Genomic DNA, 57,671 nt, shown 5'->3' with positions numbered 1-57,671 from the left:
TGCCCGGGTGGGCGCGGCGGGCGGCGTCGACGATGGCGGGGCCCGCGGTGCGGGTGTCGTACGCGCACAGGGCGGTCGTCGCGAACGGCGCGAACAGGAGGTTGGCCAGCGACTCGTAGCGGATCCACTCGGTGGTCTCGCGCGCCGAGCGCCCGGCGCGGCCGGCCCAGTGCGGCTCCATGAGGAGGTGGACGCGGCCGCCGGGGCCGGCGTTCTCGGCGAGGTAACCGGCGCTCCGGGCAACGGCGTTGGCCGCCGAGCCGGTGTACCAGTCGGCGTGCGGGACGAACCCGACACTCTTGGCGTCCCCACCGAGCGCGTCGCGCAGGAGGGCGAGCCTGCCGGGATCGGCGATGGCGACGGGGGGCGGCTCGTCCGGCGCGGCGAGGGCCTCGGTGAGGAAGGGGAGGGCGGCGGCGACGAACGCGTCGTCGGACCCGAAGACGGCCATACGGTGATCGAACGCCCCTTGGAGCGGGGCGGATTGGATGGACACGGGGTCCCCTTCTGTGCGTGGACGGGTCTGTGCGTGGACGGGGTACGGACGGGGTCTCCTGCCGACAAGGGGCCGAGGGCCGGAGGCCGGGAGACCGGGAGACCGGGAGACCGGAGCTCACCGGCGGGCCGGGGCTCATCGACGAGCCGAGACCCACGCGGCGATCTGACTGCGGTTGCTGAAGCCGAGCTTGCCGAGGATGCGTTCCACATGGCCCTCCGCGGTGCGACGGGCGATCACCAGGCGGTCGGCGATCTGCTGGTTGGCGAGCCCCTCGGCGACGAGTTCGGCGACCTCGCTCTCCCGGCGGGTGAGCGAGGCGAGCTGGAGGTCCCCGCGGCCGGAGTCCGGAGGCGGGTTCCCGTCGGCCCGGCGAGGGCGGGGGACGGCAGGGCGCTCGGACTCCTGGAGGGCGTACGAGACGATCTCGGTGAGCCCGAGCCCGCCGCCGCGCCGGTACGCCCGCTCGAAATCCCCCGGCCCGACGGCCTCCCGTACCCGCCGCTCGCTGTCCCGGCGGGCCGAGTTGTACGTCGTGGAGCCGAAGCGGTTGCTGTCGATGCCGTCCCAGACGCGGTCGGAGCCGCCGAGCAGCACGGCGGCGCGTTCGTGGGCGCCGCGGGCCGCGGTGATGACCACCAGCAGGTCGAGGGTGAGGCCGATGCCGATGACGTCGTGCACCGCGAGCTTGCGGCTCAGGGCCTCGCGGGCGTGCGGCTCGGCCCGGTGCCACTCCTTCTTCTCGGCGTACGCGAGGGCGAGGACCCGCAGGACGTACGAGCGGACCCACTCCTCGCCGTGCGCCTCGCAGACGCGGTAGGCGTCCTCGCAGACCCGGACGGCGCGGTCGGTGTGGCCCAGGAAGGCGAGGCTGGCGGCGAGTTCGACCTGGTCGAGGACGGTGAGGCTGGGGAGCTGGCCCTGGACGGGCTCGCGGGCGACGGCGGCCTCGAAGTGCTCCAGGGCGCCCGGAACGTCGTCTCCGAACAGAACCATCAGGCCGAGCAGGTACTCGGCGTGGGCGACTTCGGCCGGCTCGCCCAGGCGGCGGGCGAGTGCGCGGGCGTCCTCGGCACGGTGCCGGCCGCGGGTGAGGTCCTCCGGACATCCGGCGAGCAGCCCGGCGACCCAGAGCGCCCTGGCCCGCTCCCGGGTCGGCTCGGGATACGCGTCGAGCGCGCGGTCCACCCAGTACCGGCCCTCGCGCGGCGCTCCGCACGCGTGCCAGTAGAACCACAGGGTCCCGGCGAGCCGGAGCCCGGCCCGCGCCTCCCCGGGCACGGTGAGGCTGAACTCCAGGGCGGCCCGCAGGTTGTCCTGGTCGGCGCGCAGCCGGGCGACGATCTCCCGCTGCCCCGGCCCGAACCACGCCCGCTCGGACTCCGCGGCCACCTCCTGGAACCAGTCCCGCTGCCGACGCCGGGCGGCCGCCTCCGCTCCGGGCTCCTGTCGCAGCTTCTCCAGCCCGTAGTGCCGCAGGGTGTCCAGCAGCCGGTACCGGACGGCGCCGGCTCCGCCCTCGCGGCAGAGCACTGACTTGTCGACGAGCCCGGCGACGGCTTCCAGCACGTCCTGAGGGTGTACGCCCTCTCCCACGCCCACTCTTCCGTCCTCCGCACCCGCGCCCTCGCCCTCGCCCACCCCATCCGCGCCCCCGTCCGCGCAGACCGCCTCCGCCGCCTCCAGGTCGAAGCCGCCCGCGAACACCGAAGCCCGGGCCCACACCAACTGCTCGGTCTCCGTGCAGAGTTCGTGGCTCCAGTCGACCGCCGCGCGCAGCGTCTGGTGGCGGGGCAGGACGGCGGGGCTGCCGGTGGTGAGCAGGCGGTAGCGGTCGTCGAGGCGGGCCACCAGCTGGTCGACGCCGAGGACGCGCATACGTACGGCCGCCAGCTCGATGGCGAGGGGGAGGCCGTCGAGGCGGCGGCACAGGCGGGCCACGCCGGCCCGGTTGTCGGGGGTGAGCTCGAAGCCGGGGACCACGGCGGCGGCGCGGTCGGCGAAGAGGGCAAGCGCCGGGTAACCGGCGGCCGCGGAGAGATCCGAGTCCGGGTCGGGCACGGGCAGCGGGCGTACGTCCAGGAGGTGTTCCTCCGTCAGGCCCAGGCGGTGGCGGCTGGTGGCGAGGACGCGGACGCCTGCCGTGCCGTGCAGCAGCGCGGACGCCAACTCCGCGCAGGCGGACAGCAGATGCTCGCAGTTGTCGACGACCAGGAGGAGCCGGCGGTCGCGTACCTGCTCGACCAGCGCGTCGAGGGGCGGCTGTTCGGAGTGGTCGTACAGGCCGAGCGCGTCGGCCGCGGCGAGCGGTACGAGCGCGGGGTCGTGCAGCCCGGCGAGGTGCACGAAACGCACGCCGTCCGGGAAGGCACGCGCGACGCGTGCGGCGATCCGCCCGGCCAGGCGGGTCTTGCCGACGCCGCCGGGGCCGGTCAGGGTGACCAGCCGTGCGGTGGCCAACAGCCGCCTGCTTTCGACCAGTTCGTCCCGCCGGTCGACGAAGCTGGTCGTCTCGACCGGCAGCTGGTGATCCCTTCGCGGATCCCTTCGTGGCGCTGATCCGCCCATGATCAGCCAGTCCTCTGGGGGTGTGAGTCAGGAACCCGGGGTCAGGAGCCTGAGGTCAGGAGCCTGAGACGGAGCCGGAGTGCATGGCTCCTCTTACGCGGCTCTCCACTCTCCCCGCTTCAGTGCGCCTGCGCACGCCCGCTTCACACCCGTGAGTGCACTTTGCCCGGGACCACTACGGGACGCACCCGCCCGCGTACACTGCCGGGCCGCATACGCGCGTACCGGCCCGGGCGGCTTTCGGCCGGTTCGCGCCATCAACTTCCGGCCTACTCTTGACCCGGACATGCCAGCGCCGCACCATGAGCGCCACACCCGCACACAGGGGCGCGCCGGCACGTCGACGGCGGGCCCGGCACGTCGCACCGATCCACCCCCCGCTCCACTCCCCACACTTCCGGTGATCCCGGAAGTCCTGGAGAAACTAGGAGAATCCATGCGACTCAGCACCAGAGGCAGCGGCGGCACGCCCGCCTCGCCCGGCAGACGCGGTCGACGCACCGCCGTCCTCGCCACCCTGCTGGCCCTGGCCCTCGCGGCCCCGATCGCCGCCACGACCAGCGCGACCGGCGCCGCCGGGGCCCCCGCGTCCGACGAGTCGGACAAGATCCGCCAGTACGAGATCCACCTCCACGGCAGCACCTCGGCCACCCGTACGGCGATCGCGCGGACCGGTGTGTCGATCGACGAGGCAGACGAGGAGACCGTCGTCGTCTCGGGCCGCGCGGCCCAGGCGAAGAAGCTGCGCCAACTCGGCTACGAGGTCTCGGCGTTGGGCTCGGCCCCGGACCGTTCGAGCGCGGCGGACGTCGGCGTCCTCGACTTCCCCTCCGCCGACTCGAAGTACCACAACTACGCCGAGATGAACACGGAGATCAACCAGCGGCTGTCCGCCTACCCGAACATCATGAGCAAGCGCGTGATCGGGAAGTCGTACCAGGGCCGGGACATCGTCGCCATCAAGATCAGCGACAACGTCGCGAGCGACGAGTCCGAGCCCGAGGTCCTGTTCACCCACCACCAGCACGCGCGCGAGCACCTGACGGTGGAGATGGCGCTCTACCTGATGCGTGAGCTGGGCGCCGGATACGGCTCCGACTCCCGCGTCACGAACATGGTGAACAACCGCGAGATCTGGATACTCCCGGACCTCAACCCCGACGGCGGCGAGTACGATATCGCCTCCGGCGCCTACCGCTCGTGGCGCAAGAACCGCCAGCCGAACAGCGGTTCGTCATACGTCGGTACCGACATGAACCGCAACTGGAACTACCGCTGGGGCTGCTGCGGCGGCTCGTCCGGTTCGACGTCCTCCGAGACCTACCGGGGTCCGGCGGCCGAATCCGCGCCCGAGGTGAAGGTCGTCGCCGACTTCGTGCGCAGCCGGGTGGTCGGCGGCACGCAGCAGATCAAGGCGGGCGTCGACTTCCACACGTACAGCGAGCTGGTGCTCTGGCCCTTCGGGTACACCACCGCGGACACGACGACCGGGATGACGGCCGACGACCGGAACGCGTTCGCGGCGGTCGGCGGGAAGATGGCCGCCAGTAACGGTTACACCGCTGAGCAGTCCAGTGACCTGTACATCACCGACGGGTCGATCGACGACTATCTGTGGGGCAGCCAGAAGATCTTCGGCTACACCTTCGAGATGTATCCGTCGTCCAGTGGTGGGGGTGGGTTCTACCCGCCCGACGAGGTGATCGAGCGGGAGACGTCTCGTAACCGGGATGCGGTGTTGCAGCTGCTGGAGAACGCGGACTGCATGTACCGGTCCATCGGGAAGGCTGCGCAGTACTGCAGTTGACGGGAGGTTGTGGGGAACTGCGGGCCGGTTGTGGCTGGTCGCGCAGTTCCCCGCGCCCCTTACGGGGCGCTGTCCTCGGCCGGGGCTTCGTCCTCGCCGTCGTCGAAGTACGTGTCCAGCACCTCGTCCAGTTGAGCTTCCCAGTCCTTGAAGCTCGTCCTCGCCTTCGCCTCGATCTCGATCGGGTACCAGCGGCGGTCGGGGGTGTGCACCGTGATGGTGAAACGCTTCCCGAAGCGGGGGGACTCGGTCTCGACGGCGCCGATCTCGTCCCAGCGGAACTCGGCCTCCTGGTCGTCCAGGCGCAGCCGTACGCCGCGGTGGTCGGCGACGATCTTCGCGCGGCGGTCGGAGGCCTCGAAGACGGGGCTGCCCTCCGGGGCCTCGTCCGGCTCCTCGGCCTCTTCGGGCTCCGCCGGCTCTTCGCCGGAGGGCTCGTCGCCGGGCTCCTCGCGCTCGTCCTCGGAGGCCGTCTCCCCGGAGGCGGCCTCGTCCGATTCGGTGTCCGCCGCCTTGGTGTCCGCCGCCTTGGCTTCCTCCGGCTCGGCGTCCTTCGGCGCGACAGGGCGCGGGCCCGTGATGCCGGGCACGAACGCCGGGTCGGCCGCGGCACCTTGCAGGGGCTGGATGTTGGGTCCTATGCGCTGCTCCACAGCGGGCAGTATGGTCGACAACCCTGTGATCGTGACAGCCAGCCCCCGCTTCGTTATACGAAGAGGATCAATCTCGGACTGTTTCGGATCGGTCCCACCGGGTCGATCTCATATGAAAACGCTCAGTACGGCGGCCACCGCGAAGCCCGCCACCGACAGCACCGTCTCCAGGACCGTCCAGGACTTGAGGGTGTCGCGTTCGGAGATGCCGAAGTACTTGGCGACGATCCAGAAGCCCCCGTCATTGACGTGCGAGGCGAAGATCGATCCGGCCGAGATCGCCATGATGACCAGCGCCAGATGGGCCTGCGAGTAGTCCTGCCCCTCGACGAGCGGGACGACGATTCCGGCGGTGGTGACGATGGCGACCGTCGCCGAGCCCTGGGCGACGCGCAGGACGACGGAGATCAGCCAGGCCAGCAGGATGACCGGCAGGCCGACGTCGTTGAACGTGTCGGCGAGCGCGTCCGCGATGCCCGAGCCCTTCAGCACGGCACCGAAGATCCCGCCCGCGCCGACGACCAGCAGGATGTTGCCGACCGGCTTGAGGGAGGCGGTGGACACCGTCTCCAGGGACTTGCGGGACCAGCCGCGCCGGATGCCCAGCAGGTAGTACGCCATGAGCAGCGCGATCGTCAGCGCCACGAAGGGGTGCCCGAAGAACTCGATGACCGAGCGGAGGGTCGACGGGTCCAGGGCGATGGACGAGAAGGTCGCGGCGAGGATCAGCAGCAGCGGCGTACCGATGATGAGGAAGACGGTGGAGAGCGCGACCGGCTGTTCGGGGGCGGTGCGCCCGGCCGCGGCCTGTTCCGCGGCGACGGCGGCCCGCGCCTCCTCCGCCGCCTCGACCATGTCCTGCGGTACGGGGACGAAGAGGCGGTTGCCGATCCAGGCGGCGTACGCCCAGGCGGCGAGCACCGCCGGGATGCCGACGACGACGCCCATCAGGATGACCCAGCCCAGGTCGACCTTGAAGAGGCCCGCCGCGGCGACCGGCCCTGGGTGCGGGGGCAGGAACGCGTGGGTCATCGACAGGCCCGCGAGCAACGGCATGCAGTAGAGCAGGATCGACTTGCCGGAGCGCTTGGCTGCGGCGTACACGATCGGCGCGAGGACGAAGATGCCGACGTCGAAGAAGACCGGGATGCCGAAGATCAGGCCGGTCAGGCCCATGGCGAGCGGGGCCCGCTTCTCCCCGAAGAGGTTGAGGAGCCGGGAGCTCAACGCCTCGGCGCCGCCCGACACTTCGAGGATCGCGCCGAGCATGGTGCCCAGACCGATGATGATCGTGACGTGGCCGAGGATGCCGCCCATGCCGGTCTCGATCATCGAGACGGAGGTCGAGCGCTGGACGGTGCCGAAGAGTTCCGTGACGGAGAGGCCTGCGGAGAGGCCGACGGCTATGGAGACGCCGAGGAGGGCGACGAAGGGCTGGAGTCTGACCTTGATGATCAGGACGAGGAGCAGGGCGATGCCGAGGGCTGCGACGGTGAGCAGGCCTGCGGTGCCGTCCAGGAGGAGGAGCAGGCCGCCGGTGTGGGGTGGGGGCTCCGGGGCGGGGGCGGCCGCGAGGAGGGGTGACATGGGGAGGTCCTCTGCTTAAGGGCATGGTGTTTTTGGGCAGGGGGGATCGCCGTGCGGGGTTTGGGGTGCGGGGTTTGGGGAGGGTGATGCTGATCGTTGCCGGGTGCGGGTCGGATGTGGCTGGTCGCGCCGTTCCCCGCGCCCCTTTGGGGCGCGGGGGTGAGGCTCAGTTGTCCAGTACTGCCAGCGTGTCGATCTCGACCAGGAGGCCGGCCGGGAGGCCGACGTAGACCGTCGTGCGGGCGGCGGGCGGGCCGGTCAGGGCCTGCTCCTCGAAGTAGGCGTTGTAGATCCCGTTGAACTCACCGAAGTGGTCGACGTCGGTCAGGTAGACGCGGATCATCATCGCGTCGTCCCAGGTGGCGCCGCCCTCTTCGAGGATGGCCTTGACGTTGGCGAGGGTCTGGAGGGTCTGCTCGCGCAGGGTGGGGCCCGCGGGCGTGGGCGGCTGCCCCTCGACCGCGGGCAGGAAGCCGACCTGGCCGGCGACCTGGAGGATGTTCCCCTTCCTGACGCCGTGCGAGAACTTGGCGGGCGGCGTGGTGTGGGTCTTCGGGGTGAGGGCGGTCTTGCCGGTCTTCTCGGTCTTGTCTGTCATGAACCGTTGTCCTTCGTGGGAGTCCTGCCGGAGTACTCGCCGCTGATCGCGTCCGCCGTACGGCGCACCAGTGGGAGCAGCGTGAGGAGTTCGTCGGCGGTGACGACGACGTTCGGGGCGGAGACGGACATGGCGGCGACGACATGGCCGTCGGCGCCGCGGATGGGGGCGGCGATGCAGTTGATGGATTCCTCGTGGCCGCCGAGGTCGGTGGCCCAGCCCTGTTCGCGCACCTTGTCCAACTCCCGTAGGAAAGCGGGGGCGTTGGGGGTCGAGCGGGAGGTGTACATCGGGTAGTCGAGCTTGTCCGCGAGGGCCCGGCGCTCGGGCTCGGGCAGGTCGGCGAGGAGCAGTTTCGCGACGGCGGCGACGGTGATGGCGACGGGCTTCCCGATACGGGAGTACATGCGCACCGGGTAGCGGCTCTCGACCTTGTCGATGTAGAGGACCTCGCCCTCCTCGTGCACGGCGAGGTGGACGGTGTGGCCGCACAGCTCGTTGAGGCGGGCGAGGTGGGGGTGGGCGATCTCGCGGACGTCGAGGTTCTCCACCGCTTCCTGGGCGAGCGCGAAGAGGCGCGCGCCGAGGCGGTAGCGCTGGTCGGACTGGCGGTAGACCAGTCCGTGCTCGTGGAGGGTACGCAGGAGCCGCAGCGCGGTGGACTTGTGGACCCCGAGCCGCTCGGCGACCTGCCCGAGGTCGGCGGGGCCCTCGGCCAGCAGGGGCAGGATGCTCAGCGCGCGGTCGACGGTCTGGCTCATGGGGTACGTACCTCCTCGTCGGCCCGATCAACGACTCGATCAACGGCTCGATCGACGACTTGATCAACGGCTTGCGTCCAGCCGGGGCCGAGTCGAAGTGTCCCCCACGCGTCGTCGTCCAGGGCGGCCAGCCGGTCGGCGTGCTCCCGCGTCGGCGGCATGGCGAGGTCGCCGGGCACGGTGAGCGCGGCGGCGGCCATCAGGTGCCCGTGCCGCAGCCGGTCCCGGACGGGAAGCCCCCGGAGGGTGGCGGACAGGAACCCGGCGGCGAACCCGTCCCCGGCACCGACGTGCGCGACGACGTCGACGCGGGGGGCGGGAACGTGGGTGACGGTGTCCGGGCCAGGTCCGGTGCCGGGGCCGGTGCCGGGGCCGGGGCCGGTGTCGGTGTCGGGGCCGGTGTCGGGGCCGGTGTCGGGGCCGAGGTCAGATCCGGGACCGGTGTCGGGGCCGGTGTCGGATCCGCGGCCGGGCTCATCGGGTGCCCGCTCGAAGACCGTGGCCCCGCGCCCGCCGTCCTTGACGACCAGCAGCCGCGGCTCGGGGAGCGCGGCCCGGATCGCGGCGGGCCCGCCGGTGACGCCCCAGGCGGCCTCGGCCTCGTCGGCGCCCACGAAGACGAGGTCGCTGCCGCGGGCCAGGTCGAGAAGGGTGCCGCCCACCCCGGCCGGGTCGGGGCGCAGGCCCATGCGGTAGTTGACGTCGAAGGAGACCAGGGGACGTCCGGGGCGGGGTGCGGTGAGGCCGCGCAGCAGAGCCAGGCAGTCGGCGGAGAGCACAGCGGTGATCCCGGACAGGTGGAGCACGCGCCCGGAGCGGAGCTCGTCCCCGGGCATGTTCGCGGGGGACATGGCGGAGGCGGCGGAACCGGCGCGGTAGTAGACGACCTCCGCGAGAGGGTTCTCGCCCACGGGAGAGCCCCCGGCGGCTCCCGCTCCGAACGGATCCTCGCCCGTTCCGAAGGGGTCCTCGCCCGTCCCGAAGGGCTCCTCCGCGCGCCGCGGGCCCGGCGTCAGCGCCCGCTCCCCCGCCGTGCGGAAGTAGATCCCGGTGGGGCGGGCCGGATCGACCTGGACGGCGCTCGTGTCGACGCCGTGCGCGGCGATCGCCTCCAGCAGGTGCTGCCCGAACCCGTCGGCGCCGACCCGGCTCACCCACTTCACGGAGTGCCCGGCGGCAGCCAGCCCGCACGCCACATTGGACTCCGCGCCGCCGATGCCCCGCTCGAACGACGGCACGTCGGCGAGGCGGCCCGGGCGGGACGGGAGGAACGTGACCATGGACTCGCCGAGCGTGACGACGTCCACGGCGGCCACGGCGTTCGCGTCGTCCGTGGGGCCGGGTCCGGTGGGGGGAAGGATGGCGGGGACTCCTCGTCGCGTCGCGGGTCTCAGCGGCTCCGTTGACCCGGCGTTGGCCGAGATGTTAGACAGCACTCAGCGCCATACGCAATGACTGTTGCACATGGTGCAACGATCCTCACCAGGGAGACTCCATGGCCGCCGACACCACCGCAGCACGGGCAGTTCGGACCGCACGTCTCGCCGCGCTCGCGGAGGAACGCGTCGACCACCGCTTCAAGGGCCTCCCGCCGGACGCCGAGGGCCTGACCGTCGGCGAGCTGGCCGCCCAGCGCCGGAACCTCTTCACCGACGGCTTCAGCACGCCCGTCCTCGCCCTCTCCGCCGAGCGTCTGGAGCACAACCTCCGGCTGATGGAGACGTACGCGACCCGGCACGGCCTCGCCTTCGCCCCGCACGGCAAGACCTCGATGGCCCCCCAGCTCTTCCACCGCCAGATCGAGCACGGCGCCTGGGGCATCACGCTGGCCGTGCCGCACCAGGTGCGGGTGGCGCGGGCCTTCGGCATCGAACGGATCTTCCTGGCCAACGAGTTGGTGGACGCGGCTGCACTCGCCTGGGTCGCCGCCCAGCTCGCCGCCGACCCCTCCTTCCGCTTCGTCTGTTACGTCGACTCCGTGCGCGGCGTCGAGCTGATGGACGCCGCGCTACGGGGATCACGGGCCTCAGGGGAGTCCGCCCGCCCGGTGGACGTCGTGGTCGAGCTGGCGGCGGGCGAGGGCGCCAGGACCGGCGTACGGACGGAGGAGGAGTGCGCGGCGGTCGCGGACGCGGTGGCGGCCGTGGACACGCTGCGGCTGGTGGGCGTCGCGGGGTACGAGGGCGAGGTGCCGGACGCGAACCCGGAGCGGGTGCACGGGTGGCTGCGCCGCCTGACCGCGCTGGCCGCGGAGTTCGACAAGGCGGGCCGGTTCGCCCGGGCGGGCGTCGACGAGATCGTGCTGAGCGCGGGCGGCAGCGCCTGGTTCGACGCGGTGGCCGACGTCTTCGCCGAGCTGCCCGAACTCTCCCTCCCCGTACTGAAGTTGCTGCGCTCCGGCGCGTACGTCTCGCACGACGACGGCCACTACCGGGAGGTGACCCCCTTCGCCCGTATCCCCGAGGAGGGCGCGCTCCATCCCGCCTTCCGCCTCTGGGCGCAGGTCGTCTCCCGCCCCTCCCCCGAGCAGGCCTTCGTCAACGCGGGCAAGCGCGACGCGGCGTACGACCTGGACCTGCCGTTCGCCCAGGTCGTCCACGACGGCACGGCCGAACGCCCGGCCACGGGCATCACGGTGACCGGCCTCTCCGACCAGCACGGCTGGCTGCGTACGGCAGCGGCGGCCGAACTCCAGGTCGGTGACTGGCTCGGCATGGGCCTCTCCCACCCCTGCACGTCCTTCGACAAGTGGCAGCTGATCCCCGTCGCGGAGTCGGACGGCACGGTCGTCGACTACATCCGTACCTATTTCTAGTTTCTAGGAGCCCCGCATGATGGATCTCGTCATCCGCGACGCGGAGGTCGTCGACGGCACCGGGGAGCCCTCCTACCGGGCCGACGTGGGCATCGAGGGCGGCAGGATCACCACCATGGTCAAGGAGGCCTCGGCGGCGGGCTGCCTGCGGCCCGTGGCCCGCCGCGTCCTGGACGCCGAGGGACTCGCCCTCTCCCCCGGCTTCGTCGACATGCACGCCCACAGCGACCTCGCCCTCCTCCGCGACCCGGACCACAGTGCCAAGCTCGCCCAGGGAGTGACGCTCGAAGTCATCGGCCAGGACGGCCTGTCGTACGCGCCGGTCGACGACCGGACCCTCGCCGAGATCCGGAAGGCGATCACCGGCTGGAACGGCAGCGGCGACGACATCGACTTCACCTGGCGCTCGGTCGGCGAGTACCTGGACCGCCTCGACCACGGCTTCGACGGCGAGGGCATCGCCGTCAACGCCGCCTACCTCATCCCCCAGGGCAGCGTACGGATGCTGGCCGTCGGCTGGGACGACCGCGAGGCGACTCCCCAGGAGCTCGACCGCATGCGGCAGTTGGTGGCCGACGGGATGCGCGAGGGCGCGGTCGGCATGTCGTCCGGGCTCACGTACACCCCCGGCATGTACGCCAAGGACGCCGAACTCACCGAACTGTGCAGAGTGGTGGCCGAGTACGGCGGCTACTACTGCCCGCACCACCGTTCGTACGGCGCCGGCGCCCTGGACGCGTACCAGGAGATGGTGGAGCTGACCCGCGAGGCCGGCTGCCCGCTCCATCTCGCCCACGCCACCATGAACTTCGGCGTGAACAAGGGGAAGGCCCCAGACCTGCTGACGCTGCTCGACAAGGCGCTGGACGAAGGCGCCGACCTCAGCCTCGACACATATCCCTACACGCCCGGCTGCACCACGCTCGTGGCCATGCTGCCCAGTTGGGCGAGCGAGGGCGGCCCCGAGGCGGTCCTGGCCCGGCTGAAGGACGACGACATCGCCGAGCGGATCCGGCACCACATGGAGGTCCTGGGCGCGGACGGCTGCCACGGCGTGCCCATCGAGTGGGACACCATCGAGATCTCGGGCGTGAGCGACCCGGCCCTCGCGTCCCACGTGGGCCGGACCGTCCGGCAGACGGCCGACGCGCGCGGCGAGGCCCCGTGGGTCACCGCCCGCCGCCTGCTCGTCGACGACGGCCTCGGCTCGACGATCCTCCAGCACGTCGGCCACGAGGAGAACGTCCGGCAGATCATGCGCCACCGCGTGCACACCGGCGGCTCGGACGGCATCCTGCTCGGCGACAAGCCGCACCCGCGCGCGTACGGCACGTTCCCTCAGTATCTCGGCCGGTACGTACGGGAGTTGGGGGTCCTCTCCCTGGAGGAGTGCGTCGCCCACCTGACGTCCAGGCCCGCCGCCCGGCTACGGCTGCCCGACCGCGGCCTGGTCCGCGAGGGATACCGGGCCGACCTGGTCCTCTTCGACCCGGCCACGGTCGCCGCGGGCTCGACCTTCGACGCTCCCCGCACACTGCCGACCGGCATCCCGCACGTCCTGATCGACGGCCGCTTCGTGGTCGAGGACGGGCGGCGAACGGACGTACTGGCGGGGCGGGCGGTCCGCCGTACGACGTGACCGCCCGCCCTGCGCACACGAACTACCTTCTGCCGCCTACGGCTTGTGGGCCTACGGCTTGGGCAGGGTGCAGCCGCTCCGGCTCAGGTCGATCTTGTTGTCGAGACCGACGCACGGAATGATCTGGTACGTCTGCTGGCCGTAGTTGATGCCCTGCCGGACGGTGATGTTGCCGCTCGCGTCGACCTCGCACGGGTTGTTGTCCGTGCAGCGGGCGCCGTCCTCGTTGCCGGTGTTGTTGACGGCGACGACCTTGCCGGTGGCGTTGTCGACGACGGGCGAACCCGAGGTGCCGCCGATGGTGTTGCAGGCGGAGGTGTAGCGGACCGAGTCCTTCCAGGTCCAGGCACCCTCCCGGAGGCGGTAGGCGAACCCGTCGACGGAGCAGCTGTAGGTCCGCTTCCAGTAGCCGGAGACGACCGTGATGGCCGTGCCGGCGACGGGGCGCGTGTCGTTCAGCGTGAGCGCGCTGATGCCGTACGAGCTCTTGATCTGCGCGTAGGTGGTGGTGAGCTGGTACAGCGCGACGTCGGTGTCGGTCATCGTCGCGTACGCGATCTTGCTGGCACGCAGGGTCGCCACGCGCGAACCGGCGCCGTTGAGCAGCCCGAAGGTGCGGGTGGACGGCTGGTCGACGATGACCTCGCCGGCCGCCGGGAAGCCGGTCTCCAGGCAGTGGCCGTTGCTCATCACCAGCGCCGGGTCGTTGTCCTCCGAACCGGGCATGCGGACGACGGAGCCGGAACAGTTGCTCAGCGAGACGGTGCCGGCGAAGTCGACGGCCTGGACCGCGGGCGCGGTGATCTTGGAAACCGCCGCCACCGCGGAGGTGACCGTGTCCGTGACCACGGAGGTGACCGTGTCCGTGGCGGCGGACGTGCCCGCGTCCGTGGCGGCGGGTTGGGCCCCGGGCTCCGGAGCCGCGACCGCGGGTGCCGCGCCGACCCCGGCTATGGCCAGGGCGAGAAGCGCGGCAACGAGAGGTTTTCTCATGTGGGGGGTCCCCTCTTGACCGACGTAAGCGACCGGAGACTTTCCGATCTTCGTCAGCCTTGTCATGCGCATTGTGAAGGGAGGGGACCGGAGGAGCAAGGAGTCCGATCAGGCCGCCGGTCGGTCCGAGCACCGAACCAGCGGACGGTACACACTACTTGGGGCTCTTCGTCGCGCCCTGGCCGCGTCCGGGATTGTCGCCGGAGTTGCCCCGGGTCGGCTCGCCGGTGGCGGCCGGGGCCGTGGTCGCGGGGGCCTTCGTGGCGGGGGCGCCGGACCCGGCGGAGCCGCCGGACCCGGCCTCGCCCGGCGAGGGGCTCGCCGGGTCGCCGGGCGAGGCCGGGTCCGACGCCTGGTCCGACGCCCCGGGCGAGGCGCCTGGCGGATCGGCCCGGTCGGACGGGTCGGACAGGTCGGACGACGAGCCGGTCTCGCCCCGCCCGTCCGCGGCCGAGGAGGAGGGCTGAGCCTTCGGCGCCTTCCGGTCGCTCCCCTCCCCGGAAGAGCCGGAGCCGAGAACTCCGGTGACCACGGCGACGAGGAGCAGGACGCCGACCGCACCGGCGGCGACGGCTCCGCGGCGCGTCGCCCGGGCCCGGCGACGGCGCGCCAGCCGCTCGCGGCGCCCGCGCCCCGGTCCGTCGCGCCCGTCGTGCCCGTCACGCCCGTCGCCCGGGGCGGGCGCGACGGCCGGGTCGAGGCTCACCGTGTCGTCGTACGCCTGCTGCCAGCCATGGGCGACCGCCGGGTCCGCGTACTCGTCGTACGCCGGAACCGTCCCGGCATACGGGTGGTACACACTGGGCGGCCGCTGCGGGTCGCTCTTCTCCCGGTTCGCGCCGCTCATGGCATACACACCCGTCGTGCCGTTCTCGTATCGATGGTCCCCACCATGGCGGCGCATTGTAGGGACGGGAGAGGCCTGTGGGGCAGCCGACGGCGATAACACCCCAAACCGGCCCGTCTCATGTGGTGGAAAGCACGCCGCGGGAAGCGTTACCCGGCCGTAAGCTCGCGGACATGCAGGTGATCCAGTCGACCAAGCTCGCCAACGTCTGTTACGAGATCCGCGGCCCGGTGCTCGAGGAGGCGATGCGGCTTGAGGCGGCGGGCCATCGCATCCTCAAGCTGAACACGGGGAATCCGGCCGCGTTCGGGTTCGAGTGCCCGCCCGAGATCCTGGAGGACATCCTCCGCAACGTCTCGTCGGCGCACGGCTACGGGGACGCGAAGGGCCTGCTCGCGGCGCGCCGGGCGGTCGTCATGCACAACCAGACCCTCGGCATCGAGACGGACGTCGAGCACGTCTTCATCGGCAACGGCGTCTCCGAGCTGATCGTGATGGCCATGCAGGGCCTCCTCGACGACGGCGACGAGGTGCTGGTACCCGCGCCGGACTATCCGCTGTGGACCGCCGCGATCTCCCTCTCCGGCGGCACTGCCGTGCACTACCGCTGCGACGAGCAGTCCGACTGGATGCCCGATCTGGCCGACATCGAGCGCAAGGTCACCGACCGCACCAAGGCGCTCGTGATCATCAACCCGAACAACCCGACGGGCGCGGTGTACGACGAGGCGATGCTGCGCGGGCTGACGGACATCGCCCGCCGCCACAACCTCCTGATCTGCTCGGACGAGATCTACGACAAGATCCTGTACGACGACGCCACGCACACGGCCACCGCCAAGATCGCCCCCGACCTGCTGACGCTCACCTTCAACGGCATGTCGAAGGCCTACCGGGTGGCGGGCTACCGGGTCGGCTGGATGTCGATCTCCGGACCGCGGGCGCACGCCGACTCGTACATCGAGGGGCTGACGATCCTCGCGAACATGCGGCTGTGCGCGAACATGCCGGGCCAGCACGGGGTGGTCGCCGCCCTGAGCGGGCGCCAGACGATCAACGACCTCGTCCTCCCGGGCGGGCGGCTGCGGGAGCAGCGGGACGTCGCGCACAAGCTGCTGACCCAGATCCCGGGCGTGACCTGCGTGAAGCCGAAGGGGGCGCTCTACCTCTTCCCGCGCCTCGATCCGAAGGTCTTCAAGATCAAGGACGACCGGCAGCTGGTCCTCGACCTGCTGCGGACCGAGAAGATCATGGTGGTGCAGGGGACGGGGTTCAACTGGCCCGAGCCGGACCACTTCCGGGTCGTCACCCTGCCCACGGCACGGGACCTGACGGACGCGGTGACGCGGATCGGCAACTTCCTGGACGGCTACGGCCAGCCGTGACGAAACCTGCGGCCGGCCGTGACGACGGGCACGACACCGGCCGCACCGGCTGTACCGCTCACGCTGGGTGTACAGATCCACCAGTTCTGCGACCAGGCTCAACTTTAGACTGAATCCAAGCTAGGATGGTTTCCTGCCAGAGCACAGGAGGCCATCCCATGTACGAGCCGATCCGCACCAAGTCGGTCCACACGATGGCCGGCACCTCCTCGGACTTCCCTCACCGGTCGCGCGAGGAGGAGCTGGACATCCAGCTCGCGGGACACCTCGCGGCGCTGCTCGCGGTGACCGACGAGCTGCGCGGCCTCGACCCGTCCGCCGAGCTCGACGCCGCCACGGAGCGGCTGGTCGAGCAGGTGACGCGACTGCGCGAAGGCCGTCCGCCGGTCCGCTCGTCGGTCCGTTCGTCGGTGGCCGTCGCCGACCGGCAGTCGCAGCTCGCCGCGCTCCACCAGCGGGCGCACGCCCTCGCCGGCCGCGCCCTCGTCGTCGCGGCGTCCCGCGCGGACACGGCGGCCGCGATCCTGGCCGCCGAGCGCATGGACGCCCACGCGGCCGCGACCCCGGACCCCCGCGAGCTCGCCACCCATTGAGCCCTCCTGCCACCCGCTGAGCCCTGAGGGCTCCCCTCGACGGCCCCGGCCCGCGTGTGCCCGCAGCGACGCGCGGGCCGGGTGCCACCGGATGGGAGGACCCCGCTCCGGTTGCGTACCGGGACCGGGACGTCACCCCCTGTTCACCCCCGCCGCCCGGGAACGTTGGGTTCCGGGGAGCACTCTCCACATGTGAGACGCATCGCAGGAATCGTCCTGGCGGTGCTGCTGATCGGCGGAGTGGTAGCAGCCGTCGTCGCAGGCCGCGAAGGTCAGGACAAGAGCACGGCAACGAAGACCGTGCAAGGAGTGATCGGATCGGAGAAGGCTGAGTTCTTCGCCGACCCCGACGTGGTGAAGGCCCTCGCTGCCAAGGGCTACACCGTGGAGACGGAGACCTCAGGGTCCTGGGCCATGGAGGGACTCGACCTCAAGGGGTACGACTTCGCTTTCCCTTCCAGTCAGACCCCCGCCGATGAACTGGCCGAGAAGTACGACGTACAGCAGCCGCTGCCGCGCCCCTTCTACTCGCCCATCGTGGTCGTGGCGCACCAGAACGCCGCCGAGGTCCTTGTCGCAAACGGCCTCGCGACCCTGGACAAGGGCAGGCGCACCGGCACGCTGAAGATGGCCGAGTACCTTGAGGCAGCCCGGGACGACAGGACCTGGCAGCAGCTCGAAAGCGCCGACCGCTACGGCGAGCTGACCGGCACACTCTTCGTCTCGACCACCGACCCGACCAGCTCCAACTCGGGCGCCCTCTATCTCGCCGCCGCCTCGTACGTGGCCAATGACGGCCGGGTCGTCACGGACGACAAGGGCGTGAACGACACCGCGCCCCTGATGCGCAAACTGATCAGCGTCCAGGGCGCCCAGCAGACCAGCACGGACGCGACGTTCAGGGACTTCGTCAGCGGGGTCGGCAACCCGCTCGTCCTCGTGTACGAGTCGCAGGTCGCCTCGCTGCTCACCCAGGACCAGCCCGTCCACGAGATCGACCTGGCCGTCCTGTACCCGGACACCATCGCGACCAGCGACCACACCGTCGTCCCACTCACCGCCGAGGGCCGCGCGCTGGGTGAACTCCTCAGCTCCGACAAGGAGTTGCGGGAGCTCGCGGTGCTGCACGGGTTCCGGCCGCAGGGCGCCGCCGCGGAGTTCACGGCGGCCACCGCCGCCCACACGACGTATCTCAACCAGAAGCTGACCGGTCTCCGGCAGGCGCCCGTGCCCGCATCCAAGGTGCTGCACGAGATGGCGCGCCGGGCCCGGAGCTAGGGGGAACAGAGCAATGAGCAGCAACAACATCAACAGCAACAACACAGACAACGCGGAACAGGGGTTCACGCTCACCCCGCCCGAGGCCGTCGCGCCGGTGCCCCGGGAGAAGGCCGGCGGACTCGTGCCGGTCGACGAGTCCGTCCGTACGGACATGGCGCGCAAGGCCGCCGAGTACGTCGAGGGGCTCGCCGCCCTCGACGCCCGCTCCCCCGAGTTCGCCGGGAAGATCGGGGAGGTCGTCGCGCTGGGCTCCAGCGAGATGCGGAACGCGGCCGCCCAGTCGAACCGCATGCTGGAGCGCACGGTCCGCAGCCTGCCCACGAACGGCGAGGACGCCCAGTCCCGTGTCTCGTCCTCGCTCGTCGAACTCCGGCGCACGGTCGAGGACCTGGACCCGCGCGACCTGCCCGGCGGCAAGGCCCGCAAGCTGCTGTCCCGGCTGCCCGGCGGCAACAAGCTCCGCGACCACGTCGCCAAGTACGCCTCCGCGCAGGGCACGTTGAACAAGATCGTCGGCTCGCTGCGCGGCGGCCAGGACGAACTGCGCCGCGACAACGCCGCGTTGCAGACCGAGCGTGTCCGTCTCTGGGACACGATGGGCAAGCTCCAGGAGTACGTCGTCCTGGCTCAGGCCCTGGACACGGCGGTCGAGCGGCACATCGAGGTCGCGGAGGCGCAGGACCCGGCGCAGGCCGACACCCTCCGCGCCGACGTCCTCTTCCCGGTACGCCAGAAGCACCAGGACCTGCTCACCCAGCTCGCGGTGTGCGCCCAGGGCTATCTGGCGATGGACGTGGTCCGGCGCAACAACGAGGAGCTGATCAAGGGCGTCGACCGGGCGGCCACCACCACGGTCTCCGCGCTGCGCATCTCGGTGATGCTCGCTTCCGCCCTCGACAACCAGCGCAAGGTCGTCGAGCAGGTCAACGCCCTGCGCGGCACGACGGAGGACCTCATCCGCGGCAACGCGGAGATGCTCGCCACGCAGAGCGGCGAGATCCAGCGCATCGCCGCGGACCCGGCGGTCGGCGCGGAGACGCTCCGCTCGGCGTTCCAGCAGATCTACCAGACCCTGGACGCCATCGACACGTACAAGGCCCAGGCCACGGAGTCCATGGCGGCCACGGTGGAGTCCCTGACCTCCGAACTCCAGCACGCCACGGTGTTCCTGGAGCGGTCGAGGTCGGCGGGCGCGCTGGAAGGGGGGCTCGCGTGAAGGTGTGTGCGAGAGGGCGGCGTACCGCCCTCGCCGCGGTCCTGCTGCTGGCGGTCACGGCCACCGCGTGCACTGCTGCCGAGGAGGAGCCCGCCGGGCCCGCGAAGGGCAAGCCGGGCACGCTGCGCATCCTCGCCTCCAGCGAGCTGAGCGACATGGCCCCCGTGCTGGAGCAGGTCCGCAAGGACACCGGCATCAAGGTCGTCCCCACCTACATGGGTACCCGGGACGCGGTCGACCGGCTCGCCTCCGGCAAGGCGGACGGCGCGTACGAGGCCGTCTGGCTGTCCTCCGACGACTACCTGCGCCTCAACCCGGCCGCCGCGAAGAAGGTCGTGTCGCAGACCCCGGTCATGGCGAGCCCCGTGGCGATCGGCGTCAAGCCGGAGACCGTGCGCAGGCTCGGCTGGCAGCCGGCCGAGGTCACCTGGTCGCAGGTGCACAAGGCGGTCGCGGCCGGCGATCTGACGTACGGCATGACGGACCCGGCCCGCTCCAACTCCGGCTTCGCCTCCCTCATTTCGGTGGCGTCGGGCCTGTCCGGCGCCCAGTCCGCGCTGACGGACGCGGACGTGGACAGGGCAACCCCGAAGCTCACGGAGTTCTTCAAGGGCCAGCAGCTGACCTCCGGTTCCTCCGGCTGGCTGGCGTCCGCGTACGCCCGCCGGGGCACCGTCGACGCCCTGCTCAACTACGAGTCCGTGCTGCTCGGCATGGAGAACCTCACCGTGATCCGCCCCCGCGACGGCGTGGTCACGGCCGACTACCCGCTCTCCTCTCTCGCCGCCACCGACCAGAGCACCCGCGAGACGGTCCGCCGCCTCACCGACGCCCTGCGCTCCCCGGAGATCCAGCGGCGGATCACGGACGACACCCTGCGCCGCCCGGTCGTCGCCTCGGTACCGCCCGCGGAGGGCCTCGACACGAGCCGTCGCCGTGAACTCCCGTTCCCCGGCAGCGAGTCCGTCGCCGACGGGCTGCTGGACGCGTACGAGAACAAGCTGCGCCGGCCGTCGCGCACGGTGTACGTCCTCGACACCTCGGGGTCGATGGGCGAGGACGGGCGGCTCGGCCGGCTGAAGACCGCGCTCACCGGTCTGACCGGCGACTTCCGGGAGCGCGAGGAGGTCACGCTGATGCCGTTCGGCTCGGCGGTCAAGAGCGTACGGACGCATGTGGTGCGGCCCGAGGACCCGCGGACCGGCCTCGACGCGATCCGCCGCGACACGAAGGCGCTCAGCGCCGACGGCGACACCGCGATCTACACGTCACTGGAGAAGGCGTACGAGCATCTCGGGGCCGACGACGACACGTTCACGTCGATCGTGCTGATGACGGACGGGGAGAACACGGCGGGGGCGAGCCCGGCGGAGTTCGACGCCTTCTACGACCGGCTGCCGCGCGGGCAGCGGGAGATCCCCGTCTTCCCGATCCTCTTCGGCGACTCCGACCGCGGCGAGCTGGAACACATCGCCGACCTGACCGGTGGCCGTCTCTTCGACGCCCAGAAGGGCTCGCTGGACGGCGCCTTCGAGGAGATCCGTGGCTACCAATAAGGCCCACAGGACCGGCAGGCTCGTCGGTTATCTGGAGTCCCGGAAGAACCTCACCGGCGGTGCGCTCGGGGTCGCGGGACTGGGGCTGACGTTCACGGGTCTCGCGGGCGCGTACTGGCCGTTCGTCGTCGCGGGTCTCTACGCGGCCGGGGCGCTGCTCGCGCCGCCGGAGCGGTTGCCGGTGCCGGACTTTCCCGATCCGTCGGCCCAACTGGACGAGTTGCGCGGGGACTTCGGCAAACTGCGCGAGTACCTCACGGGGATCGAGCTGCCGCCGGCCGCCGCCGGCCGGCTCACCGAACTGACCGACCTCCTGGCCGCCCTGCTCGACCCCGGCTGGGTCGCCGAGGTCCTCGCCGGCGACCCGGAGGGCGTGCACGCGCTGTCCCGTGCCGTACGGCAGGACATCCCCGAGGCCGTCGACACCTTCGTACGGACCCGGTGGTGGACCCGGCTCACCCCTGGCACCGAGCCGCCGGAGCGGCACCTGGAGCGGCAGCTCGCCGTGCTGCACAAGGAAGCGGAGTCCTTGACGACAAGCCTCCGAGAGGTGGAGGCCCGCCGCCAGGAATCACACACGCGGTACTTGGAAGACCGCTCGTAGCCGTCCGGCCGCGTTAAACGCCGGACGGGCTGAGTGGGCCGGGACCGGGCTGAAAAGCAGGGCGCAGCCCGCTTTTCAGGGGCGCGGGGAACTGCGCGACCAGCCACAGCCCACCCGCACCCGACAACACACCTCGCGGGTCAGGCCAGGCGCTGGACCAGCGCGCGGTACTCGTCCCACAGTTCCTTCGGCGTGTGGTCGCCGAAGGTGTTGAGGTGCTCGGGGACCAGAGCGGCCTCCTCGCGCCACACCTCCTTGTCGACGGTGAGCAGCAGGTCGAGGTCGGCCTCGGACAGTTCGAGCCCCTCCGTGTCGAAGGCAGCCTTGGTCGGCAGGACCCCGATCGGCGTCTCGACCCCCTCGGCCTTGCCGTCGAGCCGGTCCACGATCCACTTCAGGACACGGCTGTTCTCACCGAACCCGGGCCACACGAACTTGCCCTCGTCGTTCTTGCGGAACCAGTTGACGTAGTAGATCTTCGGCAGCTTCGCCTGGTCCTTGTCCTTGGCGACATCGACCCAGTGCCCCATGTAGTCGCCCATGTTGTAGCCGCAGAACGGCAGCATGGCGAAGGGGTCGCGGCGCAACTCGCCGACCTTGCCCTCGGCGGCGGCGGTCTTCTCGCTCGCCACGTTGGCGCCGAGGAACACACCGTGGTTCCAGTCGAAGGACTCGGTCACCAGCGGAACCGCCGTGGCACGACGCCCGCCGAACAGGATCGCCGAGATCGGCACGCCCTTCGGGTCCTCCCACTCGGGCGCGATGATCGGGCACTGGGACGCCGGGACGGTGAAGCGGGCGTTCGGATGCGCGGCGGGCGTACCGGACTCCGGCGTCCAGTCGTTGCCCTTCCAGTCCGTCAGGTGGGCCGGAGTCTCCTCCGTCATGCCCTCCCACCAGATGTCGTTGTCGTCCGTCAGCGCGACGTTCGTGAAGACGGAGTTGCCCCACAGCGTCTTCATCGCGTTGGCGTTGGTGTGCTCGCCGGTGCCGGGCGCGACACCGAAGAAACCGGCCTCGGGGTTGATCGCGTACAGCTGGCCGTCCTCGCCGAACCGCATCCAGGCGATGTCGTCACCGATGGTCTCGACGGTCCAGCCGCGGACCGTCGGCTCCAGCATCGCGAGGTTCGTCTTGCCGCAGGCCGAGGGGAAGGCCGCCGCCACGTATTTCGACTCGCCCTGCGGAGGCGTGAGCTTGAGGATCAGCATGTGCTCGGCCAGCCAGCCCTCGTCGCGCGCCATGACGGACGCGATGCGCAGGGCGTAGCACTTCTTGCCGAGCAGCGCGTTGCCGCCGTAGCCGGAGCCGTACGACCAGATCTCGCGGGTCTCCGGGAAGTGCGAGATGTACTTCGTGGAGTTGCAGGGCCACGGCACGTCGGCCTCGCCCTCGGCCAGCGGCGCCCCGAGCGTGTGCACAGCACGCACGAAGAAGCCGTCGGAGCCGAGTTCGTCCAGGACCGCCTGGCCCATGCGGGTCATGGTGCGCATGGACACGGCGACGTACGCGGAGTCCGTGATCTCGACGCCGATCGCGGAGAGGTCCGAGCCGAGCGGGCCCATGCAGAACGGGACGACGTACATCGTCCGGCCCTTCATCGAGCCCCGGAAGACGCCCCCCTTCCCGTCCGATCCGGTGAAGATCTCCCGCATCTCGGCGGGCGCCTTCCAGTGGTTCGTCGGGCCCGCGTCCTCTTCCTTCTCGGAGCAGATGAACGTGCGGTCCTCGACCCGGGCGACATCGGTCGGGTCGGAGGCCGCGTAGTACGAGTTGGGGCGCTTGATCGGGTCGAGCTTCTTGAAGGTGCCCTTGCGGACGAGCTCCTCGCTCAGTCGCTCGTATTCGGCCTCTGAGCCGTCACACCAGACCACGCTGTCCGGCTGCGTCAGTTCGACGATCTCGTTGACCCACGAGATCAGTTCCTGGTGGTCGGTGGGGACGGTTGCGGAAGAGGGAGCCGCGATGTCGCGCGCCACGATTGCTCCTAGATGAGGGATTTTTGTTGTTTTTTGCCCCGTGGGGGCTGCGACCCGGATGCTTCACGTAATCGATCTTTCCGACACATATCGATCTTGCAGGCGCTCATCCGGTGCCGACCGCACTCATTTGATCATCCGACGGGTCCGCGCATATGTCCAGAGGGCCTCACACCTGAGCGGCGTGAGCAACGCCACTTATTGCCGGCCATTTCCGGCGACTATTTCCCGCCCACCCCCGCCCACCTCGAACCGCACCCCTCGCCGCCCCGGCCCACCCGTGAGACCATCAGCACTCACGCGTCCTTCATATAGACGTACTGACGCGTAACTTACGGTTCCGTAGGTACGATGGCTGTCATGACTGCGTCCGTCCCCGACGCGCCCTCGGACCCGCCGGCCGCCGGTACCGTCCGCGACGCGCTCCACCTGCCGCACCCGATCAAGCCGAAGCTCCGGGGCTGGCTGCACGCCGGGATGTTTCCGGCCGTACTCGCCTCCGGTCTGGTCCTGACCGCGCTCGCCGACTCGACCCGCGCCCGTATCGCCTGCGCGATCTTCGTCCTGACGGCCTGCCTGCTGTTCGGCACGAGCGGGATCTACCACCGGGGCAACTGGAGCCCGCGCATGGACGGCATCCTGCGCAGACTCGACCACGCGAACATCTTCCTGATCATCGCGGGCACGTACACGCCGCTGACCATGCTGCTCCTGCCGGACGCCAAGGGGCAGTGGCTGCTCTGGAGCATCTGGGGCGCGGCGGTCGCGGGCATCGTCTTCCGCGTCTTCTGGATCGGCGCCCCGCGTTGGCTCTACACCCCCTGCTACATCGCGATGGGCTGGGCGGCCGTCTTCTTCCTGCCCGACTTCATGCGGGCGGGCGGCATCGCCGTCCTCGTCCTCGTGGTCGTCGGCGGACTCCTCTACAGCGCGGGCGGCGTGATCTACGGAATCAAGCGCCCCAACCCGTCACCGCGGTGGTTCGGCTTCCACGAGGTCTTCCACTCGCTCACGCTCGCGGCGTTCGTCGCGCACTACATCGGCATCTCGATGGTGGCCTACTAGCAGCCGCACCAGCGGTACGGACCAGCAGTACGGACCACCCCCTCCGACTTCCCGCCTTCAGTGGCCGCGGCTTTCGAGCCGCGGCCACTTCCGCGTTCCTGGAGCCATATTCCGACCCGTCCACGGACAGGCAGTATTGACAGCGCAAATCTTTTGAGAGTAACTGTCATTTCATGGTTACTGCCACAGAATCGTCCGAGCAGCAGCTCGACCCCCGCCGCTGGTGGGCCCTCGGCGCCCTGGTCGCGAGCATGCTCGTCCTCGGCTTCGACATGACGATCCTCAACGTCGCGCTGCCGACGATGGCCGCGCAACTGGACGCGAGCACGGGTGAGCTCCAGTGGATCGTGGACTCGTACATCGTCGTGTTCGCGGCGCTGATGCTGCCCGCCGGACTGCTCGGTGACCGCTTCGGACGGCGCAGGATGCTGATCGCGGGGCTCCTGGTGTTCCTCGCCGGCGCCCTGTTCGGCACCCTCGTGTCCACGCCCGAGCTGGTCATCGCCGCCCGCACGGTCATGGGTGTGGGCGCCGCGCTGGTGATCCCGCTCGGTCTTTCCGTGCTGCCGTCGATGTTCGGGCCCGAGGAACGCAGCAAGGCGGTCGCCGCCGTCACCGCCTCGATGGCCGCGGGCATGCCGCTCGGGCCGCTCGTCGGCGGGCTGCTGCTCGACCACTACTGGTGGGGCTCGATCTTCCTGATCAACATCCCGATGGTGGCCATCGGCGTCGCCGCCTGCCTCTTCCTGCTGCCCGAGTCCCGCGATCCGGCGTCGCCCCGGGTCGACGTGCTGTCCACGGCCTTCAGCGCGCTGGGGCTCGGAGCGCTGGTCTTCGGCATCATCGAGGCGCCCGAACGCGGCTGGGGCAGCCCGCCGGTCGTCGGCTCGTTCGCGCTGTCCGCGGCCCTGCTCACCGTCCTCGTCGTACGGGAGCGCCGGGCGGTGCGGCCCATGCTCGATCTGAAGCTGCTCGGGAACCGCGGTTTCCTGTTCAACAGTCTGGCCGCGACGCTCGGCACCTTCATCTTCTCCGGTCTGCTGTTCATGCTGCCGACGTACCTCCAGGAGGTCGGCGGCGCCGACGCCTTCGGCACCGGGCTGCGGCTGCTGCCGATGATGGGCGGTCTGATGGTCGCCGCGCGGGCGAGCACGCCCCTGGCGCAGCGCGCGGGGCCCCGTCTCGTGGTCACCGCGGGTCTGGCGGTGCTGTGCTTCGCCGCGCTGCTCGGCTCACGCACCGAGCCCGACAGCGGCTACGGGTTCACCGCGCTCTGGCTGACCATCGCGGGACTGGGCTTCGGCCTCGCGATGGTGCCCGCGATGGACGCGGCACTCGGCGGGATCCCCCGCGACGAGGCGGGCAGCGGCTCCGGGCTGCTGATGACACTGCGTCAGGTGGGCGGCGCGATCGGCATCGCACTGCTCGGCAGCCTGGTCGCCAGTGCCTACGGCGACCGGATCGACACCTCGCGCCTCCCCGCTGGGGCCGCGGACGCCGCGCGCGAATCGCTGACCGGCGCGCACGCGGTCGCCGAGCGGCTCGGCCTGCCCGGCCTCGCCCGCTCCGCCGACGCCGCGTACGTGGACGGCATGGGCGCGGTCCTGGTGGTGTGCGGCATCGCGGCACTGGTGACCGCCCTGCTGACGGCGGCGCTGCTGCCGAACGTACGGCCCACCAAGTCCGAGGCGCCCGAGGGGGCCGACGGGGCAGCGGAGGGCGAGGTTCCGGTCATGGCTCGTTCCGAGTCCGATGACGGACAATGACGGGCATGACCACGGTACGAACGTCCCTCCCCGAAGCCGCCCGGCACCTGAGCCTGCGGGAGCGGAAGAAGCTCAAGACGCGTATCGCGATCAGGAACGCCACCTACGAACTGATCGAGGAGCAGGGGTACGACGCGACGACCGTGGAGCAGATCGCGGAGCGCGCGGAGGTCTCGCCGAGCACCGTCTTCCGCTACTTCCCGACCAAGGAGGACATCGTCCTGACGGACGAGTACGACCCTCTGGCGGAGGAGTTGCTGAGGGAGCGCCCGGCGGACGAGAGTCTGCTGGACTCGATGCGGTTCATCATCCGGCAGTCGATGGCCATGGCGATCGCCGACGACCCGACCTACGCGGAGCGCGAGATGAGGCTGCGCATCGGGCTGATGGCGCACGTCCCGGCCGTACGCTCCCGGGTCATGGAGACCATGTCCGTCACGGGCCGCCTGATGTGCCGGGCGATCGCGGAGCGCACCGGACGGCACGCGAACGACCTGGAGGTACGGGTCTACACGATGGGGCTGATGGGCGCCCTGCTCGAAGCGACCATCTACTGGGCCGAGCACGACTACCAGGGTGACGTACTGGACCTGATCGACCGCACCCTCGCCACCTTCAAGGACCTCCCGAAGCGCTGAGCCCGGGGGAACGGCACGTCATCGACCGCGCCCACCGGGACCAGACCCCGACCATCATCACCAGGCGCGACAGGCAGGAGGCGGTGGTCATCGACATCAGGGCGCTCAAGGGGCAATACGGCCGCCGGCGCCTCCGGGTCGGTGACCTCCACGTCGTGTACACGGTCGAAAACGGCCAACTCGTCGTGTGGGGGCTCACGGTCGCGCACCGGCGGGACGTCTACCGCGATCTGTGACACCGTGCGGTTCCGCCGCACGGTGTCACAGTCCCGCGCTCCTTACGGGGCTCTTCTCACGTCTCCCTTTCCGCAGGCCCTGCCGTCACCGTTGCGGTCCAGGCGCAGCGGGTCGTCCTTGCCGTTCACCTTCAGAGGGCCGTAGTCGTTGGCCTTCAGCCAGGTGCAGCGGGCGGTCGTTGTCGCCTTCACCTCGTCCGGGAAGTTCGTCGGTACGCAGACGTTGGCGGAGCCGTAGTGGCGGTCGCAGCCGGAGATCGTCGGGCTGACCTTGGCCGAAGCACGCTTCTTGCCCGGCTGCTTGACGGCACCTTCCGGGGAGTCCGCGAAGTCGTGGACATGGGCCGAGGCCATGTCCTCGGAGGCGGAAGCGGAGGCGGTGGCCGCGAGGGCGGCAGGGCCCTCCAGGTGGACCCATTCGGCGATCGACGGGACACCGTTCGCGTCGACGGCGAAGAGCATGTACCAGCCGGGCGGCGCGACGTTCGGGTTGCTCGTCACGTTGAGGTCGACGTTGTTGCCGTCGACGGACAGGGGCAGGTCCACGAAGCGCTGGTTCGGGTCGGACGAGTGCGTCACGGCCGCCGGGCGGATCAGCTCGGCCTTCGCGACGGGACGGTCGACCGTGATGCGCTGCGTGTCTCCGTACACCCACTCCTTGTCGATCACCGAGGTGATCTTCGGACGGGCGCCCTTCAGGAGATAGGGCGGGGTGTAGACCGACACGTTGTGGTTCCAGGAGCCGTTGCCCGGGTTGTCGCCGGTCGTCATCACGCGGCCGTCCGGCAGCAGGAACGCGGACGAGTGGTAGCCGCGCGCCTCCGGGTCGGCGGCCACCGGGTCGAAGGTCTCCGTCGCCGGGTCGAAGATCGACGACTCGAAGACCGGGTTGGCGCGGTTGTGCAGCCCGCCGCCGGTCTCCAGGACCTTCCCGTCGGGCAGCAGCACCGCGGAGAGGTACATCTTGCCCTGGTTGCCGGTCTGCGGGACCTTGCCGTTGCCCAGGTCGACCGTGCCCTGCGGAAGCGGCGGGCCGGCGACGTAGGTGGGGTTGGGCGCCTTGAGGTCGATGATGTCCGTCAGGCGGTTCGCGTCCGGGTTGGAGTCGATGTTGCCGCCGCCGATGGTGAGGACCTTCTGGTCCTGGGCCGGGGGCAGCAGCACGCTCGCCGACTGGTCGCGTTCGTCCTTGTTCCGCAGTCCCGGCGTCTGGGTGATCGTGTTGGCGTCGTAGTCGTAGATCGCCGAGCCCGTGCCGGGGATGTTGTTGCCGAACGTGTGGCTGCCCGTGTAGAAGAGCCGCCCGTCCTGCATCAGGACCATCGTCGGGTACAGGCCCCAGTACGACCAGGTCTGGTTGACCTTCCACGTCGGCAGCCACTGCTGTTCGGCGTCCGACCAGCGCTCGGCCGTCACGGAGCCCGTGGAGTCCTCCTTCAGGCCGCCGAAGGAGATCACGTCACCGTTGCCGAGGATCGTCGCCGACGGGTACCAGTGGCCGTCGTTCATGTCGTTGGTCTTGCTGTACGTCTCCGTGACGGGGTCGAAGATGTACGAGTCCTTGTAGCCCTGGTAGCCGATCGTGCCGTCCGCGCTCGGATAGCCCTTGTTGCCGCTCATCACGAGCACGCGCCCGTCGTCCAGCTGCACATGGCCGGCGCAGAACATGTCCTTCGGGGTGGCGATCTGCTTGTACGTGCCGTTCGCCGGGTTGTAGACGGCGCTCTCGAACTCGCCCGCCTCGAACCTCTCCGGGTCGTTGCCGGAGCCCGCGATCAGCAGCACCTTGCCGTTGTTGAGGACGACGGAGTGCATGGAGCGGACCGGGTTCTGGGTCGGCAGCACGTTCCACCTGCCGTTGGCGCACTCCTCGGCCGTGCCCGTGCAGACGGGCTCGGGGACCGGGTCGGCGACGACGTCCATCGTGTAGTCGTCGGTGGTCACGGAGCCGGTGCCGTAGACGGAGACGCCCCAGCTGATGCGGTCGGTACCCGCCGGGACCTCGGGCGTACGGACCGTCGCCGGCGACCAACCCGCGCTGATCGGCAGGGTCTTGAGGTCGGTCCAGTACTGCCAGCCGGCGGTCGCGTCGTGCCGGAAGAGGGTGAGCGAGGCGTCCGGGGTCGTCGACTTGTACCAGAGCCCGAGGTCGTACTGCTTGCCGACGGAGACCACCGGCGCGCATTCGGCGGACTCGGTGATCAGCGCCTTGCGGTCGCCCTCTGCGCGGCGGGTCAGCTCGACCTTCATGGCCTTGGCGCCGGAGTGGGCGCCGGCGACGGTGGAGAAGGTGAAGTCGTTGTCGCCCCAGCCGGACTTCTCCCAGCAGTACGGCATGTCGGCCGTGCCGGCGGTCTCGAAGCCGGGGTTCTTCACGAGGTTGGCGGCGGAGGCGGGCTGGGGTGCGGCGAGGAGCAGGCCCGAGGTGAGGGCTCCCACGGCCAGCAGGGTGGTGCGGCGTCTGGGGAGGGTGGGTCGCTTGAGCCTGGTCGGCCTGGCTTGCGCTGCCGGCCCGGTGGCTCTGGTGGGTCTTCTGAACATCAGGGCGGGTCTTCTGAACATCAGTTGGTTCTCCTTGGTGTGCGGCTCCCTAGGTGACGGCCGGCCTCGACGGCCGTCGTGTGTCCTGCGCGCCCTCCCCTCCGCGGCAGATAGACCAGCGCCTCCGTGCCCGCGAAGCGCAGGACGAAGGTGGTCACCAGGGCGAGCGCGGTCGCGGCGAGCGCGGTCATGCCGAACTCCCCCACGAACAGCGCGATGAGCGGTATACGCAGCACCAGGTCGGCGTTGGCGATCAACGCGAACCGGCCGGCGCGGTCCCACCCGCGCCGGTGCTGCCGGCGGTCCCGGAAGCAGAGGTGCTCCAGGAGCACGAAGTTCCAGGCGACCCCGAACTGGTTGGCGACGATCTCGGCGGGCAGGTAGTGCATCCCGGCGGAGGTCAGGGCCCACAGGGCGGCGAGGTTCGGCAGGAACCCGGTCGCGCCGATCAGCCCGAACACCACCATCCGCGCGACGGGCGACGCGGTGCGCAGCCCGGCGAGGTGGCGCAGGAACCTGATCCCCTCCTGCGCGGTCGACTTGGACTCGCCCGCGAACCGGTCCTGGAAGACGAACGGCACCTCGGTGACCTGGCGCGGGCGGGCGCGTACTGCCGTTTCGAGGAGGATCTTGTAGCCGAGCGGCTTCAGCACGTCCGCGGTGACCACGCTGCGGCGGATCGCGAAGAACCCGCTCATCGGGTCGCTGATGCCACGCAGCCGGCGCGGGAACAGGGTTTTCGTCAGCCAGGTCGCGCCGCGCGAGACGGCGACACGGTAGCCGCCCGCGAGTCCGGCGCGGCTGCCGCCCTTGAGGTAGCGGGAGGCGACGACGAGCCCGGCGGGCGCGCGCTCGCCCGCGGCCACCAACTCCGGTACCAGGGAAGGCGGATGCTGGAGGTCGCCGTCCATCACGACGATCCAGTCGGAGGTCGCGGCCCGGATGCCCTCGACGACGGCGCCGCCGAGACCGCCGACCGGGATCTCGCGGTGCAGCACGGTGACCGGGTACGGGCAGTCCCGCGCGGCCTCGCGGATCACCTCGGGGGTGTCGTCGGTGGAGTCGTCGACGAACACCACCTCGCAGGGCAGCCGCCCGGGCACCGACTCGGTGATCCGGCGCAGCAGCTCACGTATGTTCGCGGACTCGTTGAAGGTCGGCACGACGATGGTCACGGCACCGGGTTCGGGAACGGCCGTGGCGCGCAGCGCGGGGTCGCTCAACTCCCCCGGGACGATGGACTCGTACGTCATCGGTCGCCTCCGGTGCTCGCCGTACCGGCCGTACCGGCCGTACCGGCCGTGCTGCCCTGGATACGCCGTATCTCGATCCGGTCCTCGCCCCTGCCGAAGGTGGCGACCGGCGTCGAATGCTCCATCGCCTGCTTGACGTTGGGCAGGTCGACCGCGTCGCGCCGCACCGTCGGCGAGGCGACGACGTAGTCGAGGTCCCGCCAGCCGTTCGGCATCGTCTTGGTCACCGCGGGGTCGAGGTCCGCCTTGTAGAACCAGATGACGCCGAGCCCCGGCCGGTAGCCGGCGTGCACGAGGTCGAGCCAGAGCGCGTCGTCGACGAGGACACGCGTGTCCTCGGGGCGGTCGACCTCGGTGGCCAGCCACTTGGACGCGGCCTGGTAGGGGGCGTTGGCGTCGGTGGTGACGGCGGTGCGGGCGCCGTCGTACCAGCGCGGCACGACGTACACCGCCGAGGCCGCGACGAGCAGCGCCGCGACCGCGTACCGGGCCCAGGTGAGGTACTTCCGCTCCTCGCCGTCACGCCATCTGCGCAGCACGCCGTGCGCGACGCTCGCGGCGCCTCCGGCGAGGACCAGCGCGAGGAACGGCAGGGCCTGGATGACGTACATCGCGGGCAGGTAGCCGTTCGGGCGCAGGGCGACCACCGCGAGGATGGCGACGGTGAACGCGGGTCCGGCGAGCGCCCGGGCGGTCACCGACCAGCGCCAGGTGATCAGGAGCAGGAGCGCGCCGGCGAGTCCGCCGATGGGCAGCACGCGGTCGTAGTAGAGCCAGGACTGGAGGACGCCGTACGAGCCGGAGCCCTGGTCGAGGATGAAGCCGGAACCGGGCCTGGTCAGCTGGTACTCGAGACCGTCCCAGAGCGAGACATGCCCGGCGCCCGGGAAGAACTCGCCCTTGAGGAGGGCGAAGAGGGGATACGAGAGGCCGATCAGCACGCAGGCCGTGACGGCACCGGTGATCGCGAACTTCCGGGTGTCCCGGTGGCTGTGCCGCCACATGGTGATCAGCACGGCGGGCAGTACGAAGATCATCGTCTCTTTGGTCAGGACGGCCGCCGCGGCGGCGATGCCCGCCCCGAAGTGATGCCAGAGATGACGGCTCGGCGAGGCGGCCAGACAGAACGCGACCAGCGTCCACATCACCGCGATGTTGTCGAGGAAGATCTCGCGCTGCAGGACCACCGACAGCGGCGAGAGCCCGAAGAGCACCAGTGCGAGCCCGGCCGCCCAGCGGGGCAGCCAGAGGCGGCGGGCCACGACGTAGACGAGGACGGCGCTGACGGCGCTGATCAGCAGCATCACGATCCGCATCGAGCCGACCGTCATCGACTCGGGGCTGATCAGGGACGGTATCCAGGTGAGCAGCGCTATCTGTATCCAGCCGAGGGGCGGGTGGTCGTACCAGTACGTGTAGTGGGCGAGCCCCTCGCCCTGCTGCACGGCCCAGGCCTGGGCGAGGTAGGTGCCCTCGTCGTCGCTGAGCGTGGGGTAGTCGGCGATGTTCCAGCCTTGCACGGTCATGACAACCACAAGGAGAACGCCGCACAGGATCAGGTCGGCACGCGAAGTGCGCACGCGAGAAGGGGGCGTTGGCGGAGTGGAACCGACTGCCGGACCGGTTTTGGGAACAGCAGTCCGCTGCGCGGGGACCTTGGGGATGGTCACCGCGGGAAGGGTGGAGGTCACGCAGGAACGTCCTCTCGAGACCCGCGAGTCGCTACGGCCGCGGCTTCGGTGACTTCGATGGCTTCGGTATCGGTGAGATGCGCGCCGACGTGACTGGTCAACTCCCAGTCGTTTCGGCCCCGTTGCTCGCGCCACACGGCACGCACGGCGGCACCGGCGAGGAGCACCTGGTAGAAGGGGCCGCCGACGACGAGCTTGAGGTAGTGGACGAATCGGACGCGGAGCCCGTACTGCTTGCCGAAGTCGTGCAGCCCGACGAGCTCGAAGACGAAGGTGACGAACGCCGTGACGGCCGGCAGGAAGGTGATGAAGGCGATGCCGACCGGTACGTCGAGGAAGAGCGCGACGGCCACGTTGAGCGGGATGATCACACCCGAGATGGCCTGGAGGTACGGCGTCATCAGCGTGTAGCGGGCCAGCAGCCGCTGCCCGAAGCCCGGCAGCTGCTTCCAGTCCTTCTTCCGGTAGACCTGGAGGAAGCCCTGGTTCCACCGGGTGCGCTGCTTGAGCAGCGACATCAGGGAGCCCGGGGTCTCCTCACGGGTCACCATGTCGGAGTCGTACGCGACGACGACCTTCTTGCCGATGCTGGAGAGCCGGACGCCCAGGTCGCAGTCCTCGGCGAGGCAGTCGGGGTCCCAGCCGTCGGCGGCCCGGAGGACGTCCGTGCGGACGAAGACGGTGTTGCCGCCCAGGGGTATGAACCCCTTCTGCGCGTGCAGGTGGAGGCGGGAGCGGAACCAGAAGAAGTACTCCAGGCAGTTGCGCAGGCTGTACCAGCTGGTGTGGAAGTTGATGAGCTGTACGCCGCCCTGGACGACATCGGCGCCCGTCGACCGGAAGGCGTGGTCGACGTGCGTGAGCAGCTCCGGGTGGACCTGGTCCTCGGCGTCGAAGACTCCGACGACGTCACCGCGGCAGTGCGGCAACGCCGTGTTCATGGCCCTCGGCTTGTTCTTCTTCTCGTGGGTGTCGACGACGACCCGGACGCGCGGGTCGCGCTCCGCGGCCTCGCAGGCGACTTCGGTGGTCTCCGGGTCGTCGTGCCCGACGATCACGATGATCTCGAAGTCCTGGTGGCTCGACTCCAGCAGACGCTGGATCGTGTGGTCGAGAACGGCCTGCTCATGTCTGGCCGGCAGCAGCAGCGAGAAGGACAGCTGGTCGCCCCCGTCCGGACTGGTGAACCGCGTGGAGGCCAGCACCTCGGGCGTACGCCACGCGTGCATCTGCCACCACAAGGTGAAGGCCGCCATCCCGAAAAGGGCCAGCGAAACGGCAGCGATGAAGACAGATGTCAGCAACAGATCCCCCCAGATCCCCCTGTCGCGACAGCGGGTCACTCCTGTCGCGTCCGTTGGAGAGAATAGGGGGGAACTGTGAAGTCCGGAAACTGTTCTGATAAATGGCGCGTTTCAGAATGGTCAACTGACTTGTAGGCCGTATCAGAACATGTGGGGACATTTACCCCCAAGGACACCCAGAACGCGAACGCCTCAGCCGCTCAACGCCTCCTTGAGACGGTCGACTTCGGTCGTCGGAGCGTCACAAGTGAAGTTACGGCAGACATACGCGGTCGGTTCATCGTCCACCAGCGGCCGATCGGCGAGGAGCGGGAGTTCGTCGCTGCCGGGCGCGCCCACGGCGACGACCGCGCCCGGGGCGGTGCCGAGGAGTGCGGCGCGGTGCAGTTCGCGGGTGGCGGGGTCCTCGGGCGGTCCCACCACCGCGATCTCACGCGGCCCGTCGAGGAGCGCCTCGGCGGCCGCGAGACCCCAGCCGATGAAGCGGGGGACGCGCGGGCCGAGCGCCTTCACCACGCCCAACGACCGTTCCGCCGCCGTGCGGTGGGGTTCGGCACCGGTCTGGGCCGCGTACGACAGGAGGGCCCCGGCGGCCGCGCTCCAGCCGGAGGGCGTGGCGTTGTCGGTCGGGTCCTGGGGCCGGCGGATCAGCTTCTCGGCGTCGGCGGCCGTGTCGTACAGGGCCCCCGACTCCTCGTCGACGAACTGCACGAGGACGTGGTCGAGCAGGAACCCGGCGAACTCCAGCCAGACACCCTCACCGGTCACCGAGGCGAGCGCCAGGAACCCCTCCGCCACATCCGCGTAGTCCTCCAGCACACCCGCGTTGGCGCCCGTCTCGCCGTCCTTGCTGGTACGGGCGAGACGGGCGCGGTCGTCCAGGTGGAGGCGTACGAGAAGGTCGGCGGCGCCCAGCGCGGCGTCGACCAGGTCGGGGCGGTCGAAGTACGCGCCGGTCTCGGCGAGCGCGGCGATCGCGAGCCCGTTCCAGGCGGCGACGATCTTGTCGTCGCGGCCGGGGGCGGGCCGCTCGTCGCGGGCCTCCTTCAGCCGCCGCTTGACGGACTCGACGCGCTCGGCGTCGAACACACCCTCCTGCTGCGGAAGTTGCAGCACGGAGGCCCCCTCCTCGAAGGTCCCCTCCGCCGTCACCCCGAAGTACTGGGCGGCGAGTTCGGCGTCCTGCTCCCCGAGGACCTCCCGCAACTGCTGGGGCGTCCAGACGTAGTACGCGCCCTCGACATGCCTACCGGTCCCGTCGTCGCTGTCCGCGTCGAGCGCGGAGGCGAACCCGCCCTCGTTCGTACGGAGTTCGCGGACCATGAAGTCGGCGGTCTCCAGGGCGACACGGCGGGCGAGGTCGGAGCCGGTGGAGCGCCAGAGATGCGCGTACACACGGCACAGCAGCGCATTGTCGTAAAGCATCTTCTCGAAGTGCGGCACAACCCACTCACGGTCGACGGAGTACCGCGCGAACCCGCCGCCCAGCTGGTCGTAGATCCCGCCGCGGGCCATCCGCTCACAGGTGTCGCCGGCCATCTGCAGCGCGCCCTCGGACCCGGTCCTGGCGTGGTGCCGCAGCAGGAACTCGATGACCATGGACGGCGGGAACTTGGGCGCCCCGCCGAACCCGCCGCGCGTGGCGTCGTACTCCCGGGTGAGCGCGAGCAGCGCCTGCGCGAGCTCCTCCTCGCCGGGCACCTGCGCGTCTCCGTAGCCGATCTCCCGCCCGGCGAGATCCCGCACGATCTTCGCGGCGACCTCGGCGACCTCGTCACGCCGGTCGGTCCACGCACCGCGCACACCTTCCAGCACCTGCCGGAAGGAGGGCATGCCCTGCCGGGGCGCGGGCGGGAAGTAGGTCCCGAAGTAGAACGGCTCGGCGTCCGGGGTAAGGAAGACGGTCATGGGCCAGCCGCCCTGCCCGGTCGCCGCCTGCACGGCCTCCATGTAGACGGCGTCGACGTCGGGGCGTTCCTCGCGGTCGACCTTGACGCTGATGAAGTGCGCGTTGAGGTAGGCGGCGGTCTCCTCGTCCTCGAACGACTCGTGAGCCATGACATGGCACCAGTGACAGCTCGAATAGCCGACGCTCAGCAGCACCGGCACGCCCCGCTTCCGCGCCTCCTCGAAGGCTTCGGCCGACCAGGGCCACCAGTCGACGGGGTTGTCGGCGTGCTGGAGGAGGTAGGGGGACGTCTCGTGGGCCAGTCGGTTCGGCATGGGGTCCATCCTGCCGCAGTACCCGGAGGGCGGCGCGGATCACCGGAACGCGGCGCGGATCATGAGTGCGTGCCGGGGGTAGGTGATGGGTTCCGGTGCACTTCGGTTGGACGTGAACATGCCAGAGGCTCTCTCGCGTTCCCAGCGCATCCGCAGGACACTTGACCAAGAAAGCCGTTACCGGCGGAGGGGGACGCGATATGCGGGACAGCCATCGGGCGGAGGCCGAACGGCTGTTGGCCCGGGCCGCGGAGGAGGAGGTTCGGCGGTCGGGCGGGCGGATCGACGGGAGCGTACTGCTGTCGCGGGCGCGGGGCGCGCTGGACGCCATGGCGGAGACCGCCGCGGAGGAGTACGAGGCCTACACGAAAGCGCTGGACGAGGCGGAGGCCGGCCGGCTGACCTTCGGGCAGCGGTACGCGCGTGAAGGCGCCGGAACTCCCTTGCTGGTGGCGGCCGTCGCCGCGGTCGCTGCCTGCGTCGCGGACCTCGCGCTCGGCACCGGTACGGGCACGGCGCTGGGCGCCGGCGCGGTGGTCGGCGTCGCGGGCGCAGCGACCACGGTGGTGAAGGTGACGGCCTCCCACCTGCCCGCCGCGAGCCGACGGGCGGGAGCTCTGGGTCAGCCGGGCGGTCCCGAACAGCTGCGGCTGGCCTGGCTGACCGCCCTGGAGGTCCGCGGCATCCGCCCCTTCTTCGACCAGCAGCGAGTGCTCAGCGCGACCACCGGCGCGAAGAAGGGGGCGCCCCAGCTGCGGCGTACGGACAAGAGCGCGGCGGCCCGCAGGCGCACTGTCCTGGAGCAGTCCTTCGGTCAACTCCCGGAGCCGGTCGGGCCGTTCGCGGGCCGTCGGCAGGAGGTGCTGCGGATCGCGCAGTGGGTGCACTCGGCCCGCGCGAGCACGGAGACCAGGCCGACCGTGGTCGTCCTGCACGGCGCGCCGGGCTCGGGCCGCAGCACGCTGGCGATCCGCGCGGCGCACGAGCTGAAGGACCAGTTCCGCGGCGCGTGCGTGGTGGACCTGCGCGGCGACAGCCCGGAGGAGTCGCCGCTGTCCACCCGTGACGCGCTGCTCCACCTGCTCAACCGGCTGGGCGCGCCCCGCGAGCAGCTCCTGTTCCGCGAGCGCTCCTCGCAGGACCAGCAGGTACGGCGGCTCGCCGAGCTGTACCACCAGCATCTGACCGGCCTGCCGGTGACGATCGTGCTGGACGACGCGAGCGATGTGGAGCAGGTACGCACCCTGGTGCCCGAGCGCTCCGACAGCCTTGTCGTGGTCACCGCCCGCAAACCCCTCGACCTGCCCGCGGACCTCCCCGCCTGGGTGCACCATCTCGCGGTCGAGCCGCTGCCCGCGCCGGGCGCCGAGGAACTCCTGGCCGCGGCCGCGCAGGACCCGTCGGGCCCGTACGACGCCGAATCCTCCGACCAGGTACGGGACTTGTGCGGCGGCCTCCCCCTGGCGCTGCGTATCGCCGGTTCCTCCCTCGGCCCTCGCACACCCCGTCAGCTGGCCACCGACCTGGCGGCGTACGGCCCGGTCGAGCCGGTCGAACGGGTGCTGTGGCTGCGCTACTCGGACCAGTCCGAACCGGCGAGGCGGCTGCTGCGGCGCCTCGCCCTGGCGGGCCGTGCCTCGCTGGGCGCGGCCGCGGCGGCAGCGCTGCTCGCGGCGGACGAGCCGGAGGCGACCCGTCATCTGGAGGCGCTGTCCCGGGCCGGCCTGATCGACCACGTACGCGGCAGCCGTTACCGCCTGCACGATCTCGTACGGGCCTTCGCGCAGGCCCGCCTGCTCGACGAGGAGGAACCGTCCGAGCGCACGGCCGCGCAGGAACGTCTCATCGTGAACTACGGCGAGCTGGCGGACTCGGTGATCCGCCTGGTCGACGGCAAGACGTCCACCCGCGCGGACCAGTTCGGGCCGCACGGCTTCACGTCACTGGACGCGGCCCTGCGCTGGCTGGACGACGAGTCGAGCTTCATCACGGCGGCGCTGCGGCACGCGGAGGGCGTGAACCAGGCGGCGGTGCTGAACCTGCTGGGCGCCCTGTGCGACTACTGCCTGCTGCGCGGTGACCTCTACCGCCTGGGCGAGATCAGCGAGTTGACGCAGGCCGTCGACCAGGGGCTGCTCGTGCGCTCGGTCCAGTGGCGCACGGGTATCGCGGCCCGCCAGCTCGGCGAGCTCGACAAGGCGCGTACGCAGCTCGCCTCGGTCGTGGACCTCTACTTCGAGGCCCATCACGACGCGGGCGCGGCGAGGGCGCTCTGCTCGCTGGGCATCACCCTCCACCACCAGGGCAACCTCACCGAGGCGGCGGCGAAGCTCCGGGAGGCCATGGACCTCCAGGCCGCCCCCGAGCTGGCGGCGGACCGCGCCTGGACGATGCACGCGCTGGCGGCGGTGGAGCGGGACCGGGCGAGGCTGGCCGAGGCGCTCGATCTGCTGACGAACGCCCTGGTCCTGCACCGCGAGGGCGAGTCCGTGCACGGCGAGGCCTGGGCCCACTTCCAGCTGGGCCAACTGGGCCTGCGCATGGGCGACGTACCCCGCGCGGAGTCCGAACTCCGCCAGGCCCTCGACCTGTACGGCCGCACCCGCGACCCCCGGGGCGAGGCCTGGGCCCTCACCCAGCTCGCCCGCGCCCGGCTTGTCGACGGCGACCCGTCCTCCGCCGTGGACGGCCTGCGCCAGGCGGCCTCCCGGCACCGCGACAACGAGGACGCGCGGGGTGAGGCCTGGACGGTGTACTACCTGGGCCAGGCCCTGGAGGAGACGGGCAACCTGGACCAGGCGGTCCGCGAACTGGAGCGCTCCCGGACGATGTTCTCGCGCATCCGGGACGTGTACGGGCTGGCGTGCGCCCGCCACCACTCGGCGCGGGTGACGCGCGACCAACGGGCCGCGCAGACGGGCTCGTTGCGCAACTCGGGCTTCGCGCGGCAGTTGCTGGTGGACGCGCGAGCCGACTTCAAGCGGATCGGCGTCGCCCACGGCGAGGCGTGGACCTGCCTGGAGCTGGCGGTGGTGGACGCGGGCAACGCCCGTACGCAGCCGGCGCTCACGCTGTGCGACGAGGCGGCGTCCCTGTTCGTCTCGTACGGCGACCGGCGGGGCGAGGACTGGGCCCGCTTCCTGCGCTGCACGCTCCTGCCGTACGCCTCGCCCGGCGGCATCGAGGTCGGCACGGCCGTCGCCCAGGAGGAGCTGAGCCGACTGTCCCGCACCGCCCACCCCTCCCGGGACGGAAAGCTGGACGACTACATCGAGGCGTACCAGCTGCTGCTGGAGCGGGGCGCCGACCTGGACGCGGGCTGGCAGGCCTGGCGACTGGGGATGGTGCCCAACCGGCACTCCAGGGAGGTCATGGGGGTGACGGTGCCGGCACCGCACGGCTGATCGGGTCCGGGCAGCCGTGCGCCTGGATGGAGGCTCGGCTTCCTGGGAACGTAAGGGTGTTGGGGGGCATCGATGGATGACGTGCTGCGCGGGCCCACGCCGCCGCCGGGGGTTCCGGTGCCGTTCGTGGGCCGGGACGAGGAGGTCGAGGCACTCGCCGCGCGACTGAGCCGGTGGGCGGAGTCCGGGACGAACGCCGAGGACCCGAAGGTGGTGGTCCTGCACGGATCGGCCGGTGTCGGGAAGTCGGCGCTGGCGGCCGCGCTGGTGGAGCGGCTCGGTCCGCGTCATGTGCACTGGCTGCCGCTGGACGACCTGGCGCGGGCGGAGCCGACGCTGCTGCGGCTCCTCGCCGAGCACGGGGCCCCGCGGCGGCCGGTCGTCGAAGCGGCCCTGACCGCCGACCGGACCGGGGACCAGCGGGAGTTCGCCCGTGAACTGCGGCAGCAATGCCTGGAGCACATCGGGGGTTCCGCGCTGGTCCTGGACAACGTGCACCCCACGCTGGGCCGCGAACTCCTCGAAGCGCTCCACCGGGGCACCAACCTGGTGATCATCACCTCGCGCCAGAAGGCCCGGTGGGCCGACGCGGGGGCGTACCTGCACGAGGTACGGCCCCTCCGTGCCCCGGACGCCGTCCGGCTGGCCCAGGAGGTCGCGAGCGCACGGCGGGCCGGCTTCCGCCCGAGTCCCGAGCACCGCGGGCTGGTCTCGGCCGCACGGGGACTGCCGCTCTGGTCGCGCGTCGCGGGCGCCCTGCTGGCCGGGCCGGAAGGAACACCACCGGTGCCGGTCAGGAGTCCGGGCCGGCTGCTCACGCTCGCGGTGGACCTGCTCGACCCCGCCGCGGCGGACATGCTGCTGCGGCTGGCGGCGCGGAAGGCGGGCAACGCCCCGTTCACCGCCCACACGGTCGAGGCGCTGCTCCCCGAGGGCACCGATCCGTCGGACGTACCGCACATTCTGAGCAGCCTCCGGTTGTACGAGCTTCTGCTGGAGCCGCGTGACGGGCACCTGGTACTGCCCTCGGCGGTCGCGGCCGCCGTGCTCCTCCGTATGCCGCGGATCGACAGGAACGTGCTCACCACCCGTGTGCGGGCCGATATGGAGAAGGCGGCCACGCGCGGTGCCCTGGGTGTGGCACGGCTGCTGGACGGCAGGAGCGGCCCGGGCTGCGGTGGCAGCGGGGAGACCTGGTTCACGCCTGACGAACTCGCGGAGCACATGGACGAGTTCATGGCCCTGCTCGGCCGGCACCGCCCGCTCGTGGGCGACCGGCACGACCTCGCCGACGCGCTGGCCGCTCTGCTCGCCGTACGCGGAGACGCCCACCGCCTCGTCGCGCTCCATCGGGCGTCGGGGGATCTCGCCCGGCGGGGTCTGAGTCCGCTGCTCCGCGATCTCGCCATGCCGCAGACGTTCCGGAGCGGGCAGGTCGAGGAGACCTCCGCGCAGGCCGCCCTGGAGCAGGCCGACGCCTCGTACCGCTCGGGCGAGTTGGGCCGTGCCCTGACGGCGTCGGACGGCGCGCCCGCGCCCCAAGAGGCCGACTCCGCCTGGCTGTCCGTGATCCGCGGGGCGGCGCTGTGCGACCAGGGCAGGCCGCTGGCGGCCGAGAAGGAACTCGAAGAGGCCGCGGAGACCCATCGGCGGATCGGTTGCGTCCGCGGCCGCGGCTGGGCGCTGCTGCACCATGCCCGCGCCTGTCTGTCGGTGAGCCGCGCGCACGAGGCGGACCACGCACTGGGCCAGGCCTCTCAGGCGCTGCGCACCGCCGGGGACATCCGCGGGCTGAACTGGGCGGCCACCGAGCGGATCCGGCTGCGCCTCCTGCTCGGCCGGGCCGAAGCGGCCCTCGACGCCGCCGGGCGGGCGCTCACCGCGCACAAACAGGCCGAGGACGTCCGCGGTATGGGATGGACGTGCCATCTCCTGGGCCTGGGGCACGCACGGCTGGGCCGCACCGCGGACGCCCAGGCGGCCCTGCTGGCCGCCGCGGAGCACTTCCGGACCTGCGACGACCGACTCGGCCTGGCGTGGACCCGCCACCGGCTGGCTCTCCTCAGGCCGGACCTCTGGCAGGTGCCCGACTTGCGGTCCACCGCGGCCGAGTTCGCCGAGCTCGGATGCGATCTCGGTCAGGCGTGGGCCTTGCTCGAATGCGCCCTGCGGGCCGACCCGTCTCCCGCCGAACCAGGCGATCTGGCCCACGCCGAGCAGCTCTTCGCCACCCTGGGCGACCAAGGCGGCCTGGTCTGGGCCCAGGCGGTCCGTGCCCGGCGCCTGCTGCCCGTCGAGGTCGCCAACCTGATCGACCTCGCATGGGACCTCCCCCGGGACGTCCACGGCCGGGAACGACTCGACGAGGGCATCAGGACGTTCTGGCGCGCCACGGCCGAGGAGGCCCGCCCCGTCATCCCCCTCCACGCCCGCGACACCGTGGCCGTCTCCGATCCCCACGGACACAGGCCCCTCGCCGGGTACCTCGCCACCGGCGCGGCCCCGCCCACCGCTCCCCGCTGCCTCATCCGCCTGACACTCCTCGACGACTCGCCCACGACCCACGCCACCGCCCGCATCCGCCTGCGTGTCATCCCGGAGGCCGGCCACCCGTGGGAGTCCTTCCAGGACGACCTCCCGTGGCTCACCGCTGTGGCCGTCCCCCTGACCCCCGCCTCCGTCGAACCGCCCACCGCCCTGCTGCGCCCGTTCCCGCACGAGGTCCACGGCTCCGAGTTCGCGCTCACGGCCCACCGCCCCGGCGTCCACGTCATCCGCTTCACCATCGCCCTGGCGCGCACCGGCACCGTCCTCCAACAGGTCGAGACAGAGCTGGAGATCCTCGACACCGACCACCCCGCCGGCCTCGCCGCACCGCACGCGGCCTCCTTGCGGGGGCGGTGACCGCCATGAGCACGGAACTCCGGGTCCGCGTCGTCCAGGACCCCAGCCAGAGCTTCACCACCCTCCCCGACGAGCTGACCCGTGGCCCGGACATCACGGTCTGCCTCGACATCCTGGCCGGCGACCGCGTCAGGGCACGGCTGTACGGCCCCGCCGTACCGTCCCTCCACGGCACCGAGCACCGCGCCGACCTGACGGTCCGCCCCACCGAGGTGCGTACGGCCGCGGCCCGCCTGTGCCGGCTCTGGAAGGAACTCCTGGTCGACTTCCGCCCCTCGACGGACGACGGCCGCCCCGCACCGGGCACCCCCGAGCAGCCGTACGCCGCCCTCGTGGACCTGAGCACGCGCCCGCCCGCCGAGCTCCACGGCATCCTCGAAGAACTGGCCCTCGCGGGCTCGGAGCTGCTGTTCGAAACGCTGCTCGGCGGCACCGACCCACGCGTCCGCCGTTTCCGTACGTACCTGGCCGGGGCGCTCTCCGCCGGCGAGGGCCTGCGCGTCCGGTTCGACTCGGAGCTGTACGTACCGTGGCCGATGGTGTGCCTGCGGCCGGAGGACCCGGCAGCTCATGACCAGGACCACGACGAGGACCCGGCCGCGCTTCTCGCCCGCTTCCTCGGCCACCGCCACCAGATCGAGCAGACCGGCGGCGCCTACCCCTGGCTGGTCGGCCGTCATCAGCCCCCGGCCGTGCCCTCCGTCAGCCTCAACCACGACTCACGGGTCGACCGCCAGGGCCGTACCAGGGCGGCCGAGATCGCCGCGGTCCTCGCCGCGAACACCCGTTTCGTGGAACGTACGACGCGCGCCGAACTGGTGCGGGCGCTGGCGGACAGCGGCCTGGAGGAGCACCTGATGTACTTCTGGTGCCACGGCCACTTCATACCCAACGGGTCCCAGCCGGCCTGCCTGGCAGTGCGGTTGAGCGACCGGACTCCCATCGACGCGCAGACCGTGCGCGACCGCCGGCGGCGCTTCGGCGAGGACAGCCCGTTCCAGCCGTTCGTGATCCTCAACGCCTGCCACGCGGGAGTCCCCGAGGGCGGCGGCGACCTGGCGTTCCTGGGCCGCGCGCTGATCCACGCGGGCGCGCGGGGCGTGCTGGGGCCGCAGATCGAGATGCCGCAGCTATTCGCGGCCGAGTACGCGCTGGAGTTCGTGACCCGCTATCTGCGCGGCACGGAGACTGCCGGGGAGATCGCCCACGCGGTCGCCCGCCACTTCGCCGACAAGCTGCTCAACCCGCTGGGCTTCGCGTACGCGCTGCACTGCGGCATGGACACCCGCCTGGAGCGGGCCGACGTCCAGGCCGCGGAGAGCGGCCGGGAGAACTCCGTACGAGCTCCGGGCACCACACCGTGAACACCGTGCACCTCGTCGACCTGGCCACCGACGGCCGGCTGCTGGAGGAGACCGCCGCCGGCCCACGCCCCGTTCCCGCCGGCCGGCTGGACGACCACTTCGCCGAGGAGCTGGCCCCGCCCGAGTGGGCCACGGATCTGCTGGTCTACGTCCACGGCTGGCAGACCGGTCCGGAGTCGGCGCTCCGGACGGTCCATCGGCTGCTGGACCTGACGACCGCCCAGTACGAGCGCCATCCGGCGCTGTACCGGCGACTGAGACCGTGGCGGCCCTGGACGGTCCTCGTCCGCTGGCCCTCGCGCTCGCTGCCCTCTCTCGGCGGCTACCGGCGCATCCGCGACCGCGCACACGCCATGAGCACGGACGCCGGTCACGCGGCCCGTGTCATCGGCCGGCTGCTGGGCTACCTGGACGCCCACCGCGGGGACCCGGCGGCCGAACCGGTCCTCGCCAACCGCGACGGCCAGTACCTCCACCTCGTCGGCCACTCGTTCGGCTGCCGTTTCCTGTGCGAGGCGGTGCAGTGGGCGGCGGACGGACCGGCGACCCTGGGCTGGAGCACACCGGAGCCGCCGGACCGGCCCTTCACGGTCGACTCGATGCTGCTGCTGCAGATGGCGGCCCCGCGCGACGCCTTCGCCACGACCTTCACCACGCTGGCCCTGGCACCCCTGCGCGGCCCGGTGGTGGCCACGTACTCCTCACACGACCGCGCCACCGGCTTCTGGCATCTGCGGGCCGAGAAACGCGTCGGCATCGGTCACACGGGCATCGGCCCGGCCCCCGCCCCGGTGTCCTACCTGCGCATGCTGCGCCCCGAGGACCCGTACCCGCACGCCGCGCTGGACCACAGGTTCGTCAGCGTCGACGCGAGCGGTGTCTTCGTCCGCGGCAACGGGCCGGCGGGGGCGCACTCCGACCATCTGCATCCGGAGTCCGCCCACCTGCTGCTGTCCCTTGCCGACCATTCACGCTGAACGGCCGCCGCTCCGGCCGGGGCCCGGCCGGCCTCAGCCCTTCGCGGGCGAGGCCTTCCCCGTCCCGCCGGAACCGGCCGCACTGGACGCCTTGCCGGAGGCACCCGGCTCCGGGTCCTCCGCGAAGTCGACCTTCTTCATGTGCCGGTTCATCGACTTCATCAGCCCCCACACCGCCAGGGCCATCACCGCGAAGACGATGAAGCCGAGGACACCGGGGGTGACCTTGTTCTCGTCGACCTCCTTGGCGAGGGGGACGAGGTGCGTCATTGCCAGGCTTGCGCTTGCGCTCATGTCAAGCATTGTCGCGGATGCCCGCAAAGAGGTCGTCCTCGGGGAGGGACGTATCGACGAGGGACTTCGCCAGCTCGTACTCCTCCGTCGGCCAGACCTCCTTCTGGATCTCCATGGGGACCGTGAACCAGCCGCCGTCGGGGTCGATCTGCGTGGCGTGGGCGATGAGCGCCTTGTCGCGGATCTCGTAGAACTCGGCACACGGGACGTGCGTCGTCAGCGTGCGCTCGGTGCGCTCGAACTCGTCCCAGCGCTTCAGCCAGTCCGCGTACGGCGACTCCAGGCCGCGCGACAGCAGGGCCTCGTGCAGCGCCTCGGTGCGCGGGCGGTTGAAGCCCTGGTTGTAGTACAGCTTCTGCGACTGGAAGGCCGGGCCGAACTCCGACTCCGGGTACTTCTCCGCGTCCGCCGCGCCCTCGAACGCCACCATCGAGATCTTGTGGGTCATGATGTGGTCCGGGTGCGGGTACCCGCCGTTCTCGTCGTACGTGGTGATCACCTGCGGACGGAAGGAGCGGATCTTGCGGACCAGCTCACCCGCCGCCTTGTCCACGTCCTCCAGGGCGAAGCAGCCCTCGGGCAGCGGCGGCAGCGGGTCGCCCTCGGGCAGGCCCGAGTCCACGAATCCGAGCCATTCCTGCTTGACGCCGAGGATCTCGCGGGCCTCGTCCATCTCCTTCTTGCGTACCTCGTGGATGTTCTCCTCGACGTACTTGTCCCCCTGAAGCTTCGGATTGAGGATGGAGCCGCGCTCCCCGCCCGTGCAGGTCACCACCAGCACGTCCACCCCCTCGGACACGTACTTCGCCATGGTGGCCGCGCCCTTCGACGACTCGTCGTCGGGGTGGGCGTGAACGGCCATCAGTCGCAGCTGGTCAGTCAAGACTCAATCCTCAGTAAGTCGGCGCCCCTGTGTCGGACGGCGCGATCGGCGCTTCTATAGTGACCGAATCGGTGGGCGAAAAATTCCGGGCTCCGGCCCCGCACACCCCCGACGGAAAGGACGATCATGAGTACGGTGCAGCTGCCCGAGGGCCGGTACGGCCGCTCCGCGGACGAGCGCGCCGACCACAAGCTCAAGATCGTCGGTGCCGTGCTGGGGGTGGCCCTCCTCGCCCTGATCGGCTATTTCGCGTACTACTACGTCGGCGGCAACAAGATCAGCGCCGAGGTCATCACCTTCGAGCCCTCGGACACCGCGGTTCAGGTACATCTGGAAGTGCGCAAGGACGCGGGCGTCCAGGGCTACTGCACGATCCGCTCGCAGGCCGAGGACGGCGCCGAGGTGGGCCGCCGGGACTTCCGCTTCGACCAGGACGCCACCCGCGTCGACAAGGTCCTCACGCTCCGCACGACGAGCCGCGGCACGACCGCGGAGCTCCTCGGCTGCCACGCGGACTGAAACCGGGCCGGCCGCTGACGGCATCACCCCTGCCATATGCCTGTTGACCTGCGTTGACGTAATTCTGACGGCTTATGTCCTCCCCCTTCGGGCCGCAAATTGTTAGGCTCGTGGTTTCGCCCACCCGTGAAGGAACATTCTTCTGGGTAGGGCGATGCTTTGTATTCCCAGTACCTACGAGGAGCACCTGTGACCCAGACCAGCGAGAACGTCACCTGGCTGACCCAGGAGGCGTACAACCAGCTGAAGGCCGAGCTGGAGTACCTGTCTGGTCCCGCGCGCACGGAGATCACCGCCAAGATCGCGGCCGCGCGCGAGGAGGGCGACCTGCGTGAGAACGGCGGGTACCACGCGGCCAAGGAGGAGCAGGGCAAGCAGGAGCTCCGTGTGCGCCAGCTGACCCAGCTCCTGGAGAACGCCAAGGTGGGCGAGGCTCCGGCGGCCGACGGCGCGGTCGCGCCCGGCATGGTCGTGACCATCGCCTTCGACGGTGACGAGGACGACACGATGACCTTCCTGCTCGCCTCGCGCGAGTACGCGAGCTCGGACATCGAGACGTACTCACCGCAGTCCCCGCTGGGGTCCGGCGTGAACGGCAAGAAGATCGGCCAGGACGCCCAGTACGAGCTGCCGAACGGCAAGCTCGCCGCGGTGAAGATCCTCGACGCCAAGCCGTACGCGGCCTGACTCAGCTCATCTTTGGGACCAGGACACCCGGCCCCCGGTACGAGTACCTCTCGCGCCGGGGGCTTCCCCGTGCGTGCGTCACGCCGTGCGCGTCACACCGTGTGCGTCACGCCGTCGCCGAGCGGTACTTGCGCACCGCCAGCGTCCGGAACACGACGATGATCAGGACCGAGTAGATCAGCGAGGCCCAGACCGGGTGCTGCATGGGCCAGGCGTCCGACGGTGAGACGCCCGGGTTGCCGAAGAGCTCGCGGCAGGCCTGCACCGTGGCGCTGAAGGGGTTCCAGTCGGCGACGTGCCGCAGCCACGGCGTCATCCTGCTGGAGTCCACGAACGCGTTCGAGACGAACGTGACCGGGAACAGCCAGATCAGTCCGCCGGAGGTCGCCGCCTCGGGCGTGCGCACGGACAGGCCGATCAGCGCGCCGATCCAGGTGAACGCGTACCCGGCCAGGAGCAGCAGCCCGAAGGCTCCGAGCACCTCGCCGACATTGGTGTGCGTACGCCAGCCGACCAGCAGGGCGACGACGGCCAGCACGAACAGCGTGAGCGCCGTCTGCACCAGGTCGGCGAGCGTGCGCCCGGTCAGGACCGCGCCGCGTGCCATCGGCAGGGAGCGGAAGCGGTCGATGAGGCCCTTGTGCATGTCGTCGGCGATGCCGGCTCCCGCGCCCGCGGTGGCGAAGGTGACGGTCTGCGCGAAGATTCCGGCCATCAGGAATTCGCGGTAGGTGCCGGAGTCGGTGCTGCCCCCGATGTTCATGGAGCCGCCGAACACGTACGAGAACAGCACCACGAACATGATCGGCTGGATGAGCCCGAAGATCACCATCTCGGGAATCCTGGTCATCCGAATCAGGTTCCTGCGGGCGACGACCAGGGAGTCCCGGACCGACTGGCCGAGGGAGCCCCCCGGCGCCACGGTCCGCACGGCTTCGGTCACGGCGCTCACTTGGCGGCCTCCTTCTTGCGCTTGCGCGGCTTGGCGTCCTCGACAGTGCCGTCGGCGCCGTTCTCCTCGTCCTTCTCCTCGGCGAGGTGCCCCGTCAGCGACAGGAAGACGTCGTCGAGGGTGGGGCGGCGCAGGCCGATGTCGTCGATCTCGATGCCCCGGGTGTCCAGCTCGCGGATGACCTCCGCGAGGAGCTTCGCGCCGCCGGTGACGGGCACGGTGAGCTTGCGGGTGTGCTCCTCGACGGTGGTCTCGCCCTTGCCGAAGCCGCGCAGCACCTCGGCCGCGGTCACCATGTGCTCCCGCTCGTGCACGACGACCTCGACGCGCTCCCCGCCGGTCTGCGCCTTGAGCTGGTCCGCGGTGCCGCGGGCGATGACGCGGCCGTGGTCGATGACGCAGATGTCGTGCGCGAGGTGGTCGGCCTCTTCGAGGTACTGGGTGGTCAGCAGCAGCGTCGTACCGCCGGAGACCAGGGTCTTGATGACCTCCCACAGCTGCTGGCGGTTGCGCGGGTCGAGGCCGGTCGTCGGCTCGTCCATGAACATGACCGGCGGCGAGACGACGAGCGCGGCCGCGAGGTCCAGGCGGCGGCGCATACCACCGGAGTACGTCTTCGCGGTGCGGTCGGCGGCGTCCGTGAGGTTGAACTGCTCCAGCAGCTCGACCGCGCGCACCTTCGCCTCCTTCGCCCGCATCTGGTAGAGCTGGCCGACCATGTGGAGGTTCTCGCGGCCCGTCAGGTACTCGTCGACCGCGGCGAACTGGCCGGACAGGCCGATCGAGCGCCGCACCTCGTTCGGGTGCTTCAGTACGTCTATGCCCGCGACGGTCAGCTTGCCGCTGTCCGGCCGGAGCAGTGTGGTCAGGCAGCGGACCGCGGTGGTCTTGCCCGCGCCGTTCGGCCCGAGCAGGCCGAGGACCGTGCCCTCCGGGACATCGAGATCGACGCCGTCCAGAGCCCTTACGTCACCGAAGGTCTTCACCAGACCTTCGGCGTAGATGGCGCCTGGCATGTCAGTTCTCCCAAAATCGGTTGGGGGTTCCACGGAAAGAGACTAGTTTTGCCGGGTTTCCACCGCCCGGTGGACCAGTACGGGCCGACGCGGACCGGCAGGCAATCCTGTGACGAGACACACACCATAACGCGATGTATCGCGTTTCTCAACAGATTTTTCCAAGCCGGCCGACGAGGGCCCCGACCTCAGTCGATGACCGTGTAACCCGCCTGCCGCAGCGCCAGGTTGACCTCGGCGCAGTGCTCCGGCCCCTTCGTCTCCAGGTGCAGTTCGACCTCCACCTCCGTGAGCCCGAGCCGCGGGTCGGTCCGTACGTGACTCACATCGAGGACGTTAGCGTCCACCACTGACAACACCCCGAGAAGCGTCGCCAGAGCGCCGGGCCGGTCCGTCAGCCGCAGCGTGACAGCCAGGTAGCGGCCCCCCGCCGCCATGCCGTGCCGCAGGATGCGCTGCATCAGCAGCGGATCCACGTTGCCGCCGCTCAGCACCGCCACGACCGGCCCCTCGAAGGCCGTCGGCTCGCTCAGGATCGCCGCGACGGGACTCGCCCCGGCGGGCTCGACGACCAGCTTGGCCCGCTCCAGACAGAGCAGCAGCGCGCTGGACAGAGCGTCCTCGGAGACCGTACGGACCTCGTCCACCAGGCCGCCGATGATCCCGAACGGCACGTCACCGGGCCGCCCGACCTTGATGCCGTCGGCCATCGTCGCCGGGTTCTCGATCGACACCGGGCGCCCCGCCGCCAGCGAGGGCGGATACGCGGCCGCGCCCGCCGCCTGCACCCCCACGATCCGCACGTCCGGCCGGAGCGCCTTCACCGCGACCGCGATGCCCGCGGCGAGACCGCCGCCGCCGATCCCGACGACGATCGTGCGCACCTCGGGGCACTGCTCCAGGATCTCCAGACCGACCGTGCCCTGCCCGGCGATGATGTCCGGGTGGTCGAAGGGGTGGATGAAGACGGCGCCCGTCTCGGCCGCGTACTCCTGCGCCGCGGCCAGCGTCTCGTCCACCACCGTCCCGTGCATCCGCACCTCGGCGCCGTAGTGCCGGGTCGCCGCGATCTTCGGCAGCGGGGCACCCGTGGGCATGAACACCGTGGAACGCACGCCGAGCAGCGTGGAGGCCAGCGCCACACCCTGCGCGTGGTTCCCGGCACTCGCGGCGACCACCCCCGCCGCCCGCTCCTCGGGAAGCAGCCCGGCGATCCGCACGTACGCGCCGCGCAGCTTGAACGAACCCGTCCGCTGGAGGTTCTCGCACTTGAGGTGGACCGGCGCCCCCACCAGCCCGGACAGGTGCCGGCTGCCCTCCATGGCGGTCATCCGCGCCACGCCCGTGAGCATCTTCTGGGCGCCGCGCACGTCGTCGAGGGTCACCAGCGGCAAGGAGTCAGCCGTGCGGTAGCTCATGACCACCAGTCTCGCAGTTCACACGGCGCCACACCGGGCGTGACCAAGGTCCGAGACTGGTTTGCGCAGCGTCGGTACGGCCCGCCTCCCGTCCGCGTACTCTGTCCCCCAACCCAGCCCCACGCATGAATAGAGCCCCCGGCCATGCCCACAACACCTGAAATGTCGATGGACATGACGACCGTCGGTGACACCGGTCTTCTCGAAACACTGCAGCACGAGGTCGCGGTGTTCGCCCGCCGTGCCGAACAGACCCGGCTCGGCGGGGTCGGCCAGGTGCGCAACTCCATGGACCGAGCCGCGTATCTGCTGCTCAACCGCCTCGACAAGGAGGGGCCGATGGGCGTCAAGGCACTCGCCGCGAGCATGGGCATCGACTCCTCGACGGTCACCCGCCAGGTGGCCCCGCTCGTCGACACCGGGCTAGTCAAGCGCACCTCGCACCCCGAGGACGGACGCGCCGTGGTGCTCCAGCTGTCCCCGCGCGGGCTCTCCCGCCTGGAGGAAGTACGGTCCTCCAGGCGTCAGTTGATGTCCGAGCTGACCGAGGACTGGGCGCCGGAGGAGCGCGAGGCGTTCTGCACGCTCCTGACGCGCTTCAACGTCGCGCTGTCCGAGCGGATGGCCGCGTCGCCGTCCGTGGAGGCCCCGGCGTCCTCCTGAGCGCCCCGCACCGCCCCGCCCCGTGTCACGTTGCCGCCGCCGGGACCGCCTCCCAGCGCAACGCCTTCTGCCGGAGTCTTGACCAGGGACCCGTGCCCGGTCTCATATGAGACCGGGCCCTGTCGTACGCGACCGTCCTCGTCGTACGCCTCCGGGGGCCCGGTTTTCCCCAGTCGGGAGGCGCGGTGCGAGAGCGGCAGGCGTCCCAGAACGCCCGCCGGGCCCGGGAGTTCGAGGCGTTCGTCGCGGGCGCGGCAGGGCGGCTGCTGCATGCCGCCACGCTGCTGACGGCGGAGCCCCCTGACGACAACCCGCGCGCGCGGCACCTGCTCACGGTGGCCCTGGCCCATACGTACGCCACCTGGGACCGGCTGCACGGCGAGGACCCGTACGACCGGACCCGGCAGCACCTGGCCGTGCGCTTCGCGCGCGTGGCCTGGCATCAGTACGGCGCCCTCGGCTGGGCGCACCCCCGTGGCCGCCCGAAATCCGGCGGCGTACTGCACCGGCTCGCTCCCCAGGAGCGCCTCATCCTCGTGCTGCGCATGTACGAGGGCGTCGCCGAGGAGCAGGCGGCGGCGCTGCTGGGACTGCCCAAGGAGCGCGTACGGGCGATCTGTGAGCGCGCCATGGCGACGCTGCTGCATCCGCCGCGGGAGCCCGCTCCGGCGATCGTGAAGGTGGCGCCGTCATGAGCGCGATGAGCCGCAAGGAAGCCGAGGTCCGCCGGATCCTGGAGGCGCCGCAGCCGTCCGTACCGCCCGAGCTGTACGGGGACGTGGTGCGCCGGGGCGGGCGGATGCTGCACCGCAGGAGGGCGGCCCGGCGGCTGATGTGGCTGCTGCTGTTCGCGGCGGCCGTCGCCTTCGTGGTGTGGGCGTCGATGGCCCGGCCGTGGGTGGAGCCGCCGTCGGAGACGACTCCACCACTGACGGGCTGGTAGGGCTTTTCGGCGTCCAGGGCCTTCCGGCGTCCAGGGCTTTCCGGCGTCTAGCCGAGGGCCTGCTGGAGGTCCTGGAGCAGGTCGTCGACGTTTTCGATGCCTACGGAGAGGCGCACCAGATCGGCGGGCACCTCCAGGGCCGAACCGGCCACGGACGCGTGCGTCATCCGCCCCGGGTGCTCGATCAGGGACTCGACGCCGCCCAGGGACTCGCCCAGGGTGAACACCTTGGCGCGGTCGCAGACCGCCACGGCCGCCTCCTCGCCGCCCTCCACCTGGAAGGACACCATGCCGCCGAACGCCTTCATCTGCTTCGCGGCGACCTCGTGGCCGGGGTGTCCCGGGAGGCCCGGGTAGAGAACGCGCGTCACGCGCGCGTGCCGGGTGAGCATGTCGGCGACCTTGGTGGCGTTCTCGCTGTGCCGGTCCATGCGGACGGCGAGCGTCTTGATGCCGCGCAGCACCAGCCAGCAGTCCATGGGCCCGGCGACCGCGCCCATCGCGTTCTGGTGGTACGCCAGCTCCTCGCCGAGCTCCTGGTCACCGACGACGAGCGCGCCGCCGACGACGTCCGAGTGACCGCCCATGTACTTGGTCAGCGAGTGCACGACGACGTCCGCGCCGAGCGCGAGCGGCTGCTGGAGGTAGGGGCTGGCGAAGGTGTTGTCGACGACCAGCTTGGCGCCGGCCTCGCGCGCGATGTGGGACAGCGCGGCGATGTCACTGATGCCGAGGAGGGGGTTGGAGGGCGTCTCCACCCAGACGGCCTTGGTCTTCGGGGTGATGGCGGCCCGAACGGCCGCCGGATCGCTGGTGTCGGCCACGGACCACTCGACACCCCACCGCGAGACGACCTTCGCGAAGAGACGGAACGTACCGCCGTACGCGTCATTGGGGATGACCACGTGGTCGCCCGGGCTGAGCAGCGTACGCAACAGGCAGTCCTCGGCAGCCAGTCCGGACGCGAACGCGAGCCCACGGCGGCCGCCCTCCAGGGCGGCGAGGTTCTCCTCCAGGGCGGTCCTGGTGGGGTTGGCGCTGCGGCTGTACTCGTAGCCGCCACGCAGTCCGCCGACGCCGTCCTGCTTGTAGGTCGAGACCTGGTAGATCGGCGGGACGACCGCGCCGGTGAGGGGATCGGCGGTGTTGCCCGCGTGGATCGCCACGGTTTCGAAGTGCTGGCTGATGTGCCTGTCGCTCATGGGCACCGAGGGTAGTGCGCTCGCGGGCTTCGTGACGGCGGACGCCGTCGGCCGGGGCGGCCAGAGGGCGTCCGGGCGGCTTTGTCCCGACCAGGTTGGCCAAATGTCGGACCCGTCTGGTTCGCTTGGGGTATGGAGATTCTCTGGTTCCTGATGGCGCTGGTCATGCTGGGCTTCGTCATCGGGCCGATCATGATGCGCAGGCGTGCCGGTGGTATCCAGCAGGTCTCCCCCGGAGACCCGGACGCCGCCGACCCGGCGAACTACGGCTTCCTGCGCGAGGAGGAGCTGGACATCCGCATGCCAGGACCCGACCAGGACCTCCTGGAGGTGCTGGACCTGGTGCAGCAGAGCCAGGACTACCGGGCGGCGTCCCAGCTCCTCGCCGGCACCGAGACGGACGGGGAGCGACGCTGGCAGCGCGTGCAGGCCTTCGCGGGCGCCGCCTCGCTCGAACTGCAGCGACGCCCCGGCGGGGTGAGCGAGAACCCCGGCGGGCAGTGGCTGCGGGTGTGGCGGACCGAGAAGCCCAAGGACGCGGGCGGCGCCGCCGTGCACGCGGAGTTCCTGGTGCAGCAGGCGTGGCGTACGTCGACGCCGGGGACGGACGAGTTCCGGATCATCATGGAGGAGGCACGGTCCGCCTGCGGCGAGGCCGCCCTGCTCTCCCCCGGTGACCCGATCCCGTACGTCATCGAGCTCTCCGTGGCCCGGGGACTCGCGTACTCCCAGCCGGAGTTCGAGAAGCTCTGGCTGAAGATCCTGGACCGCGCGCCCGCGCACATGGGAGCGCATCTGGCGGCGCTGCACTACTGGTGCGAGAAGTGGCACGGCACGCGTGAGACGGCGTACTCCTTCGCGGAGGCGGCCGCGGCCCGGGCCCCCCAGGGTTCCCTCCTGGCCGCGATGCCCCTCTTCGCGGTCTTCGAGCACCTCCCCGAGGTGAACCTGGTCAGCAGCTTCTACCAGAGCGAGGTCGTGACCAAGGCGGTCCACGGCGCGCTCTTCGCGGTCCACGCCGCCCGCCCCGACGACCCGATGCTCGCCCACGTCCGCCACCTGCTGGTCTTCTTCCTGGTCCGCGGCGAGCGCTGGGCCGAGGCGATGCACCAGCTCGTCCAAGTCGACGGCCACGTGGGCGCCCTGCCGTGGACCCTGACGCGGGATCCGGCATCGGACTACGCGGTGTACCGGGCACTGGCGGTGGCGGGGTACGAGGCGAACGGGGGGAGCCCGGCGACGCTGTCCCACTGATGTGCCACTGATGTCCCACTGAGCGGCCCGCCGGGAATGCCGGTCGGAATGTTGTCCAGGGCTCGAACGTTCCGCTGACCGGCCCCCAACGCCGAGGAGACCGCATGTTCCCGCACAGCCGCACGCCGCGGTTGCCCACCGCCGAGCAGGCCTTGCGCGGCCGCCCCGATCCGACGTTCCCCGTCCCCGAGCGGCACACCGTTCTCGGCACCCGGCTTCTCGGCCCCTACCCCGAGGGCCTGGAGATCGCCGACTTCGGCCTGGGCTGCTTCTGGGGCGCCGAGCGCAAGTTCTGGCAGCTCCCGGCAGGCGTCCACACGACGCTGGTCGGCTACCAGGGCGGCTTCACCGAGCACCCGACGTACGAGGAGGTCTGCTCGGGCCTGACGGGCCACACCGAGGCGGTCCGCGTGGTCCACGACCCCACCGTGATCTCGTACGAGGAACTCCTCAAGCTCTTCTGGGAGTCCCACAATCCCACCCAGGGCTTCCGCCAGGGCAACGACGTCGGCACCCAGTACCGCTCGGCCATCTACACCCACACCTCCGCCCAGGCAGCCACGGCCGAGGCGTCCCGCGCCGCATACCAGCAGGTCCTGACGGGCTCGGGCTACGGCACGATCTCGACGGAGATCCTGCCTGCGGAGGGGCGGACCTTCTACCCGGCTGAGGGGTACCACCAGCAGTATCTTTCGGGCAGCAAAAACCCGGACGGGTACTGCGGGTTGGGCGGGACGGGGGTCAAGCTGGGTGACCCGTTCGGGACGAACTGGGGTCAGTCCTGCCCGACGGGCATTGCCCCGGCGCCGGAGGCGGCGGACAAGTAGACGGCGGCGTGAGCCCTGGTGAGTGAAGAGGACGGCCGTGCCACATGGTGCTGCGGCCGCCTCTCTGATGGAGTGAGCGGCGGTCGAAAATCAGTAGCCACCGGACTCGCCCGGCCCCACGCTGTAGGCCATGGAAGAACCGCAACGCGGGATCCGTGCCGTCTACGCAGAATCCACGATCACCGTCTACCAGGCGTACTCCCCGGAAATCGGCCTGCCCGCCGTCCGCGAGGGCCGCTTTCCGGCGGTGTGGAAGCGGGATCGCATGACATGGATCAAGCCGTCGTTCCTGTGGATGATGTACCGCTGCGGCTGGGGCACGAAGCCGGGGCAGGAGACCGTGCTTGCCGTCGAGATCACTCGCGAGGGCTTCGAGTGGGCACTGCGCAACGCCTGCCTGTCGAGTTACGAACGTGGGCTGCATCCTGACCGCAGCACCTGGCAACGCCAGTTGAAGCGCGCACCGGCCCGTATCCAGTGGGATCCCGAGCGCGATCTACACCTGCGACCACTGCCCTACCGCTCACTGCAACTCGGACTCTCCGGCGAGGCCGTGCGCCGCTATGCGGACGAGTGGACCGTCTCCATCAACGACGTGACCTCACTCGCCCATGAGATCCACGCACTAGTCAGCAGCGGCGACCTGGCCTCTGCGACCCAACTGCTGCCGCAGGAACGGCAATACCCCGCCGCCGACGAACTGGCAGCCCACCTGCGCTCGCAAGGCAGCACCCATGGGTCACATGGCAGGACATAACCGGCGGGACCGGGGTGTCCTGCCCGATCGGTGTGGCGAAGGCGGACGGGTGAGCGCTGGAGTCACACCCGCGTTGTTGGCGGGGCTGTGGCAGGAACGGCGATCGTCGGGTCCACCCCTCGCCCACACGTTCCGCAGTACGTACGCGGACCGCTGGGTGCGCTTCCACAGCCTCCCTGGCTCGAAGCGCTACCCGGAGTCCGAGGACGAGTACGCGATCGTGCTGGACCGGTACAACACAGTCCTCGACGAACTGTTCACGGGCAAGGATGTGTTCGTGGTGACCATGGACTGGGCGGACACGCCGACCGGGCCCGCCGGCTACCCGACACCACGAGAGACACTGCACCCGAACGGCGTCCGCTGGTGGACCGAGTCGGAGCAGGACGACCCCGACCCGGAGTTTCACACCCACATACGTTTGTACGCCGACCAGCGCCCGTGGAGACGCGGCTGTGTCGACGAGCTGTTGCGCGCCGTCGCGGACGATCAACTCGTCGAAGTGTTCATCACCGACACGGAACTCCGACGCATCCACCACCCGTATGACGGCGGCGCGGATGTCGTACTCACAACGACCTCAGAACGAAACCGGCTGCGCGGCCAGTACACCGCTTGGCTCCCCCCAACAAGAGCAATGCTCAGGACTTGTGGATCAGCTCCTCTGGAGGATGCGCGAGGGCGTACCTCCCGAGTGAGTGATCGTCAAGTCACCGAGTAGGCCCGCGCTGTGAACGCGGGTCGGGAAGGTACGCCCGTGCTCAGCGTAGTCAACGAAGACGGCACGACCGAGGCCGGTTCCCTGATCGACGAGATCGTCCGCGACGGCGCTCGGCGGATGCCGGCCGCCGCCCTGGAGGCGGAGGTGGACCAGTACATAGCCGAGCTGGCCGGTCAGCGTGACGAGGCCGGCCGTCGGCTGGTGGTGCGTAATGGCCGCCACCGGCCGCGGACGGTGACCACGTCTGCCGGGCCCATCGAGGTGGCCGCCCCGCGTGAACGACAAGCGGGTCGACGAGGAGACGGGTGAACGTCAGCGGTTTTCCTCGAAGATCCTCGCGCCGTGGTGCCGGAAGTCCCCGAAGATCAGCGAGGTGTTGCCGCTGCTCTATCTCCACGGCCTGTCGTCGGGCGACTTCGTGCCTGCGATGGAGCAGTTCCTGGGCTCCTCGGCCGGGCTGTCGCCGGCTACGGTGACCCGGCTGACGCAGCAGTGGACCGCCGACCACACCGAGTTCCAGCACCGTGACCTGGCCGGATCCGACTACGTCTACGGCTGGGCCGACGGCGTCCATCCCAAGATCCGCTTGTCCCAGACGCACTCCTGCCTCCTGGTCCTGATCGGCGTCCGCGCCGACGGCACCAAGGAACTCATCGCGATCACCGAGGGTCTGCGCGAGTCCACCGAGTCCTGGGTGGACCTGCTGCGCGACTGTCGGCGGCGCGGGATGCACGACCCGATGCTCGTGGTCGGCGACGGCGCGATGGGCCTGTGGAGGGCGCTGGCGGAGG

47 protein-coding genes and 1 pseudogene (1 of these 48 running past the window's edge) are annotated in these 57,671 nt (G+C 70.8%); 27 read left to right on the top strand and 21 right to left on the bottom strand.

Annotated features, from left to right (window positions below; genetic code table 11):
* Positions 1-496, bottom strand: partial view of an MEDS domain-containing protein gene (locus AB0I18_RS30150; RefSeq protein WP_363108771.1) — the 5' portion only. It extends 452 nt beyond the left edge of the window; 496 of the gene's 948 nt are visible here — the first part of the coding sequence; it begins with the start codon at positions 494-496; its stop codon lies off the left edge, out of view.
* 135 nt (positions 497-631) lie between these two features.
* Positions 632-3,064 carry a LuxR C-terminal-related transcriptional regulator gene (locus AB0I18_RS30145; RefSeq protein WP_363108770.1) on the bottom strand — a complete coding sequence of 811 codons (2,433 nt, stop codon included), beginning with the start codon at positions 3,062-3,064 and terminating at the stop codon, positions 632-634.
* 436 nt (positions 3,065-3,500) lie between these two features.
* Here AB0I18_RS30145 and AB0I18_RS30140 point away from each other — a divergent pair, with 436 nt between their 5' ends.
* Complete coding sequence (locus tag AB0I18_RS30140; RefSeq protein ID WP_363108769.1) at positions 3,501-4,871, top strand: M14 family metallopeptidase; 1,371 nt, start codon at positions 3,501-3,503, stop codon at positions 4,869-4,871.
* Positions 4,872-4,930: 59 nt separating this feature from the next.
* Here the strand turns inward: AB0I18_RS30140 and AB0I18_RS30135 are convergent, their stop codons facing one another.
* The 5 genes from AB0I18_RS30135 to AB0I18_RS30115 form a co-directional block, all read right to left on the bottom strand.
* Positions 4,931-5,524: a hypothetical protein gene (locus AB0I18_RS30135; RefSeq protein WP_363108785.1), complete on the bottom strand. Its 594-nt coding sequence runs from the start codon at positions 5,522-5,524 to the stop codon at positions 4,931-4,933.
* A 108-nt stretch (positions 5,525-5,632) separates the two neighbouring features.
* Positions 5,633-7,111 carry a gluconate:H+ symporter gene (locus tag AB0I18_RS30130; RefSeq protein ID WP_363108768.1) on the bottom strand — a complete coding sequence of 493 codons (1,479 nt, stop codon included), beginning with the start codon at positions 7,109-7,111 and terminating at the stop codon, positions 5,633-5,635.
* A 166-nt stretch (positions 7,112-7,277) separates the two neighbouring features.
* The gene (locus AB0I18_RS30125) at positions 7,278-7,709 is read right to left on the bottom strand and encodes a RidA family protein (RefSeq protein WP_363108767.1); all 432 of its coding nucleotides are present in this window, start codon (positions 7,707-7,709) and stop codon (positions 7,278-7,280) included.
* Positions 7,706-8,470 (bottom strand): IclR family transcriptional regulator, encoded by a 765-nt coding sequence (locus tag AB0I18_RS30120; protein WP_363108766.1) that lies wholly within the window; start codon positions 8,468-8,470, stop codon positions 7,706-7,708. The genes AB0I18_RS30125 and AB0I18_RS30120 overlap by 4 nt, the downstream gene beginning before the upstream one ends.
* On the bottom strand, positions 8,467-9,777 hold the full coding sequence (locus AB0I18_RS30115) for a sugar kinase (RefSeq protein ID WP_363108784.1): 1,311 nt from the start codon (positions 9,775-9,777) through the stop codon (positions 8,467-8,469). Before AB0I18_RS30115 ends, AB0I18_RS30120 begins: the two co-directional genes overlap by 4 nt.
* 188 nt (positions 9,778-9,965) lie before the next feature.
* On the opposite strand from AB0I18_RS30115, the gene AB0I18_RS30110 reads away from it, so the two are divergent.
* Together AB0I18_RS30110 and AB0I18_RS30105 are read left to right on the top strand one after the other, a co-directional pair.
* Positions 9,966-11,285: an alanine racemase gene (locus AB0I18_RS30110; protein ID WP_363108765.1), complete on the top strand. Its 1,320-nt coding sequence runs from the start codon at positions 9,966-9,968 to the stop codon at positions 11,283-11,285.
* A gap of 16 nt (positions 11,286-11,301) precedes the next feature.
* Complete coding sequence (locus AB0I18_RS30105; RefSeq protein ID WP_363108764.1) at positions 11,302-12,924, top strand: D-aminoacylase; 1,623 nt, start codon at positions 11,302-11,304, stop codon at positions 12,922-12,924.
* 51 nt (positions 12,925-12,975) lie between these two features.
* Here the strand turns inward: AB0I18_RS30105 and AB0I18_RS30100 are convergent, their stop codons facing one another.
* Together AB0I18_RS30100 and AB0I18_RS30095 are read right to left on the bottom strand one after the other, a co-directional pair.
* The gene (locus tag AB0I18_RS30100) at positions 12,976-13,917 is read right to left on the bottom strand and encodes a serine protease (protein ID WP_363108763.1); all 942 of its coding nucleotides are present in this window, start codon (positions 13,915-13,917) and stop codon (positions 12,976-12,978) included.
* Positions 13,918-14,071: 154 nt separating this feature from the next.
* Complete coding sequence (locus AB0I18_RS30095; RefSeq protein WP_363108762.1) at positions 14,072-14,764, bottom strand: hypothetical protein; 693 nt, start codon at positions 14,762-14,764, stop codon at positions 14,072-14,074.
* Between the two features lie 173 nt (positions 14,765-14,937).
* Between AB0I18_RS30095 and AB0I18_RS30090 the strand changes: the two genes are divergently transcribed.
* The 6 genes from AB0I18_RS30090 to AB0I18_RS30065 all read left to right on the top strand — a co-directional run bounded on the left by AB0I18_RS30090 (position 14,938) and on the right by AB0I18_RS30065 (position 21,399).
* Entirely contained in the window at positions 14,938-16,149 is a 1,212-nt protein-coding gene (locus AB0I18_RS30090; protein WP_363108761.1) for a pyridoxal phosphate-dependent aminotransferase, read from the top strand.
* A 158-nt stretch (positions 16,150-16,307) separates the two neighbouring features.
* Positions 16,308-16,742 (top strand): hypothetical protein, encoded by a 435-nt coding sequence (locus AB0I18_RS30085; protein WP_363108760.1) that lies wholly within the window; start codon positions 16,308-16,310, stop codon positions 16,740-16,742.
* A 192-nt stretch (positions 16,743-16,934) separates the two neighbouring features.
* Positions 16,935-18,020 (top strand): substrate-binding domain-containing protein, encoded by a 1,086-nt coding sequence (locus AB0I18_RS30080; protein ID WP_363108759.1) that lies wholly within the window; start codon positions 16,935-16,937, stop codon positions 18,018-18,020.
* Between the two features lie 13 nt (positions 18,021-18,033).
* On the top strand, positions 18,034-19,239 hold the full coding sequence (locus AB0I18_RS30075; protein ID WP_363108758.1) for a toxic anion resistance protein: 1,206 nt from the start codon (positions 18,034-18,036) through the stop codon (positions 19,237-19,239).
* A complete protein-coding gene (locus tag AB0I18_RS30070) occupies positions 19,236-20,795 on the top strand; it encodes a substrate-binding and VWA domain-containing protein (protein WP_363108757.1) in 1,560 nt (519 codons plus the stop codon). Before AB0I18_RS30075 ends, AB0I18_RS30070 begins: the two co-directional genes overlap by 4 nt.
* The gene (locus AB0I18_RS30065; protein WP_363108756.1) at positions 20,782-21,399 is read left to right on the top strand and encodes a hypothetical protein; all 618 of its coding nucleotides are present in this window, start codon (positions 20,782-20,784) and stop codon (positions 21,397-21,399) included. Before AB0I18_RS30070 ends, AB0I18_RS30065 begins: the two co-directional genes overlap by 14 nt.
* A 140-nt stretch (positions 21,400-21,539) precedes the next feature.
* Here the strand turns inward: AB0I18_RS30065 and AB0I18_RS30060 are convergent, their stop codons facing one another.
* Positions 21,540-23,378 (bottom strand): phosphoenolpyruvate carboxykinase (GTP), encoded by a 1,839-nt coding sequence (locus AB0I18_RS30060; RefSeq protein WP_363108755.1) that lies wholly within the window; start codon positions 23,376-23,378, stop codon positions 21,540-21,542.
* 360 nt (positions 23,379-23,738) lie between these two features.
* Between AB0I18_RS30060 and AB0I18_RS30055 the strand changes: the two genes are divergently transcribed.
* The 4 genes from AB0I18_RS30055 to AB0I18_RS30040 all read left to right on the top strand — a co-directional run bounded on the left by AB0I18_RS30055 (position 23,739) and on the right by AB0I18_RS30040 (position 27,083).
* Positions 23,739-24,443: a hemolysin III family protein gene (locus AB0I18_RS30055; protein ID WP_363108754.1), complete on the top strand. Its 705-nt coding sequence runs from the start codon at positions 23,739-23,741 to the stop codon at positions 24,441-24,443.
* A gap of 173 nt (positions 24,444-24,616) precedes the next feature.
* The gene (locus tag AB0I18_RS30050; RefSeq protein ID WP_363108753.1) at positions 24,617-26,209 is read left to right on the top strand and encodes a DHA2 family efflux MFS transporter permease subunit; all 1,593 of its coding nucleotides are present in this window, start codon (positions 24,617-24,619) and stop codon (positions 26,207-26,209) included.
* A 5-nt stretch (positions 26,210-26,214) separates the two neighbouring features.
* Positions 26,215-26,847, top strand: a complete 633-nt coding sequence (locus AB0I18_RS30045) for a TetR family transcriptional regulator (RefSeq protein ID WP_363108752.1) — start codon at positions 26,215-26,217, stop codon at positions 26,845-26,847.
* Positions 26,844-27,083 carry a type II toxin-antitoxin system RelE/ParE family toxin gene (locus AB0I18_RS30040; protein ID WP_363108783.1) on the top strand — a complete coding sequence of 80 codons (240 nt, stop codon included), beginning with the start codon at positions 26,844-26,846 and terminating at the stop codon, positions 27,081-27,083. Before AB0I18_RS30045 ends, AB0I18_RS30040 begins: the two co-directional genes overlap by 4 nt.
* Before the next feature lie 42 nt (positions 27,084-27,125).
* Here the strand turns inward: AB0I18_RS30040 and AB0I18_RS30035 are convergent, their stop codons facing one another.
* From AB0I18_RS30035 to AB0I18_RS30015, 5 genes are all read right to left on the bottom strand, one after another.
* Complete coding sequence (locus AB0I18_RS30035; protein WP_363108782.1) at positions 27,126-29,522, bottom strand: galactose oxidase early set domain-containing protein; 2,397 nt, start codon at positions 29,520-29,522, stop codon at positions 27,126-27,128.
* A gap of 122 nt (positions 29,523-29,644) precedes the next feature.
* Positions 29,645-30,877, bottom strand: coding sequence for a glycosyltransferase family 2 protein (locus AB0I18_RS30030; protein WP_363108751.1), 1,233 nt, complete (start codon positions 30,875-30,877; stop codon positions 29,645-29,647).
* Positions 30,874-32,568 (bottom strand): phospholipid carrier-dependent glycosyltransferase, encoded by a 1,695-nt coding sequence (locus tag AB0I18_RS30025; protein ID WP_363108750.1) that lies wholly within the window; start codon positions 32,566-32,568, stop codon positions 30,874-30,876. The genes AB0I18_RS30030 and AB0I18_RS30025 overlap by 4 nt, the downstream gene beginning before the upstream one ends.
* Positions 32,565-33,872 (bottom strand): glycosyltransferase, encoded by a 1,308-nt coding sequence (locus AB0I18_RS30020; RefSeq protein WP_363108749.1) that lies wholly within the window; start codon positions 33,870-33,872, stop codon positions 32,565-32,567. The genes AB0I18_RS30025 and AB0I18_RS30020 overlap by 4 nt, the downstream gene beginning before the upstream one ends.
* 192 nt (positions 33,873-34,064) lie before the next feature.
* Positions 34,065-36,095: a thioredoxin domain-containing protein gene (locus tag AB0I18_RS30015; RefSeq protein WP_363108748.1), complete on the bottom strand. Its 2,031-nt coding sequence runs from the start codon at positions 36,093-36,095 to the stop codon at positions 34,065-34,067.
* Between the two features lie 200 nt (positions 36,096-36,295).
* On the opposite strand from AB0I18_RS30015, the gene AB0I18_RS30010 reads away from it, so the two are divergent.
* The 4 genes from AB0I18_RS30010 (at position 36,296) to AB0I18_RS29995 (ending at position 44,744) form a co-directional block, all read left to right on the top strand.
* The gene (locus AB0I18_RS30010) at positions 36,296-39,499 is read left to right on the top strand and encodes a tetratricopeptide repeat protein (protein WP_363108747.1); all 3,204 of its coding nucleotides are present in this window, start codon (positions 36,296-36,298) and stop codon (positions 39,497-39,499) included.
* Between the two features lie 72 nt (positions 39,500-39,571).
* Entirely contained in the window at positions 39,572-42,403 is a 2,832-nt protein-coding gene (locus tag AB0I18_RS30005; protein ID WP_363108746.1) for an ATP-binding protein, read from the top strand.
* Positions 42,404-42,408: 5 nt separating this feature from the next.
* Complete coding sequence (locus tag AB0I18_RS30000; protein WP_363108745.1) at positions 42,409-43,767, top strand: CHAT domain-containing protein; 1,359 nt, start codon at positions 42,409-42,411, stop codon at positions 43,765-43,767.
* Between the two features lie 5 nt (positions 43,768-43,772).
* On the top strand, positions 43,773-44,744 hold the full coding sequence (locus AB0I18_RS29995) for a hypothetical protein (RefSeq protein ID WP_363108744.1): 972 nt from the start codon (positions 43,773-43,775) through the stop codon (positions 44,742-44,744).
* A gap of 33 nt (positions 44,745-44,777) precedes the next feature.
* On the opposite strand, the gene AB0I18_RS29990 is transcribed toward AB0I18_RS29995, so the two are convergent.
* Positions 44,778-45,047: a hypothetical protein gene (locus AB0I18_RS29990; RefSeq protein WP_363108743.1), complete on the bottom strand. Its 270-nt coding sequence runs from the start codon at positions 45,045-45,047 to the stop codon at positions 44,778-44,780.
* Entirely contained in the window at positions 45,040-45,900 is an 861-nt protein-coding gene (gene mca, locus AB0I18_RS29985) for a mycothiol conjugate amidase Mca (RefSeq protein ID WP_363108781.1), read from the bottom strand. The genes AB0I18_RS29990 and mca overlap by 8 nt, the downstream gene beginning before the upstream one ends.
* A gap of 147 nt (positions 45,901-46,047) precedes the next feature.
* Between mca and AB0I18_RS29980 the strand changes: the two genes are divergently transcribed.
* Both AB0I18_RS29980 and greA read left to right on the top strand, forming a co-directional pair.
* Positions 46,048-46,440 carry a DUF4307 domain-containing protein gene (locus AB0I18_RS29980; protein ID WP_363108742.1) on the top strand — a complete coding sequence of 131 codons (393 nt, stop codon included), beginning with the start codon at positions 46,048-46,050 and terminating at the stop codon, positions 46,438-46,440.
* Positions 46,441-46,629: 189 nt separating this feature from the next.
* Positions 46,630-47,127: a transcription elongation factor GreA gene (greA, locus tag AB0I18_RS29975; RefSeq protein WP_363108741.1), complete on the top strand. Its 498-nt coding sequence runs from the start codon at positions 46,630-46,632 to the stop codon at positions 47,125-47,127.
* Between the two features lie 106 nt (positions 47,128-47,233).
* Here greA and AB0I18_RS29970 read toward each other — a convergent pair whose 3' ends face one another.
* The 3 genes from AB0I18_RS29970 to ilvA all read right to left on the bottom strand — a co-directional run bounded on the left by AB0I18_RS29970 (position 47,234) and on the right by ilvA (position 50,513).
* Positions 47,234-48,079, bottom strand: a complete 846-nt coding sequence (locus AB0I18_RS29970) for an ABC transporter permease (RefSeq protein WP_363108740.1) — start codon at positions 48,077-48,079, stop codon at positions 47,234-47,236.
* The gene (locus AB0I18_RS29965; protein WP_363108739.1) at positions 48,076-49,095 is read right to left on the bottom strand and encodes an ATP-binding cassette domain-containing protein; all 1,020 of its coding nucleotides are present in this window, start codon (positions 49,093-49,095) and stop codon (positions 48,076-48,078) included. Before AB0I18_RS29965 ends, AB0I18_RS29970 begins: the two co-directional genes overlap by 4 nt.
* A 188-nt stretch (positions 49,096-49,283) precedes the next feature.
* Positions 49,284-50,513: a threonine ammonia-lyase gene (gene ilvA / locus AB0I18_RS29960; protein ID WP_363108738.1), complete on the bottom strand. Its 1,230-nt coding sequence runs from the start codon at positions 50,511-50,513 to the stop codon at positions 49,284-49,286.
* Between the two features lie 162 nt (positions 50,514-50,675).
* Between ilvA and AB0I18_RS29955 the strand changes: the two genes are divergently transcribed.
* The 3 genes from AB0I18_RS29955 to AB0I18_RS29945 all read left to right on the top strand — a co-directional run bounded on the left by AB0I18_RS29955 (position 50,676) and on the right by AB0I18_RS29945 (position 52,119).
* Positions 50,676-51,176 carry a MarR family transcriptional regulator gene (locus tag AB0I18_RS29955; RefSeq protein WP_363108737.1) on the top strand — a complete coding sequence of 167 codons (501 nt, stop codon included), beginning with the start codon at positions 50,676-50,678 and terminating at the stop codon, positions 51,174-51,176.
* Positions 51,177-51,361: 185 nt separating this feature from the next.
* Positions 51,362-51,871, top strand: coding sequence for a sigma factor-like helix-turn-helix DNA-binding protein (locus AB0I18_RS29950; RefSeq protein WP_363108736.1), 510 nt, complete (start codon positions 51,362-51,364; stop codon positions 51,869-51,871).
* Between the two features lie 5 nt (positions 51,872-51,876).
* Positions 51,877-52,119, top strand: coding sequence for a hypothetical protein (locus AB0I18_RS29945; protein WP_363108780.1), 243 nt, complete (start codon positions 51,877-51,879; stop codon positions 52,117-52,119).
* 47 nt (positions 52,120-52,166) lie between these two features.
* Here the strand turns inward: AB0I18_RS29945 and AB0I18_RS29940 are convergent, their stop codons facing one another.
* Positions 52,167-53,321, bottom strand: a complete 1,155-nt coding sequence (locus AB0I18_RS29940; protein ID WP_363108735.1) for a cystathionine gamma-synthase — start codon at positions 53,319-53,321, stop codon at positions 52,167-52,169.
* A 132-nt stretch (positions 53,322-53,453) separates the two neighbouring features.
* Here AB0I18_RS29940 and AB0I18_RS29935 point away from each other — a divergent pair, with 132 nt between their 5' ends.
* The 5 genes and pseudogenes from AB0I18_RS29935 to AB0I18_RS29915 all read left to right on the top strand — a co-directional run.
* Positions 53,454-54,575: a hypothetical protein gene (locus tag AB0I18_RS29935; protein ID WP_363108734.1), complete on the top strand. Its 1,122-nt coding sequence runs from the start codon at positions 53,454-53,456 to the stop codon at positions 54,573-54,575.
* Between the two features lie 104 nt (positions 54,576-54,679).
* Positions 54,680-55,402: a peptide-methionine (S)-S-oxide reductase MsrA gene (gene msrA, locus AB0I18_RS29930; RefSeq protein ID WP_363108733.1), complete on the top strand. Its 723-nt coding sequence runs from the start codon at positions 54,680-54,682 to the stop codon at positions 55,400-55,402.
* A gap of 130 nt (positions 55,403-55,532) precedes the next feature.
* Entirely contained in the window at positions 55,533-56,159 is a 627-nt protein-coding gene (locus tag AB0I18_RS29925; RefSeq protein ID WP_363108732.1) for a DUF4291 domain-containing protein, read from the top strand.
* Between the two features lie 49 nt (positions 56,160-56,208).
* Positions 56,209-56,880, top strand: a complete 672-nt coding sequence (locus AB0I18_RS29920; protein WP_363108731.1) for a hypothetical protein — start codon at positions 56,209-56,211, stop codon at positions 56,878-56,880.
* A 36-nt stretch (positions 56,881-56,916) separates the two neighbouring features.
* Positions 56,917-57,671 (top strand): annotated as a pseudogene (locus AB0I18_RS29915) (transposase); the annotation flags it as partial.

The sequence above is a fragment of the Streptomyces sp. NPDC050704 genome, assembly GCF_040654355.1.
Lineage (GTDB): Bacteria > Actinomycetota > Actinomycetes > Streptomycetales > Streptomycetaceae > Streptomyces.
The sequence above is the reverse complement of the archived record's forward strand: the minus strand, read 5'-3'. Positions and strand labels throughout refer to the sequence as shown.

Bases quoted from the DNA above. Each gene is read 5' to 3' on its own strand.
- AB0I18_RS30100 (WP_363108763.1), bottom strand. From the start codon at position 13,917: ATGAGAAAACCTCTCGTTGCCGCGCTTCTCGCCCTGGCCATAGCCGGG.
- AB0I18_RS30075 (WP_363108758.1), top strand. From the start codon at position 18,034: ATGAGCAGCAACAACATCAACAGCAACAACACAGACAACGCGGAACAG.
- AB0I18_RS29945 (WP_363108780.1), top strand. From the start codon at position 51,877: ATGAGCCGCAAGGAAGCCGAGGTCCGCCGGATCCTGGAGGCGCCGCAG.
- AB0I18_RS30085 (WP_363108760.1), top strand. From the start codon at position 16,308: ATGTACGAGCCGATCCGCACCAAGTCGGTCCACACGATGGCCGGCACC.
- mca (WP_363108781.1), bottom strand. From the start codon at position 45,900: ATGGCCGTTCACGCCCACCCCGACGACGAGTCGTCGAAGGGCGCGGCC.
- AB0I18_RS30140 (WP_363108769.1), top strand. From the start codon at position 3,501: ATGCGACTCAGCACCAGAGGCAGCGGCGGCACGCCCGCCTCGCCCGGC.
- AB0I18_RS29955 (WP_363108737.1), top strand. From the start codon at position 50,676: ATGTCGATGGACATGACGACCGTCGGTGACACCGGTCTTCTCGAAACA.
- AB0I18_RS30010 (WP_363108747.1), top strand. From the start codon at position 36,296: ATGCGGGACAGCCATCGGGCGGAGGCCGAACGGCTGTTGGCCCGGGCC.
- AB0I18_RS30105 (WP_363108764.1), top strand. From the start codon at position 11,302: ATGATGGATCTCGTCATCCGCGACGCGGAGGTCGTCGACGGCACCGGG.
- AB0I18_RS30090 (WP_363108761.1), top strand. From the start codon at position 14,938: ATGCAGGTGATCCAGTCGACCAAGCTCGCCAACGTCTGTTACGAGATC.
- AB0I18_RS30030 (WP_363108751.1), bottom strand. From the start codon at position 30,877: ATGACGTACGAGTCCATCGTCCCGGGGGAGTTGAGCGACCCCGCGCTG.
- AB0I18_RS30120 (WP_363108766.1), bottom strand. From the start codon at position 8,470: ATGAGCCAGACCGTCGACCGCGCGCTGAGCATCCTGCCCCTGCTGGCC.
- AB0I18_RS29925 (WP_363108732.1), top strand. From the start codon at position 55,533: ATGGAAGAACCGCAACGCGGGATCCGTGCCGTCTACGCAGAATCCACG.
- AB0I18_RS30005 (WP_363108746.1), top strand. From the start codon at position 39,572: ATGGATGACGTGCTGCGCGGGCCCACGCCGCCGCCGGGGGTTCCGGTG.
- AB0I18_RS30145 (WP_363108770.1), bottom strand. From the start codon at position 3,064: ATGGGCGGATCAGCGCCACGAAGGGATCCGCGAAGGGATCACCAGCTG.
- AB0I18_RS30055 (WP_363108754.1), top strand. From the start codon at position 23,739: ATGACTGCGTCCGTCCCCGACGCGCCCTCGGACCCGCCGGCCGCCGGT.
- AB0I18_RS30050 (WP_363108753.1), top strand. From the start codon at position 24,617: ATGGTTACTGCCACAGAATCGTCCGAGCAGCAGCTCGACCCCCGCCGC.
- AB0I18_RS29980 (WP_363108742.1), top strand. From the start codon at position 46,048: ATGAGTACGGTGCAGCTGCCCGAGGGCCGGTACGGCCGCTCCGCGGAC.
- AB0I18_RS30095 (WP_363108762.1), bottom strand. From the start codon at position 14,764: ATGAGCGGCGCGAACCGGGAGAAGAGCGACCCGCAGCGGCCGCCCAGT.
- AB0I18_RS30130 (WP_363108768.1), bottom strand. From the start codon at position 7,111: ATGTCACCCCTCCTCGCGGCCGCCCCCGCCCCGGAGCCCCCACCCCAC.
- AB0I18_RS30000 (WP_363108745.1), top strand. From the start codon at position 42,409: ATGAGCACGGAACTCCGGGTCCGCGTCGTCCAGGACCCCAGCCAGAGC.
- AB0I18_RS30045 (WP_363108752.1), top strand. From the start codon at position 26,215: ATGACCACGGTACGAACGTCCCTCCCCGAAGCCGCCCGGCACCTGAGC.
- AB0I18_RS29935 (WP_363108734.1), top strand. From the start codon at position 53,454: ATGGAGATTCTCTGGTTCCTGATGGCGCTGGTCATGCTGGGCTTCGTC.
- AB0I18_RS29940 (WP_363108735.1), bottom strand. From the start codon at position 53,321: ATGAGCGACAGGCACATCAGCCAGCACTTCGAAACCGTGGCGATCCAC.
- AB0I18_RS29965 (WP_363108739.1), bottom strand. From the start codon at position 49,095: ATGCCAGGCGCCATCTACGCCGAAGGTCTGGTGAAGACCTTCGGTGAC.
- AB0I18_RS30015 (WP_363108748.1), bottom strand. From the start codon at position 36,095: ATGCCGAACCGACTGGCCCACGAGACGTCCCCCTACCTCCTCCAGCAC.
- ilvA (WP_363108738.1), bottom strand. From the start codon at position 50,513: ATGAGCTACCGCACGGCTGACTCCTTGCCGCTGGTGACCCTCGACGAC.
- AB0I18_RS30125 (WP_363108767.1), bottom strand. From the start codon at position 7,709: ATGACAGACAAGACCGAGAAGACCGGCAAGACCGCCCTCACCCCGAAG.
- AB0I18_RS29990 (WP_363108743.1), bottom strand. From the start codon at position 45,047: ATGCTTGACATGAGCGCAAGCGCAAGCCTGGCAATGACGCACCTCGTC.
- AB0I18_RS30110 (WP_363108765.1), top strand. From the start codon at position 9,966: ATGGCCGCCGACACCACCGCAGCACGGGCAGTTCGGACCGCACGTCTC.
- msrA (WP_363108733.1), top strand. From the start codon at position 54,680: ATGTTCCCGCACAGCCGCACGCCGCGGTTGCCCACCGCCGAGCAGGCC.